This is a genomic window from Flagellimonas hymeniacidonis, assembly GCF_008040165.1.
Taxonomy (GTDB): Bacteria; Bacteroidota; Bacteroidia; order Flavobacteriales; family Flavobacteriaceae; genus Flagellimonas; species Flagellimonas hymeniacidonis.
Map to the genome: position 1 here is coordinate 1,268,772 of NZ_VRUR01000002.1, position 57,671 is coordinate 1,326,442.

At 37.7% G+C, this 57,671-nt stretch carries 53 protein-coding genes (2 of these 53 cut by a window edge); 36 read left to right on the forward strand and 17 right to left on the reverse strand.

Annotated features, from left to right (window positions below; translation table 11 throughout):
• From FVB32_RS14665 to ychF, 4 genes are all read right to left on the reverse strand, one after another.
• Nucleotides 1–534, reverse strand: the 5' portion of a protein-coding gene (locus tag FVB32_RS14665) for a sterol desaturase family protein (RefSeq protein WP_147744583.1). The gene continues 423 nt to the left of window position 1, outside the view; 534 of the gene's 957 nt are visible here — the first part of the coding sequence; its start codon is at nt 532–534; the stop codon falls past the left edge of the window.
• A gap of 65 nt (nt 535–599) precedes the next feature.
• Complete coding sequence (locus FVB32_RS14670) at nt 600–3,227, reverse strand: DNA gyrase/topoisomerase IV subunit A (RefSeq protein WP_147744584.1); 2,628 nt, start codon at nt 3,225–3,227, stop codon at nt 600–602.
• Nucleotides 3,228–3,264: 37 nt separating this feature from the next.
• The gene (locus tag FVB32_RS14675) at nt 3,265–5,109 is read right to left on the reverse strand and encodes a DNA topoisomerase IV subunit B (RefSeq protein ID WP_147744585.1); all 1,845 of its coding nucleotides are present in this window, start codon (nt 5,107–5,109) and stop codon (nt 3,265–3,267) included.
• Nucleotides 5,110–5,223: 114 nt separating this feature from the next.
• A complete protein-coding gene (ychF, locus tag FVB32_RS14680) occupies nt 5,224–6,318 on the reverse strand; it encodes a redox-regulated ATPase YchF (protein ID WP_147744586.1) in 1,095 nt (364 codons plus the stop codon).
• Between the two features lie 308 nt (nt 6,319–6,626).
• Here ychF and FVB32_RS14685 point away from each other — a divergent pair, with 308 nt between their 5' ends.
• Nucleotides 6,627–7,403, forward strand: a complete 777-nt coding sequence (locus FVB32_RS14685; RefSeq protein ID WP_147744587.1) for an agmatinase family protein — start codon at nt 6,627–6,629, stop codon at nt 7,401–7,403.
• 11 nt (nt 7,404–7,414) lie between these two features.
• Here FVB32_RS14685 and FVB32_RS14690 read toward each other — a convergent pair whose 3' ends face one another.
• A complete protein-coding gene (locus FVB32_RS14690; protein WP_147744588.1) occupies nt 7,415–7,768 on the reverse strand; it encodes a 4Fe-4S dicluster domain-containing protein in 354 nt (117 codons plus the stop codon).
• A gap of 86 nt (nt 7,769–7,854) precedes the next feature.
• Here FVB32_RS14690 and FVB32_RS14695 point away from each other — a divergent pair, with 86 nt between their 5' ends.
• From FVB32_RS14695 to FVB32_RS14755, 13 genes are all read left to right on the forward strand, one after another.
• Nucleotides 7,855–8,901, forward strand: coding sequence for an acyl-CoA reductase (locus tag FVB32_RS14695; RefSeq protein ID WP_147744589.1), 1,047 nt, complete (start codon nt 7,855–7,857; stop codon nt 8,899–8,901).
• Nucleotides 8,902–9,032: 131 nt separating this feature from the next.
• Nucleotides 9,033–10,097, forward strand: coding sequence for a 3-phosphoserine/phosphohydroxythreonine transaminase (gene serC / locus FVB32_RS14700; protein WP_147744590.1), 1,065 nt, complete (start codon nt 9,033–9,035; stop codon nt 10,095–10,097).
• A gap of 4 nt (nt 10,098–10,101) precedes the next feature.
• The gene (locus FVB32_RS14705; protein ID WP_147744591.1) at nt 10,102–11,055 is read left to right on the forward strand and encodes a D-2-hydroxyacid dehydrogenase; all 954 of its coding nucleotides are present in this window, start codon (nt 10,102–10,104) and stop codon (nt 11,053–11,055) included.
• A 71-nt stretch (nt 11,056–11,126) separates the two neighbouring features.
• Nucleotides 11,127–11,768 (forward strand): DUF937 domain-containing protein, encoded by a 642-nt coding sequence (locus FVB32_RS14710; protein ID WP_147744592.1) that lies wholly within the window; start codon nt 11,127–11,129, stop codon nt 11,766–11,768.
• A 68-nt stretch (nt 11,769–11,836) separates the two neighbouring features.
• Nucleotides 11,837–12,295, forward strand: coding sequence for a DUF6146 family protein (locus FVB32_RS14715; protein WP_147744593.1), 459 nt, complete (start codon nt 11,837–11,839; stop codon nt 12,293–12,295).
• 30 nt (nt 12,296–12,325) lie between these two features.
• Entirely contained in the window at nt 12,326–12,841 is a 516-nt protein-coding gene (locus tag FVB32_RS14720; RefSeq protein WP_147744594.1) for a DUF6787 family protein, read from the forward strand.
• Nucleotides 12,842–13,263: 422 nt separating this feature from the next.
• Entirely contained in the window at nt 13,264–15,663 is a 2,400-nt protein-coding gene (locus tag FVB32_RS14725) for a TonB-dependent receptor (protein ID WP_147744595.1), read from the forward strand.
• Nucleotides 15,664–15,684: 21 nt separating this feature from the next.
• The gene (locus FVB32_RS14730) at nt 15,685–16,278 is read left to right on the forward strand and encodes a type 1 periplasmic binding fold superfamily protein (RefSeq protein ID WP_147744596.1); all 594 of its coding nucleotides are present in this window, start codon (nt 15,685–15,687) and stop codon (nt 16,276–16,278) included.
• Between the two features lie 42 nt (nt 16,279–16,320).
• The gene (locus FVB32_RS14735) at nt 16,321–16,650 is read left to right on the forward strand and encodes a hypothetical protein (protein ID WP_147744597.1); all 330 of its coding nucleotides are present in this window, start codon (nt 16,321–16,323) and stop codon (nt 16,648–16,650) included.
• A gap of 109 nt (nt 16,651–16,759) precedes the next feature.
• Complete coding sequence (locus FVB32_RS14740; RefSeq protein WP_147744598.1) at nt 16,760–17,476, forward strand: ABC transporter ATP-binding protein; 717 nt, start codon at nt 16,760–16,762, stop codon at nt 17,474–17,476.
• On the forward strand, nt 17,473–18,876 hold the full coding sequence (locus FVB32_RS14745) for a DUF3526 domain-containing protein (RefSeq protein ID WP_147744599.1): 1,404 nt from the start codon (nt 17,473–17,475) through the stop codon (nt 18,874–18,876). Before FVB32_RS14740 ends, FVB32_RS14745 begins: the two co-directional genes overlap by 4 nt.
• 5 nt (nt 18,877–18,881) lie before the next feature.
• Complete coding sequence (locus tag FVB32_RS14750; protein WP_147744600.1) at nt 18,882–20,306, forward strand: DUF3526 domain-containing protein; 1,425 nt, start codon at nt 18,882–18,884, stop codon at nt 20,304–20,306.
• The gene (locus FVB32_RS14755; RefSeq protein ID WP_147744601.1) at nt 20,303–22,513 is read left to right on the forward strand and encodes a DUF5916 domain-containing protein; all 2,211 of its coding nucleotides are present in this window, start codon (nt 20,303–20,305) and stop codon (nt 22,511–22,513) included. The genes FVB32_RS14750 and FVB32_RS14755 overlap by 4 nt, the downstream gene beginning before the upstream one ends.
• A 43-nt stretch (nt 22,514–22,556) precedes the next feature.
• Here the strand turns inward: FVB32_RS14755 and FVB32_RS14760 are convergent, their stop codons facing one another.
• From FVB32_RS14760 to msrA, 3 genes are read right to left on the reverse strand one after another with little or no spacing between them, the layout of a single operon-like run.
• Complete coding sequence (locus FVB32_RS14760; protein WP_147744602.1) at nt 22,557–22,853, reverse strand: hypothetical protein; 297 nt, start codon at nt 22,851–22,853, stop codon at nt 22,557–22,559.
• Nucleotides 22,854–22,893: 40 nt separating this feature from the next.
• Nucleotides 22,894–23,493: a GTP cyclohydrolase I FolE gene (folE, locus tag FVB32_RS14765; RefSeq protein WP_147744603.1), complete on the reverse strand. Its 600-nt coding sequence runs from the start codon at nt 23,491–23,493 to the stop codon at nt 22,894–22,896.
• Between the two features lie 3 nt (nt 23,494–23,496).
• Nucleotides 23,497–24,057, reverse strand: a complete 561-nt coding sequence (gene msrA / locus FVB32_RS14770) for a peptide-methionine (S)-S-oxide reductase MsrA (protein WP_147744604.1) — start codon at nt 24,055–24,057, stop codon at nt 23,497–23,499.
• A 156-nt stretch (nt 24,058–24,213) separates the two neighbouring features.
• Between msrA and FVB32_RS14775 the strand changes: the two genes are divergently transcribed.
• Entirely contained in the window at nt 24,214–24,876 is a 663-nt protein-coding gene (locus FVB32_RS14775) for an ABC transporter ATP-binding protein (protein ID WP_147744605.1), read from the forward strand.
• 9 nt (nt 24,877–24,885) lie between these two features.
• The gene (locus tag FVB32_RS14780) at nt 24,886–25,650 is read left to right on the forward strand and encodes a TIGR02757 family protein (protein ID WP_147744606.1); all 765 of its coding nucleotides are present in this window, start codon (nt 24,886–24,888) and stop codon (nt 25,648–25,650) included.
• Here the strand turns inward: FVB32_RS14780 and FVB32_RS14785 are convergent.
• The 3 genes from FVB32_RS14785 to FVB32_RS14800 all read right to left on the reverse strand — a co-directional run bounded on the left by FVB32_RS14785 (nt 25,647) and on the right by FVB32_RS14800 (nt 30,476).
• Nucleotides 25,647–27,470, reverse strand: coding sequence for a cytochrome-c peroxidase (locus FVB32_RS14785; protein ID WP_147744607.1), 1,824 nt, complete (start codon nt 27,468–27,470; stop codon nt 25,647–25,649). The genes FVB32_RS14780 and FVB32_RS14785 overlap by 4 nt on opposite strands.
• A gap of 72 nt (nt 27,471–27,542) precedes the next feature.
• A complete protein-coding gene (locus tag FVB32_RS14790; protein ID WP_187269592.1) occupies nt 27,543–29,123 on the reverse strand; it encodes a PhoX family protein in 1,581 nt (526 codons plus the stop codon).
• A gap of 213 nt (nt 29,124–29,336) precedes the next feature.
• Complete coding sequence (locus tag FVB32_RS14800) at nt 29,337–30,476, reverse strand: Gfo/Idh/MocA family protein (RefSeq protein ID WP_147744608.1); 1,140 nt, start codon at nt 30,474–30,476, stop codon at nt 29,337–29,339.
• Nucleotides 30,477–30,616: 140 nt separating this feature from the next.
• Here FVB32_RS14800 and FVB32_RS14805 point away from each other — a divergent pair, with 140 nt between their 5' ends.
• From FVB32_RS14805 to FVB32_RS14870, 14 genes are all read left to right on the forward strand, one after another.
• Complete coding sequence (locus tag FVB32_RS14805) at nt 30,617–32,104, forward strand: S10 family peptidase (protein WP_147744609.1); 1,488 nt, start codon at nt 30,617–30,619, stop codon at nt 32,102–32,104.
• A gap of 21 nt (nt 32,105–32,125) precedes the next feature.
• Nucleotides 32,126–32,731, forward strand: a complete 606-nt coding sequence (locus FVB32_RS14810; RefSeq protein WP_147744610.1) for a carboxymuconolactone decarboxylase family protein — start codon at nt 32,126–32,128, stop codon at nt 32,729–32,731.
• Between the two features lie 21 nt (nt 32,732–32,752).
• Nucleotides 32,753–33,346, forward strand: coding sequence for a hypothetical protein (locus FVB32_RS14815; RefSeq protein WP_246139896.1), 594 nt, complete (start codon nt 32,753–32,755; stop codon nt 33,344–33,346).
• A 73-nt stretch (nt 33,347–33,419) separates the two neighbouring features.
• Nucleotides 33,420–34,115: an SGNH/GDSL hydrolase family protein gene (locus FVB32_RS14820; protein WP_147744611.1), complete on the forward strand. Its 696-nt coding sequence runs from the start codon at nt 33,420–33,422 to the stop codon at nt 34,113–34,115.
• Between the two features lie 87 nt (nt 34,116–34,202).
• Complete coding sequence (locus FVB32_RS14825; protein WP_147744612.1) at nt 34,203–35,981, forward strand: tetratricopeptide repeat protein; 1,779 nt, start codon at nt 34,203–34,205, stop codon at nt 35,979–35,981.
• Nucleotides 35,982–36,068: 87 nt separating this feature from the next.
• Nucleotides 36,069–36,836, forward strand: coding sequence for a sterol desaturase family protein (locus FVB32_RS14830; protein WP_222707967.1), 768 nt, complete (start codon nt 36,069–36,071; stop codon nt 36,834–36,836).
• A gap of 15 nt (nt 36,837–36,851) precedes the next feature.
• On the forward strand, nt 36,852–37,808 hold the full coding sequence (locus FVB32_RS14835) for a homocysteine S-methyltransferase family protein (RefSeq protein WP_147744613.1): 957 nt from the start codon (nt 36,852–36,854) through the stop codon (nt 37,806–37,808).
• Nucleotides 37,792–38,205 (forward strand): hypothetical protein, encoded by a 414-nt coding sequence (locus FVB32_RS14840; RefSeq protein ID WP_147744614.1) that lies wholly within the window; start codon nt 37,792–37,794, stop codon nt 38,203–38,205. The genes FVB32_RS14835 and FVB32_RS14840 overlap by 17 nt, the downstream gene beginning before the upstream one ends.
• A gap of 39 nt (nt 38,206–38,244) precedes the next feature.
• Nucleotides 38,245–39,252: a glycosyltransferase family 2 protein gene (locus FVB32_RS14845; protein ID WP_147744615.1), complete on the forward strand. Its 1,008-nt coding sequence runs from the start codon at nt 38,245–38,247 to the stop codon at nt 39,250–39,252.
• A gap of 91 nt (nt 39,253–39,343) precedes the next feature.
• Nucleotides 39,344–41,266, forward strand: coding sequence for a BatA domain-containing protein (locus tag FVB32_RS14850; RefSeq protein WP_147744616.1), 1,923 nt, complete (start codon nt 39,344–39,346; stop codon nt 41,264–41,266).
• A complete protein-coding gene (locus FVB32_RS14855) occupies nt 41,263–42,516 on the forward strand; it encodes a dihydroorotase (protein ID WP_147744617.1) in 1,254 nt (417 codons plus the stop codon). The genes FVB32_RS14850 and FVB32_RS14855 overlap by 4 nt, the downstream gene beginning before the upstream one ends.
• 3 nt (nt 42,517–42,519) lie before the next feature.
• Nucleotides 42,520–42,843 carry a hypothetical protein gene (locus FVB32_RS14860; RefSeq protein ID WP_147744618.1) on the forward strand — a complete coding sequence of 108 codons (324 nt, stop codon included), beginning with the start codon at nt 42,520–42,522 and terminating at the stop codon, nt 42,841–42,843.
• Between the two features lie 9 nt (nt 42,844–42,852).
• Nucleotides 42,853–43,512 carry an alpha/beta hydrolase gene (locus FVB32_RS14865; protein ID WP_147744619.1) on the forward strand — a complete coding sequence of 220 codons (660 nt, stop codon included), beginning with the start codon at nt 42,853–42,855 and terminating at the stop codon, nt 43,510–43,512.
• Nucleotides 43,513–43,742: 230 nt separating this feature from the next.
• Nucleotides 43,743–44,099 (forward strand): hypothetical protein, encoded by a 357-nt coding sequence (locus FVB32_RS14870; RefSeq protein ID WP_147744620.1) that lies wholly within the window; start codon nt 43,743–43,745, stop codon nt 44,097–44,099.
• Nucleotides 44,100–44,180: 81 nt separating this feature from the next.
• Here FVB32_RS14870 and FVB32_RS14875 read toward each other — a convergent pair whose 3' ends face one another.
• The 3 genes from FVB32_RS14875 to FVB32_RS14885 all read right to left on the reverse strand — a co-directional run bounded on the left by FVB32_RS14875 (nt 44,181) and on the right by FVB32_RS14885 (nt 45,775).
• Nucleotides 44,181–44,363, reverse strand: a complete 183-nt coding sequence (locus FVB32_RS14875; RefSeq protein WP_147744621.1) for a hypothetical protein — start codon at nt 44,361–44,363, stop codon at nt 44,181–44,183.
• 147 nt (nt 44,364–44,510) lie between these two features.
• On the reverse strand, nt 44,511–45,005 hold the full coding sequence (locus tag FVB32_RS14880; protein WP_147744622.1) for a hydrolase: 495 nt from the start codon (nt 45,003–45,005) through the stop codon (nt 44,511–44,513).
• 5 nt (nt 45,006–45,010) lie between these two features.
• On the reverse strand, nt 45,011–45,775 hold the full coding sequence (locus FVB32_RS14885; protein ID WP_147745078.1) for an MBL fold metallo-hydrolase: 765 nt from the start codon (nt 45,773–45,775) through the stop codon (nt 45,011–45,013).
• Nucleotides 45,776–45,862: 87 nt separating this feature from the next.
• On the opposite strand from FVB32_RS14885, the gene FVB32_RS14890 reads away from it, so the two are divergent.
• Nucleotides 45,863–47,320 carry a TonB-dependent receptor gene (locus FVB32_RS14890; RefSeq protein ID WP_147744623.1) on the forward strand — a complete coding sequence of 486 codons (1,458 nt, stop codon included), beginning with the start codon at nt 45,863–45,865 and terminating at the stop codon, nt 47,318–47,320.
• Between the two features lie 71 nt (nt 47,321–47,391).
• Here the strand turns inward: FVB32_RS14890 and bcp are convergent, their stop codons facing one another.
• Nucleotides 47,392–47,844: a thioredoxin-dependent thiol peroxidase gene (gene bcp / locus FVB32_RS14895; RefSeq protein ID WP_147744624.1), complete on the reverse strand. Its 453-nt coding sequence runs from the start codon at nt 47,842–47,844 to the stop codon at nt 47,392–47,394.
• A gap of 55 nt (nt 47,845–47,899) precedes the next feature.
• On the opposite strand from bcp, the gene FVB32_RS14900 reads away from it, so the two are divergent.
• On the forward strand, nt 47,900–48,562 hold the full coding sequence (locus FVB32_RS14900) for an endonuclease III domain-containing protein (protein ID WP_147744625.1): 663 nt from the start codon (nt 47,900–47,902) through the stop codon (nt 48,560–48,562).
• Between the two features lie 31 nt (nt 48,563–48,593).
• On the opposite strand, the gene FVB32_RS17790 is transcribed toward FVB32_RS14900, so the two are convergent.
• Nucleotides 48,594–48,737, reverse strand: coding sequence for a hypothetical protein (locus FVB32_RS17790; RefSeq protein ID WP_187269593.1), 144 nt, complete (start codon nt 48,735–48,737; stop codon nt 48,594–48,596).
• Nucleotides 48,738–48,809: 72 nt separating this feature from the next.
• Nucleotides 48,810–49,391, reverse strand: a complete 582-nt coding sequence (locus FVB32_RS14905; protein WP_147744626.1) for an RNA polymerase sigma factor — start codon at nt 49,389–49,391, stop codon at nt 48,810–48,812.
• A 248-nt stretch (nt 49,392–49,639) separates the two neighbouring features.
• On the opposite strand from FVB32_RS14905, the gene uvrA reads away from it, so the two are divergent.
• The 4 genes from uvrA to FVB32_RS14925 all read left to right on the forward strand — a co-directional run.
• Nucleotides 49,640–52,417: an excinuclease ABC subunit UvrA gene (gene uvrA, locus FVB32_RS14910; protein ID WP_147744627.1), complete on the forward strand. Its 2,778-nt coding sequence runs from the start codon at nt 49,640–49,642 to the stop codon at nt 52,415–52,417.
• A gap of 29 nt (nt 52,418–52,446) precedes the next feature.
• Complete coding sequence (locus tag FVB32_RS14915) at nt 52,447–53,037, forward strand: Crp/Fnr family transcriptional regulator (RefSeq protein ID WP_147744628.1); 591 nt, start codon at nt 52,447–52,449, stop codon at nt 53,035–53,037.
• A gap of 165 nt (nt 53,038–53,202) precedes the next feature.
• The gene (locus FVB32_RS14920) at nt 53,203–53,790 is read left to right on the forward strand and encodes a hypothetical protein (protein WP_222707968.1); all 588 of its coding nucleotides are present in this window, start codon (nt 53,203–53,205) and stop codon (nt 53,788–53,790) included.
• 198 nt (nt 53,791–53,988) lie between these two features.
• Nucleotides 53,989–57,671 carry the 5' portion of a gliding motility-associated C-terminal domain-containing protein gene (locus tag FVB32_RS14925; protein ID WP_147744630.1) on the forward strand. 2,743 nt of this gene lie beyond the right edge of the window, so 3,683 of the gene's 6,426 nt are visible here — the first part of the coding sequence; it begins with the start codon at nt 53,989–53,991; its stop codon lies beyond the right edge, outside the window.

Consider the following 57,671-nt stretch of genomic DNA (forward strand, 5'->3'; position numbering starts at 1 on the left):
AAATTGCCACAAAGCTTCAATACCTAGGCACACTACAACCATTTCTGGAGGGAATCCAATGGCAGTCATCCACATATAAAATAAGGGCTTGTACAAAATTGTAAACCATCCGTTGCGAACGGCAGTACCCAAATTATAGTTATCGGAAGAGTGATGCACTATATGTGCAGCCCAAAGAACTCTTATCTCATGGTTAGCCCTATGAAACCAATAATAAGTAAAATCATCAGCTAGTTGACATAAAATCCAAATGTACCAAGCGTAGCCAAAAGACTCATAACCCAGAAAATTTCGTCTCACACCATCTACAATCGGGTTGCAAAGCTCGTAAACCGATTCAAAAAGAACGATGGCAAAGATCACTTTGAACAAAGGCCCCAAAAGGGCTGAACCTACACCCATAAAACCACTTGCCGCCAAATCTTTCCAATGGTAAAGATGGTCGTCCCCGTGTGTTTTACTATAAGTAAGCTCAAATAAAATAAAGGCAATAAAAACAGGTACACCGTATACTAACGGGTTGGTAAAATCCATATATAAAATTTAAGCTATTGGGTTAGGGTGTATAACTTGAACGCCAAAATAGTTAGAATAATGCATTAAAACAAAGTAGTTTGCTCAGAACTGTCATCTTTTGAATCTATTTCATCATTGGAAACGTTTATGGACTCTTCATCAATGACCTCTATTTCTTCTGGAATCGGTTCTTTGGGCTCTTCAAAAGGCAATGGTTCCAAAGCATTAATATTTTTGACTTTCTCGGCTGTTAGTTGATTTCCTATCGCTTTTATACCTTTTACGGATATAAAATCCTCCACATCAACTTGTTGATTCGGTTTTGCGTCTTTACCTCTTGGTTTTGAAAACTCTATTTCAATGACCGGTCTCCAATCTGTTGAAACCAATTCCAAATGTGACTTTGGGTGTTCAGAAATCACAATTTCCTCTTTGCTTGGATTTTCGATTAAAAACCTTTTGATGTAATATCGTTCTTTCTCTCCTTCATAGTGCACCACAGAAATTGGTTTTTTTGGATTCCATTTTTGCAAAACAATCATGTCTTCATTAAAACGTGTCAATAAATCTGGCGGAATGGTTTTTACTTTTCCTTTTTGGTCAATAATCAGCAATAGATCATCTCCCTTAAAATCACCAAGGAGTTCTCCTCGTCCATCAACATTTAAGCGACTCACAATATCATCAAACCAAATTTTTCTTGGCTTAAGGGTGGACACTCCCTTTTCTTTAAGCTCTATCCTTTTTACGGGATACTTTGTAACCAAATTTCCTTTGGACGCTCTTCCTTTTATCAAAAGGTCAGCGAAATCCAAATCCCATTTTAGTTTTTTAATGCTCCCAGATTGCCGCAAAAGCACAGTGATGGTCTCTGCTTCCCCATTGGGATTGGCCGAAAAATAGAGCACCTCCGAAGTAGGCTTCCCTCCTGCCAATTGATACATTTTATCGCGAGTAATGCTGGTGACATTAAACCTTTTTATATAGCTGGGGCCTCCCCTTCCATCTTTGTAAATCATATTGTAGATGGTACGGCTATCTTTTTTCTTAAACACGGCTACATGTAGAATTCCTTTTCCAATAAAGGTCTTGGAGTCGACTTTAGTTACCATCATTTCACCTTTTTTAGTGAACACGATAATATCATCTATATCACTACAATCCGTAACATACTCATCCTTCCTTAAGGAAGTTCCAATAAAACCTTCCTCCCGGTTCACATAAAGCTTGGTATTTCTGATGACCACTTTGGTCGCTTCTATATCATCAAATATTTTTATCTCGGATTTTCGCTCTCTTCCTTTCCCGTATTTCTTTTTAAGTTCTTTGAAATAATCAATGGCGTAGTCCACCAAATGCTCCAAATGATGTTTGGTTTGGGCAATTTTCTCTTCCAAACTATCAATAAGCTGTTGCGCCTTTTCCAAGTCAAACTTGGAAATACGCTTGATACGGATTTCGGTCAAACGAACAATGTCATCTTCTGTAACGGCTCTTTTTAGGTTTTTGGTAAAAGGCTTCAGACCTTTATCAATTGCTGAGATGACGCCTTCCCAAGTTTCTTCCTCTTCAATATCACGATAGATCCTATTCTCGATAAAAATTCGCTCCAAAGAAGCAAAATGCCATTGCTCTTCCAATTCCCCAAGTTGAATTTCGAGCTCTGCTTTTAACAATTCGACAGTATAGTCAGTTGAACGCATAAGCATTTCCGTGACTCCAATAAATAAAGGCTTGTTGTCCTCAATAATGCATCCCAAAGGCGATATGGAAGACTCACAAGATGTAAATGCATATAGCGCATCTATAGTCTTATCCGGAGAAATTCCACTAGGTAAATGAACAAGAATTTCAACCTCAGCAGCTGTATTATCCTCAATCTTTTTAATCTTGATTTTACCCTTATCATTCGCTTTTAAGATAGAATCTATTAAAGAAGATGTGTTAGTTCCGAAGGGTATTTCATTAATTACTAAGGTGTTCTTATCGAACGTGGAGATTTTAGCGCGAACACGAATTTTCCCCCCACGAAGGCCATCATTATAATTGGTAACGTCTATAATTCCTGAAGTGGGGAAATCAGGAAACAGTTTGAAACGTTGGCCCCGAAGATGTTTAATTGAGGCATCTATTAGCTCGTTAAAGTTATGCGGAAGTACTTTTGTCGATAAGCCAACGGCGATTCCTTCAGCTCCCTGCGCCAACAATAACGGAAATTTAACCGGAAGGTTTACGGGCTCTTTCTTTCTGCCGTCGTATGATAATTGCCATTCGGTAATTTTTGGACTGAAAACAACCTCTAATCCAAATTTTGAAAGTCGCGCTTCTATATATCTGGAAGCTGCTGCCCCATCACCAGTAAGAATGTTTCCCCAGTTCCCCTGTGTATCAATAAGCAGGTCCTTCTGCCCTATTTGAACCATGGCATCTGCTATACTGGCATCTCCATGTGGATGGTATTGCATGGTATGCCCTACAACATTGGCAACTTTGTTGTATCGGCCATCATCCAACTCTTTAAGGGCATGCATAATCCTGCGCTGCACTGGTTTAAAACCATCTTCTATAGCAGGAACTGCACGTTCTAAAATAACATAAGAGGCATAGTCCAAAAACCAATCCTTGTACATTCCCGTAACCCTGGTAAGGCTATCTTGGGAACTATCTTGGCTTTCTAAACCTTCATCATTCAAATCTTCATTCTCTTCCATTTAGAAGGGGATACATTTATCTGGTTTATAGTTAGTTTTATTCTATTAAATCAAGTTCTACTTTAAGATTATTTATAATAAATTCTTGCCTGTCTGGAGTGTTTTTCCCCATATAAAACTTCAATAAATTATCTATGCTCATGGCCTTATCCAACATTACCGGTTCTAAACGGATATCATCACCAATGAAATGCTTGAACTCATCTGGGGAAATCTCCCCTAACCCCTTAAATCGAGTAATCTCCGGTTTGCCTGTTAACTTTTGAATAGCATTTCGCCTTTCTTCCTCACTGTAACAATAGATGGTTTCTTTTTTATTTCTGACTCTAAAAAGAGGGGTTTGCAAAATGTACAGATGGTTTTCTTTTATCAGTTCTGGAAAGAATTGCAAAAAGAAGGTAATTAGTAGAAGACGAATGTGCATTCCATCAACATCTGCATCTGTTGCGATTACAATATTATTGTACCGCAAGTCTTCCATGGATTCTTCAATATTTAATGCTGCCTGCAACAAATTGAATTCTTCATTCTCGTAAACGATTTTCTTCGACATTCCATAGGAATTCAAAGGCTTCCCCCGTAAACTAAAAACCGCCTGTGTATTTACATCCCTAGATTTTGTAATAGACCCCGATGCAGAATCTCCCTCGGTGATAAAGAGTGTAGATTCCAATCTTCTGTCCTTCTTCATATCCTGAAGGTGGACACGGCAGTCCCTAAGCTTTTTATTATGCAAACTCGCTTTTTTGGCCCGATCACGTGCTAACTTTCGAATTCCTGAAAGTTCTTTTCGCTCTTTCTCTGCTTGAACAATCTTACGCTGAATTGCTTCTGCGGTAGTTTGGTTTTTATGAAGGTAATTATCAAGGTACTTACCAATGAAATCGTTGATGTAGGTACGAACAGTAGGCAATTTTCCACCCATATCCGTGGAGCCCAGTTTGGTTTTGGTCTGACTTTCAAAAACAGGTTCCATCACTTTAATGGAAATAGCCGAAATAATTGATTTTCTGATATCCGAAGCGTCATAATTTTTTCCATAAAAGTCGCGGATGGTCTTTACTATGGCTTCTCTAAAAGCTGCTTGATGTGTTCCACCCTGCGTGGTATGTTGCCCATTTACAAAAGAATGATATTCTTCACTGTACTGAGTTCTACTATGCGTTAAGGCAACTTCTATATCATCTCCTTTTAGATGGATAATTGGATACAGAAAGTCTTCTTGATTGTTATTGTCCTCCAATAAATCCTTCAATCCATTTTCTGAAAAGAACTTTTCACCATTAAAGACAATGGTCAGCCCTGGATTAAGGTATACGTAGTTTTTGAGCATGCGTTCCACATACTCGTTTCGATATCTATATTTTTTAAAAATGGATTCGTCAGGAACAAAACTTACTTTGGTCCCTCTGCGCTTTGTGGAATCAACCAGCTCTTCCTCTACTAAATTCCCTGCTTTGAATTCAGCAGCTTTTAATTGTCCATCTCTAACAGATTCGACTTTAAAAAAATTGGACAGCGCATTTACCGCTTTGGTTCCTACTCCATTAAGTCCTACAGATTTTTTGAAAGCCCGGGTATCGTACTTTCCCCCAGTGTTCATTTTGGAAACAACATCTACCACTTTCCCTAAAGGAATGCCCCGTCCATAATCACGAACATGGACTGTATTCTCCTTGATAGCGATTTCAATGGTTTTACCGGCCCCCATGACAAACTCATCTATGCAATTGTCAATGACCTCTTTAAGTAGAATATAGATGCCATCATCGGCAGATGAGCCATCTCCCAACTTTCCAATATACATACCGGGACGCATACGAATATGCTCCTTCCAATCCAGAGAACGAATATTATCCTCGGTATACTTGGTTTCTGCCATCAGTTAAGGGTTAATCCTTGCTAATATAAAATTTAGGCTGAGAAATAAAAATGTGGACTATAGAAAGTAATCAACAAAAGCTGTTGATATACTTACAAATGCTGGAGATTGGATTTAAACATTAAACCTAAAATGCATGACATCACCATCCTTAACCACATATTCCTTTCCTTCCACTCGCATTTTACCCGCTTCCTTTACTTTGGATTCGCTTCCGTATTGCACATAATCGTCATATGCAATGACCTCTGCACGAATAAACCCTTTTTCAAAATCTGTATGGATAACACCTGCAGCTTGCGGAGCTGTTGCTCCAACTGGAATGGTCCAAGCTCTTACTTCCTTTACACCCGCAGTAAAATAGGTTTCTAAATCTAACAATTTGTATGCTCCTCGAATTAATTTGGCCGAGCCTGGTTCTGAAAGACCGAGGTCTTCTAAAAAGAGTTGACGCTCTTCATAAGTATCCAACTCGGTAATATCAGCTTCTGTACCTACAGCTAAAAAAATGACTTCAGCATTTTCATTGGCTACAGCTTCTTTTACGCTTTTAACATAGGCATTTCCATTTGTAGCAGCTTCTTCATCAACATTACAAACGTACATTACAGGTTTATCTGTGATTAACTGCAAAGGTTTTACATATTCCGCGCGATCATCATCAGAAAGTGTAATGGCCCGTACTGATGTTCCCGATTCAAGGCCTTCTTTTAAACTAGTTAAAACAGCAGCTTCTTTTTGAGCTTCTTTGTTCCCTGTTTTTGCTGCCCGTTTTACCTTGTCCAGTTTCTTTTCAACACTTTCCAAATCTTTTAGTTGAAGCTCCATATCAATGGTCTCCTTATCTCGAATTGGATCTACTGAACCATCAACATGCACAATATTGTCATTGTCAAAACATCTTAATACATGTAGAATGGCATCCGTTTCACGAATATTTCCCAAAAACTGGTTTCCCAGCCCCTCTCCTTTACTGGCGCCTTTGACCAGTCCAGCGATATCAACAATTTCAACTGTTGCAGGAATAACTTTTTCTGGACTCACCAATTCCTCCAATTTCTCCATTCGAGTGTCAGGCACATTAACCACTCCTATATTGGGTTCAATGGTACAAAAAGGAAAGTTTGCACTTTGTGCTTTTGCATTGGAAAGACAATTAAACAAGGTTGATTTTCCAACGTTTGGTAATCCTACAATACCGGCTTTCATCTATTCATTACGTTTTGAGGCTGCAAATATAAGTTGAAGTATTACAAAAGTTACACTTTAGCTATGCTAAAAACCTTTAAGAAGCATGTAAAGACCAATAACGATAACTGAGATAATTCCTAATATGGCAATTACAGAAAGAGTACAACCTATCTGTTTCCAAAATCCGTTATATGTTTCTTCTTTTTCTTGCATGGAACTTAAAGCGCTATTGTGCGTCAAAAATAGAAAGAATTGATGGATATATCTTTTGTCAAAAGGAGTAATTGATGGATTGAAAAATTACAAACAGTTTATACCTTTATCGCATGACAAAAATTACATTACAAGGAATTTTGTATGATGAAAAATCATCTTTTTTAAAAGGTCCAAGTTTGGCTCCTCCTTTGATTAGGGAGGCTTACCACAGTAATTCAGCCAATTATTTTTCAGAAGATGGTACTTTAATAAATCCGGAACTGCTGGATGACAAAGGCGATTACACTATCTCTGAATATTTTGATATTGAGAAAATAACCACTGAAAACCTTGAAGAAAGAAACCCTCTTTTAACTTTTGGAGGCGATCATTCCATTACTTTTCCTATACTAAAAGCATTTTGTGAAGTTCATGGACAAATTGACATCTTGCATATTGATGCACATAGTGATTTATATACAAGTCTAGATGGAGATTCATTCTCGCATGCTTGCCCGTTTTATAATATCATGAAAAACAAGCTTGCAAGCAGATTAGTACAGGTGGGTATTCGGACCCTAAATTCAGAACAACGCGAAAACGCAAAGAAATATGACGTAGAAATCATTGAAATGAAAGATTTTGTAACCACAAAACTCCCGACATTTCAAAATCCCATATATCTATCCTTGGATATGGACGCTTTGGACCCAGCCTTTGCTCCTGGAGTATCCCATCACGAACCCGGAGGACTCAGTACCAGACAGGTTATTAAAATGATACAAGAAATTAATGTGCCTATTTTGGGAGCTGACATTGTAGAATACAACCCTAAAAGGGATATTAACAACATGACCGCAATGGTATGTGCAAAATTGTTTAAAGAAATCGTTTCAAAAATGCTGTAAAAGCCTATTGGCTATCCATCTGGGTGCATAAATTTCTGCTTCCCAAGAAGCACTTCTTCGGTTTCCACACGATCTTCATCAGGAACGCAGCAGTCCACAGGGCATACAGCAGCACACTGCGGCTCTTCATGAAAGCCCATACATTCTGTACATTTATCTGGAGATATATAGTAAATCTCATCACTAATGGGCACTTGTACTTCATCTGCATTAACGGCCTTTCCATCAGGTAACACAACATCGCCTGTTAAAGAGGTTCCATCACTATAACGCCATTCATCAGCTCCTTCATAAATTGCAGTATTGGGGCACTCTGGCTCACATGCTCCACAATTTATACATTCATCAGTTATGATAATTGCCATAATTTTCTTTTTCCTTTATGCTGAATTATTTCAGCATGCTTACTTTTGGACAAAAATAAACCCTACTAATTTAGTGTACAAATATAATGGTCAGGTATAACCCAATATTGGAAGCTTTTGTTAAACTTGGAAGTTTTATACAAGATTTTTGTGAAAATGGCAATACCGATATTGCGTTACATCAAGCATTTAACGATACACTTGTTAATGCTGAGCAGCAGAATAGTTGGTTCAATAAGGAAAATATAGTGTTTGCTCTAAAACAATGGAGCAATTTATTGACAGAGGATAAGCTTAACCAATGGGTTTCAAATTATACCTTTAAAGAAAAGCATCAGCCAAAGACCATCGGCATCGTTATGGCGGGGAACATTCCGTTAGTGGGATTCCATGATTTTTTATGTGTATTGATGACCGGGAATAAGGCATCATGCAAATTATCTTCAAATGACACCGTACTCCTGCCCTTTCTTGCTAATTATTTAATTGAGCAAGAACCAAGTTTGGCCAATCAAATAACATTTGTGGAAGGTAAATTTGAGCATTTCGATGCAGTGATTGCAACAGGTAGTAATAATACAAGTAGGTATTTTGAATATTATTTTGGGAAAAAGCCCAATATTATCCGAAAGAATCGAAATGCCATAGCTGTCTTAACAGGAAAAGAATCTAAAGAACAACTTATTGCCTTAGGTGAGGATATTTTTAGGTACTATGGCTTAGGGTGTAGAAATGTCTCCAAAGTGTATGTCCCCAAAGAGTACAATTTTGACACCTTATTTAATGCTCTTTTTGAATACAGCGACATTATCCATCAAAATAAATACACCAACAACTACGACTACAACAAAGCGGTGTATTTAATGAGTGCGTTTAAGATATTGGACAATGGTTTTTTAATACTGAAAGAAGATGAAAGCCTAGCTTCGCCCATTGCATCTTTGTTCTATGAACATTATGATTCCCAGAGTGATTTAAAACATCATATACAGGAGCGAAGTGATGATGTTCAATGCATTGTGTCCCAAGGTCTATTTGAAAATGAGATTGGTTTTGGAGAAACACAAAAACCAAAATTGCATGATTATGCAGATGGTGTGGACACTATGGAATTCTTATTACATCTCGATTAGAATCCATCAAAATCTTTGGCATTTTTAGATCCAAGATTTTTTAAGACCTTTGCCCCTTGATTCAACAACGCATAAACCAAATTTAATATCCTAGTAGTTTAGATGGGATATTCATATCAATTAATTAGCACATGAAGAAGCATAATTTTAGCGCAGGACCCTGTATTTTACCACAAGAAGTAATGCAGAAAGCAGCCGAAGCTGTTGTAGAACTTGATGGCATTGGCCTTTCCCTTATAGAAATCTCTCACCGAAGTAAAGAATTTGTTGGCATAATGGAAAAAGCCCGTTCCTTGGCTCTAGAGCTTTTAGGATTGGAAGGAAAAGGATATCAAGCCCTGTTTCTTCAAGGTGGCGCCAGCATGCAATTTTTAATGTCGGCTTACAACCTTCTAGAAAAAAAAGCTGGATACATCAATACCGGTACTTGGAGTTTAAAAGCAATTAAGGAGGCCAGATTGGTTGGAGAAATTATAGAAGTAGCTTCTTCTCAAGATCAAAATTTCAATTACATTCCAAAAGGATATTCCATACCAAATGATTTGGATTATTTACACCTAACCTCCAACAACACCATTTTTGGTACCCAACTAAAGGAATTTCCTAAAACCAATGTTCCTCTGGTATGCGACATGAGTTCAGATATTTTCTCTAGGCAATTGGATTTTTCAAAGTTTGATTTAATATACGCCGGAGCGCAAAAAAATATGGGACCAGCAGGAACAACGCTTGTAGTGGTCAAAGAAGATATTTTAGGGAAAGTTTCCCGTAAAGTTCCCTCTATGTTGGATTACGCGGTACATGCTGGTAAGGACAGTATGTTCAATACTCCGCCTGTTTTTGCTGTGTATGTTTCAATGCTTACCATGCAATGGCTTAAGGACTTGGGAGGTATCGCGGCTATCGAAGAAATCAACGAAAGAAAAGCAAACCTTATTTACTCAGAAATAGAGTTAAATCCTATTTTTTCTGGTTTTGCCGCTAAGGAAGACCGTTCTATTATGAATGCTACCTTCAATATTACAGATGACTCGCTTAAAGAAATTTTTGATGAAAAATGTAAAGAAGCAGGAATCAACGGATTAAACGGTCACCGTTCTGTTGGAGGGTATCGTGCCTCCATGTACAACGCGCTTCCATTAGAAAGCGTAGGTGTATTGGTAGATATTATGAGTGATCTAGAAAAGAAAGGGTAAAAGCATGGGTAAAATTTTAGCAAACGACGGCATTGCCCAATCTGGAATTGATGCACTTGAAAAAGAAGGATTTGAGGTGGTTACCACTAAAGTGGCACAAGAACAGTTGATACATTTTATCAATGAAAACAATATTAAAGCCTTATTGGTCAGAAGTGCAACCGAAGCCAGAAAACCATTGATTGATGCCTGTCCCGATTTAGAATTAATCGGGCGTGGCGGTGTTGGCATGGACAATATTGATGTTGAATATGCTAAATCAAAAGGAGTCCATATTATAAACACCCCCGCAGCATCCTCTGCATCGGTAGCAGAATTGGTTTTTGCCCATTTGTTTAGTGGAGTTCGTTTTTTGCATGATTCCAACCGGAATATGCCATTGGATGGAGACAGTAAATTCAAACAACTTAAAAAGAGCTACGCTGGCGGCATTGAACTTCGAGGGAAAACCTTGGGTCTAATCGGATTTGGACGCATAGGTCAAGCAACAGCAAAAATCGCTTTAGGTTTAGGAATGAAAGTTCTATTTAATGATAAGTTTGTTCCAAATGCTACTTTGGATGTTCCTTTTTTTGATGGCCAATCGTTACAATTTGCATTACAAAACAGTAGTATGGACCAAGTGCTTCAGAACTCCGATTTCATAAGTGTTCATGTCCCTGCCCAGAAAACCTATGTTCTTGGCAAAAAGGAATTTGAATCAATGAAAACAGGCGCTGGAATAATCAATGCATCTAGAGGTGGTGTAATAGATGAAGTTGCCCTAATAGATGCTTTGGAAAGTGAAAAGATTGCCTTTGCCGGATTAGATGTTTTTGAATCCGAGCCAAATCCAGAAATCCGAATCTTAATGCATCCAAAGATATCATTAACGCCTCACATTGGTGCCGCTACAAAAGAAGCTCAGGAGCGTATTGGAACTGAACTTGCCACCCAGATTATTCAGTTGTTAAAATAGCATGTTCATCGTCACTCTTTTTTAACCCTTTCTTTTTTGTACATTGTTATTCTTAACTAAACACTATATAAATGTCAGGATTATTAGATTTATTAAATAGCCCAATGGGCAAACAATTGATTAGCGGCGTTGCAGGTCAAACAGGGCAACCTGAAAATAAAACTGCTGATGTGCTAAGTATGGCTATGCCTCTTTTAATGGGTGCTATGAAAAAAAACGCATCCACTCCTGGAGGTGCCCATGGATTAATGACCGCTTTGTCATCAAAGCACGATGGAAGTATTTTGGATAACCTTGGAGGGTTATTTGGTGGTGGTGTTGATCAAGATGTTATGGATGATGGTGCTGGAATATTGGGTCATGTGTTTGGGTCCAAACAACCACAAGTGGAGAATGCACTAAGCAGTAAATCAGGAATTGATGCAGGTTCCATTTCCCAAATCCTTAAAATTGCCGCTCCTATTCTTTTAGGATATTTAGGTAAACAATCTAGACAGCAAAAAGTGAGTAACCCAGATGCTCTAAGTGGATTACTAGGTGGACTTATGGGAGGTGGTAATACCGCCAACAAGCAGCAATCATTAATCGAGAGCTTTTTAGATTCAGATGGAGATGGTAGCGTAATCGACGATTTAGCAGGTATGGTTCTCAGTGGCGGTAGCCAGAAAAAAAGCGGCCTTGGAGGACTTCTAGGTGGGCTTTTTGGAAAATAAACAATCCTCTTAACTATATTTAACAAAGCCATTTAATTAATTAAATGGCTTTTTTGTATTTTAAGGTTATGAAAAAGAACGTTTTAAATAATTTAATTGCAGTCATTCTAGTTTTAGGATTATTCACATCCTGTACCGCTAAAAAAGAAGCACTCGACATTTCAAGCCAAGAAAAAGAAGTTTTTGACTCCCAAGCTGAAGAAAAGGTTGAGATAAAGAATGAGGAGACAGAGTATGAGATTACTATTATTGAGCCAGGGTTTTATACTTGGTTACAAAGCATCGCAAGGCCAGAAGGGTACTATTCCCAGAGTTTTTTGGAAAATAGAAATCAGTTGATGGTCATTAACTGGAATCAACGCGTATTACAACCGCAAAGATTTAACCCTAATCTGTATGAGCTCCAAATCAATTATGATCCAAACATTGATTATGGTTATGAGGTAAACTATAAATTGTATAATTACTTCATTTATTTTCAAAGAAAATACAATCAACGCTTGAGCCCCTTTATTCCAAGGATTTAATATGTTATTTTTGCCATCGAATTTTATTTGATGGAAAAAATAAGAAACCGTTGGGACATCACTGAAAATTGGCAATTCTTCTTCCCATTTTTTGGCGTTATCTTAGTATTGCTTACCGCGTATACCATAGCTAGAAGACTTTTACATCTTTTAAACCTTAACAACACCGTTTTAGAATGGGTGTTCACCTTGGTTGTTGGGTTTGTCATATATTTTCTGCTAGTCCGATTTTTCCTTTGGTGCTTTAAAAAGTTAGCGAACAAATGGCCAGTTGCCCAAAGATGGGAAATGATTGCCATCTTTATCGTTTTTGCTATTACGGGGAGTATTTCAGGAAAGCTTGCCGGTCCTTTCACGGAATTCATTGGACTTCAGCAAGGAACAGTAAGCGGGTGGATTTTTTGGACCATACGTATCTTATTAATTTTCCCAATATATCAAGTATTATTGGTTTTCTTTGGATGGTTGTTTGGTCAATTTCAGTTCTTCTGGAACTTCGAGAAGAAAATGTTGAAACGTATGGGATTGGGTTTTTTGTTCAATTAATTATGTTTTTCTTAACACAACGGAAACCAACAAATTATATAGATTTGTTGCACAATGAAGGATTTTAGAAAAATTCTTGGGCTTTTTATATTTGTTTCCTTGATGTTCGTCAAGGTGTCAGCACTTCACGTGTATTCACATCAAGACGGTGATCAAGAAAAAATTGAAAATTGCAAAATCTGTGATTTGGTAGTTGAAAACCAAGGCATGGAACTTAATCAAGTTGCAAATTCTGAAGCCTTCCATCCTACATTTCTTAGTGTACTGGACAGTAACTTTTACTACATAAGTCTTAACACTAAAAAAGACTTTTCTTATCACCTATTTTCTAGGCCTCCTCCTCAATTCATTAGTTAATCGGCCAAAGCATTCCGTCTTTCTACAGCGGACTATCTATTTTTTACTAATTTATTTTGTTCAGAATGAAAATAACCATTTTCATTACTCTTTTACTATTAATTCCTTTATACGGGGTTTCTCAAGACTGTACTGATACCCTTACTGGTCAAGTTATGGATTATCATAACAAAACACCTCTAGAAAATGCAAGTATTCAAATATTAGGAAATCAAAAAATTGTAAAAACCGACAGCAAGGGAAAGTTTCAAATCCCAAGTCTTTGCCCAGGTCTTTACGAATTGGAAATTTCGCATCCTGAGTGCACAACCACTTTTATTAAAGTGGAAGTAGATGACATAACATGGATTGATATAAAGTTAGAGCATCACTTAGAGGAACTTGATGAAGTAAAGGTGGTCGGTGATGCTGTTGCTGAAAAAACCAATTCCGCTCTAGAAGAATCGTTAAAGCTTAAAACGTTGGAGCAATACAGTTCTGGTAGTTTAGGAGATGCTTTAAAAGAGCTGGCGGGAGTTTCATCTTTAAATACTGGAGCCAATATTGTAAAACCTGCTATTCATGGTCTCAACGGCAGTAGGGTTTTAATACTGAACGATGGCGTGCGAATGCAAGATATGGAATGGGGAGATGAACATGCTCCCAACATAGATATCAATGCAGCAGGAACAATATCAGTAATTAAAGGTGCTTCTGCACTGTTATACGGAGGCGATGCTATTGGTGGTGTTATAGTTATGGAACAGGCAAGGATTCCTGCTAAGGATACTTTGTATGGCAAAAGCATTGTAAACGGGGTTTCAAACGGTAGAGGCGGAAATATAACCACAGAGCTTATCAAAGCATTTGAGAGCGGATGGTATCTAAGAGGACAAGGTTCATATAAACGATTGGGAGATCATGAAGCTCCAGATTATATACTATCTAATACTGGAGTTCAAGAAATAGGAGCTTCTTTACAGTTTGGAAAACAGCTTTTTACTTGGGGGTGGGATGCAAAATACTCTTATTATAATTCTGAAATTGCTGTACTTAGGGCCTCTCATATTGGCAACATTGATGATTTGATACGAGGTATCAATAATGGTCAACCCGAGATAATCAGACCCTTTACCTATGACATTCAAAATCCCAGACAGGAGGTTACCCACCATTTGGGTAAGCTAAAATTCTACAAACGATTTGAAGGTCTGGGCAAATGGAATGTTCAGTATGACTATCAAAACAACAGGCGGTTCGAATTTGATGTGCGAAGAGGAGAACGTGATAACCAAGCATCTATAGATTTAGAGTTGACGACGCACACTTTAACTACGGACTTTAAACTGGATTCAAAGGAGTTGTACGAACTTCAGTTTGGCCTCTTGGGAAGGTTCCAAGAAAACTTTGCCAACCCATTAACAGGAGTTAGACGGCTGATTCCTGATTACGAAAAGTATGATTTTGGAGCTTTTGTTACGGGAGAATATCGGTTAACCGATGAAATTCTTGTTGACGCGGGTTTTCGCTATGATTTTAACCGTATTGATGCAAAAAAGTTTTACCAAACGTCTAGATGGGAAGAACGTGGTTATAATCAAGAGTTTCAAGATCTGATAATTAATGATTTGGGAACACAATTGCTTACCAATCCGGTATTTGATTATCATAACTTCTCTACAACATTTGGTGCTCAGTATACTGAAAATAACGGTTCTGTAATTAGGGTCAATTATGCACTTTCGCAAAGGGCTCCCAATCCTTCAGAACTGTTCAGTGATGGTTTGCATCATTCCGCAGCACGTATAGAGTTGGGTGATCTTCGTATTAAAAGTGAAACTTCCCATAAAATCTCAGCATCATATCAGCAAGATTTTAATAATTGGGGATTTACGCTAGAGCCCTATGCTAATTTCATTCAAGATTTTATTCTTTTAGAGCCAACAAGTGTGGAGTTTACGATTAGAGGTGCTTTTCCTGTTTGGGAGTATCGGCAGACAGATGCAAGATTATTGGGAGTTGATGCTGCAGCTTATGTTGATTGGACCAATAGTTGGAGAACGGATCATCAATTTTCTTTGGTCAAAGGAACCGATACTGAAAACAACAGCGCATTGATTAATATACCTGCTGCAAATTTTAGAAACAAACTGACTTTTGTAAAACCAGAGTGGAACAATTTTGAGTTTAGCTTGGAAAGTCAGTATGTATTTGAACAAAATGAACATCCAGAAAATATTACCGCATTCTCCCCAGAGCAGCAACAGGAAGTGTTGCTGGAAATAAATACCCCTCCAGAAGCATACCATCTGTTGGGTGTTAACTCAAAAATGGAATTTCCTTTTAAAAATAATTTAAAACTGACAACCAGTCTTACGGTCAGTAATCTTTTGGACACAAATTATAGAGATTACCTAAATCGGCAACGTTTTTTTGCAGATGATTTGGGCAGAAATATCATTTTACAATTAAAACTCAATTATTAAATCAAATTTAAATTAAAGACTATGAAAACAACTAAATTCTTATCACTTGCGCTCTTAACCGGAACTTTTTTAGTAGGCTGTTCCAGTGATGACAATGAGCCAGATCCTGTAAACGAAGAAGAGACCATAACAACTATGAACGTAACCTTGACCCCACAAGGAGGAGGAACGACCATAACATTACAATCACAGGATTTGGACGGAGATGGGCCTAATGCTCCTAACATATCCATATCCGGAGATTTGGCTGAGAATACTGTTTATGATGGAATAGTTGTGTTGCTCAATGAAGCAGAAACCCCTGCCGAAAATGTTAATGAAGAAATTGAGGGAGAAGCAGATGAACACCAATTTTTCTTTGTTCCAAACAGTAGTTTAAATGCAACTATCGCCTATACTGATGACGAATCTGATTATGTTTCTGATGAAACAGGTGAAAACTTTACTTCCACTAATCCAGTTGGGATATCGTTTACTTTGACTACAACAGATGCCAGCACTGGAACCTTGGCAATCACCTTAAGGCACGAGCCTAAAAAACCTAATGATGGAACTTTGGCAGATGCAGGAGGAGAAACAGATATTACACAAGCTTTTAACCTTGTTATAGAATAAATAACGTATTCAAAATTATCCTCTCAGGAAACAAGTGATGCTTTGAAAACAAAAAACAGACATATTTGGTGTAGCTCAATATTGACAGGCTTGTTGCTTCTTCAATTGGGTTATACCATTGTTCATGTTTTAACTTCCCATGTTTTTCATACCGTAAATGAGATTGATTATGGCAATGAGACAATTTCTGAAACCGAATACAACTGTAGTCTATGTGCTAAGTTGAATACAAAACCAGGTGTCTTGCCTTTGGTTTTCAAAGCACTCTTCACTACCACTATTTTTTCCTCTGTATTTACATTTAAGGATACTAACATCTCTACTGTTAGTTTTAATTTTAAGTATTTAAGGGGGCCTCCTTTCAAATACTAACTTCATTTTTCTTTAAGGTATTTTTTTTGAAAAATGCCTAATTATCATACTTCTAAATCAACTTCGATTTTTGAAGCGTCCTTACTATATCCACATTAAATAAACTTTTATGATTACAACTGATAATCTCACTAAACAGTATGGTGAAACCATTGTATTGAATCAATTGAATTTGAGCATAGGTGCCAACGAAATTTATTGCCTACTCGGAGCTAATGGAGCAGGTAAAACAACTACCATTAATTTACTGCTTGGCTTTATAAAACCTACTTCTGGAAGTGCATTTATCAATGGCTTGTGCGTATCTGAAGATTATATAAAAACAAAACAATACCTAGCGTACATTCCAGAAAATCTAATGCTATACCCTACTTTAACTGCAGTCGAAAACCTTAAGTATTTTTCGGGTATAGGTGGAAAAAACCTTAACAAAAGCCAATCCGAAGATTTTTTAAATGAGGCTGGTCTTCAGAAGAATGCTTTTAATCAACGTATTTCAACATTTTCTAAGGGAATGCGACAAAAAGTGGGCATTTCAATTGCATTGGCAAAAGATGCTAAATCATTGTTACTGGATGAACCAACTTCTGGATTAGACCCTAAAAGCAGTAATGAATTTGGACAACTTTTACACAAATTAAAGGATAACGGGGTTTCCATATTAATGGCCACACACGACCTATTTAGAGCTAAAGATACCGGCACGCATATTGGCATTATGAAAAACGGCGAGTTAAGACAAGAGTATGCAACAAAAGACATATCCCTACCCGAATTAGAGCAGGCTTACCTAGAAGCTATGAACTATAAAGAATTAGTGTCATGATTCGAAATGTTTTTATTAAAGAAATTACTGAGTTTGCCAGAGATGGAAGGGTTAAAATAGCATTTTCAATCGTAATAGTATTGCTGGGTATTGCTACTTGGATTAGCAGCAGGCAGTATAATTCTACAAACCAACAATATGCCGTGGCCAAAAGTGCAGAAAGGTCCATTTGGAATAATCAGGGTGAAAAAAACCCACACTCGGCAGCGCATTACGGCACTTATGCGTTTAAACCCAAATATCCGTTATCCTTAATTGATCAAGGGGTGGATAAATATGCAGGAACTTCGATTTTCTTGGAAGCACATAATAGAAATGAAGCACAATTTAGCTTGGCCGCCGATCAAACTGGCTTGGCACGTTTTGGTGATTTAACCCCTGATTTTATTCTTTTATTCATTATTCCATTGCTCATCGTTCTGTTGGGTTATAACGCTTTTACCAAAGAACGAGAAATGAGAACTTTGGTGTTGATTCGAAGCCTAGGAATTGCACCTTGGAAATTGATTTTGGGAAAATGGACAGCTCTTTTCTTGCCTATCCTAGTTATTACAATCGTCTTAATAGTCAGTGCAGGAATAATTCTATCTAACCTAGAAGACTTTGGGGTTTTCAAATGGAGTAACCTTGGAATACTTTTTTTAGTGTACATATGCTATTACATCGTTTTTGTCAATCTTGTGTTGATTATCTCCTCAAAATCAAAAAAATCCTCTATTTCATTGGTTTTGTCATTGGCAATTTGGATCATAGCTTGTTTAGTGGTCCCCAAGGCAGCCAGTAATTTTGCAGAAGCCAAATACCCTTACCCTACTCGGCAAGAATTTTCTGCAAATATCTTAAAGGACAAGCAAGAAGGTTTAGACGGTCATGACCCATGGAACAAGCAGGCTAAACTACTTGAGCAAAAAGTTCTAAAGGAGTACAATGTCGACAGCTTACATCAATTGCCATTTAATTTTGATGCTTACCGAATGCAAAAGGGAGAAGAACATGATGCTGAAGTTTATTTTAAACAGTATAAGTATTTAAAATCCCAATTTGAGGGCCAAACCAATGTATATATTGGTCTTGCGGCTTTTTCACCATTTCTTCCAGCACGGTTTTTGAGTATGGGCGTGGCAAATACAGATTACTCTACCCATTGGGACTTTTCAGATGCAGCAGAAGATTATCGTATTAAGATGCAGGCATTTTTGAATAATGATTTTGCAAAAAATTCATCACATGGAAATTGGAGTTATAAGGCAGAAGAAACTACATGGGAAAAACTCCCTGCTTTTGAATATGCTCCTCCCCAACTTGCTGAGATTCTATCTAAAAATTCTTCTAACATAATTGTTCTGGTAACATGGCTATTAGGATCATTTGCGTTTTTATTCATCACCATTAAAATCTGATTGTTATGTACAAGTATAATTTTCTATATGAATTAAAATTACTCCTACGTAGTGGGTGGATGCAAATTCTAAGCCTATTGTTGTTGGGACTTTTCTGTTTTGCCACCATCAACGGAGACCAAAAAGTAAAAAAAAGAAAACAAGATATTCATTTGGCAAAAGCAGAAGTTAAAGAGTCTGATGCCAATATGCTTTCGCTCTTGGATTCGATTGAAAATGGAATGGAAGTCAGTGCTTCCAGGTGGACTATCCCTTCTAGTCCAACAGCGGTTGGCAACTATCATCCCAGAGTAGCTGCAATGGATTCGCAACCACTGTCATTTGTTTCAACAGGACAGAGTGATTTGTTTACCCACTATGTAAAACCAACCATGACCGGAGATGACTTTACACTTAATTTTACGGAAATTATTAGTCCTGTTCAACAGCTCTTTGGAAGTTTTGACCTTGCATTTGTTATAGTTTATCTACTTCCTTTAATTATTATCGCATTTTCGTATAATATTTTATCAGCAGAACGAGAAAGCGGGTCGTTAAAACTATTGGCTTCTCAGCCCATTTTAATCCATACTTGGGTATTTCAAAAAATAAGCCTGCGTTTTTTTTGGACTCTTATCCTCACTGCTATTATCCTCACTATAGTTTTTCTATTTCTTGCATCAGGCAGCAACTTTAATGGCTTGTTTAATGTCATCATAATAACTACCGCATATATACTTTTTTGGTTTGCACTTGCCTTTGTAGTGAATTTAAGGGTGGGGAATTCTTCAAAAAATGCTATTGTGCTTTTAGGGCTTTGGGTAGTTTTCGTCCTATTGGTTCCATCTGTGATAAATCAGTTGGGAAATACGCTATACCCAATGCCATCGCGTACACTGATGATTAATAAAATGAGAAGTTTAAAAGAAGAAGCTATCGAAAAACAAGATGAGATTTTAGACAACTTCTTAAGAGACCATCCCGAATATGCCATCAACGACCCCAACCAGAATAGGAAATTCTATCATCGCTATCTGGCATCGCAAAAGCTGGTCAAAGAAGAGCTTGAACCGGTAGCTTTGGAATTTGAACAGCAGTTAGAAAGACAACAGGCACTGATATCCAAATTTCGCTGGCTCTCTCCTTCAATTATAGCTCAAGAATCCCTTAATATGCTTTCGGGAACTTCTACTGCCGACTATGAAGATTATCGCAAGCAAGTAATACGCTTTGCCGAAATATGGCGAGATCATTTAACCCCACTCCTATATAATAATGAGCCCTTTACTAGCAACGACTATCCAGAGCTACCCTCATTCAACTATCAACCTATAAAATTACAAAACAACATAGTTTCTTCCCTGATAATCATGATGGTTTCTATTGGAATTGGTTGTATCGGATACATTGTTGCCCTCCGGGGAAACGCATCAAAACTAATAGTATCATGAGAATAACGTATTGGATGATTCTGTTTTTCCCATTATGCATGGTTTATGCTCAGGAAAACAACACCCAAAATTTTGCTCCACCAGAAATTCCTCAAGAAATAAAAGTTTCAAAAGCTACAAGTGGAATTCAATTGGATGGTTTTCTGAATGAAAAAGATTGGCAAACAGCAGAAATAACGGAGGATTTTTTCAGAATAGAGCCAAGGCAAGGTGGTAAGATTAAATATAAAACCCAGGTTCAGTTTTTGTATGATAACAAATATCTATATGTTGCCGCATTCTGTAGCGATTCTTTAGGTTTACAGGGAATTAGGATTCAAGATTTAAGAAGAGATTTTGACTGGGGAGAGAATGATATTTTTGGTGTAGCCCTAGACCCACAAAACCTAAAACAATATGCACAAGGGTTTCAAACTACTCCTTATGGCAACCAACGTGATTTTCAAAATTTCAATGGAAATAGTTTTGACACAGGTTGGAATACCTTATGGAGGGTCCGCACGCAAAGAACAGATAAGGGGTATTCCGTGGAGATGGCCATTCCCTTTAAATCTTTGCGTTATAACCTTCCTGAAAATGGTAATACAATTGAATGGGGAATGACACTAGTGCGCTATGCTCGTAGAGATATTGAGGTTTCTACTTTCCCTGCTATTCCACAATCCTTTACGCCATACCGTATGACCTATGCGGCCAAACTAACTGGTATTGAAGTGCCTCCTCCATCAGCCAATATTAGGGTGGAGCCATATGCGTTGTATCAATATGATGAGAATAAAGAAGGTGAATCGTTAACCAATAAATCCAGTGACCCTAAGGTGGGCATTGATGCCAAATGGGCCATAAACCCGAAAACTGTCCTCGATTTAACCATCAATACCGATTTTGCCCAGGCAGATGTTGATAGGGCGGTAAATAACCTAGAACGTTTCAATATTTTCTTTCCTGAGCGTCGTCAGTTCTTTTTAGAAAATTCAGGTATTTGGGCTGGTGGATTACAACAATCCATTCGCCCTTTTTTTAGTAGAAGAATTGGCTTGCAAGGTGAATTCAATGCGACACCGGCGCCCATTGACTTTGGTGCTCGTTTCACACAAAGAACAGAAAAGAATGCATTGGCAGGTCTTTTTGTTCGCCAGCGCGAAACGGAAAATTCTGCAGGAGCTAATTTTGGTGTGCTTCGCTATCTGAAAAACTATGGAAGGGAAAATAATATTGGCATAATGGTCACCCATAGAGCAGATGATAGCTACTCGGAACTCAATCTGGAAAATAACAGCAATACCACTATAACTGTGGATGGGCAAATTAGGCCAACCAGCCAATGGGATGTGCAATATTTATTGTCAAGTTCAATTGATGAGTCTACCGGAAAAACGGGATATGCTGGTAGAATTTTTGTAGGGAACGATAGCAATAAGTTTTACTATGGATGGGTAACTGAATATACAGATGCGAATTATAATCCAAGAATGGGGTTTGTTAGACAAAGCAATGTAATTCGGCACAATCCAGGTGGTTATTACATATGGCGACCAAAGAACATTGATTGGATTAGGCGATGGGACCCAGGCATGTTTGTCAACTACAACCATGATGCCACTGACCCAAGCCAATTTCAGCAGGCAAGCCTCTATATTTTTCCAGTTTTTACATGGTTCAAAGATAATAGCTTTGTGGAAACCTCCTTTACTCCTACTTGGCAAAACATTAATTTTGAATTCGCTCCCTTAGGATTGGAAATTGAGCAGGACAATTATTTTTATACCAGATATTTGGTAAAGTATAACACAGACCAATCCAAGAAATGGTCTGGAGATATCGGTTATAATTTTGGAGATTTTTATAATGGAACCAGAGGTACTGTTAGTGCTGCTGCTCGTTTTTCCCCTGTTCCGCATGCCGCGCTGACCTTAGATTATGAGCACAACACAATCAAGGATGTTGGAATCAACAACGCGAATTTGTCCACGAATCTATATTCAGCAAATTTACGGCTAGCATTAAATCCAAGACTGCAATTATCAACGTTCTATCAATATAATAGTTTTAATGAACAAGGACGATGGAATGCACGCTTTAGCTGGGAATATATGCCGCTGTCTTTTATTTATCTCGTTTTTAATGATACCCAAACCGATGTTTTTGACCCTTCGAGGAATGCTAAACAGTTTATAAGTAAGATTACGCTTTTAAAGCAATTTTAGATTTTAGTTAGTTTGTTAGTTTAAAATCGAGGGATGGCATCGTTCAGCTCTCGATTTTTTTACTTTTTTTTGAGGAAAAAATATAGGTGTAGACCCACATAATAGTAAAACTGGGTATAATATCCAGCCCAGGCACCAATTCTTCTACAAAAGTGACCACTCCAGCGGCTTGACCAATTTTTCCCTTATACATTCTGGTCATAAACCAAGCGGCCATGGGTGCCCATATTACATCGGAAAACTCCCCTATTCCAGGTATTGCAAATGACAACATCCCTATACCATCAAACAGTAATCCAAGGAGAAGATTGCGATATTTTAAGTCTTTCTCTTCTGACATTTGTGAAAAATAGGAAATCGGTATGACTTGTAAAAATTAACTAAGATAAATCGGAACTAATCAATTTCAGGAATTCATTTCGTGTTTCAATTTTTTCAAATTGCCCTCTAAAGCCAGATGTTGTGGTTACGGAATTCTGTTTTTGAACCCCACGCATCATCATACACATATGCGATGCTTCAATAACTACAGCTACACCCTTCGGTTTTAAGGTATTATTTAAACATTCTAGAATGTCGTGTGTCAATCGTTCTTGCACTTGTAATCTTCTTGCAAAAACATCAACAATTCTAGGTATTTTGCTTAGCCCAACAATATGTCCATTAGGAATGTAGGCGACATGCGCCTTACCAAAAAAGGGTAACATATGGTGTTCACAAAGTGAATACACCTCGATATCCTTTATAATGACCATGTCATCATAGTCTTCCTTAAACATAGCGCCTTTCAGAATTTCGGCAGCATCTTGTTTATATCCCTGTGTAAGAAACAACATAGCTTTTGCCGCACGTTCTGGGGTCTTTAGCAAGCCATCCCGTTTTACATCTTCCCCTATTTCATCTATAATTTTTGAAAAGCGATCTTTTACCTCATTAGTGACACTAATGTTGTACTCTTCCATGCTTTGATATGGTGCCATATGCTATTTGACGGTATTTAGTTTATCTGAAAAATACTTGTTCAGTTTTTTAATTTTTGGGTCTATGATTACTTGGCAATAGGGTTGAAACTTATTGTCGTTGTAATAATTCTGATGCCCTTGTTCTGCTTCATAAAAGGGTTTTGCCTCAGAAATTGCAGTAACTATGGGTGAATCAAATATATGCTCCTTTTCCAGTAGTGCAATAAATTCTTCAGCAAGTTTTTTTTGATCAAGGTTTGTATAGAAAATTTCACTTCGGTATTGGGTGCCAACATCATTTCCTTGACGGTTTAATGTAGTTGGATCGTGTGTAGCAAAAAAGACTTCCAATAATTCGGTATAGGAAACTTTGGAAGAATCATAACTTATCTGTATACCTTCTGCATGTCCTGTTCTTCCCGTACAAATTTCACGATAAGCAGGATTTTTAATATCTCCTCCCGTATATCCCGAAATGACCTTTTCAACACCATTTAGCCTTTGAAATACAGCCTCTGTACACCAAAAACAACCGCCAGCAAAAATGGCGGTCTCCTCTAGATTATTATTTTGTTTATTCATTCTCTTGTAAAGTTAAACAAAGTATATGATTTTATCATTTGAAAACTATGATAAAATTTTATCAATAGTCGTGAAAAGATGGCAAAACTTTATCTAAAACTTACGATTTTTGTCCCTCAAGAGTATTCATTACTTTCACCCAGATAACCAGATTTTATGATCAAGGCCACTAACATTCAAAAGTACTATGGAGACCTCCATGTTTTAAAAGGTGTTGACCTTGAAATAAAAAAAGGGGAAGTAGTATCAATTGTCGGAGCTTCTGGCGCTGGAAAAACAACGCTGCTCCAAATTTTGGGAACATTGGACGCTCCATCCAACAAGAAAGACAGTTCCTTGTCTATCAATGACACAGATATTAATCTACTGAATGATAAAAATCTCGCACGTTTTCGTAATGAACACATAGGTTTTATTTTCCAGTTTCATCAGCTGCTACCAGAATTCACTGCATTGGAAAATGTTTGTATTCCAGCTTTTATTAAAAAAACACCTAAAGGAGAGGCTGAAAAGAGGGCCAAGGAGCTTCTGGATTTCTTAGGGCTTTCTGATCGTTATGACCATAAACCCAATGCGCTATCCGGTGGAGAACAACAGCGTGTGGCTGTAGCTCGATCTTTAATCAATAATCCTTCTGTTATTTTAGCTGATGAACCGAGTGGGAACTTGGATTCAGAAAGTGCAGACAATCTACACCAATTGTTCTTTAAACTTCGTGATGAGTTTGGGCAAACTTTTGTCCTAGTCACCCATAATTTAGAATTGGCCAATATGGCTGACCGCAAATTGACTATGGTAGATGGATTAATTGTTTCTTAATCCAAAACAATGACCAAAACAGAGTTAAAAGACTTTTTAGATCAAAAAGTAGTGCAATACAATCATCCAAAATTTCTTGAAGATGATCCTTTGCAAATTCCCCATCGTTTTTCTAAAAAGGAAGATATCGAAATCAGTGGTTTTTTAACCGCTACTATAGCTTGGGGAAATCGAAAGAGCATCATAAAAAATGCTTCCCGAATGATAGAGCTTTTGGATAACGCTCCACATGATTTTGTGTTAAATCATAACGAAACCGATTTGGAAAAGCTCTTGCCTTTTGTCCATAGAACCTTGAATGGTAATGACTTGCAATATTTTATCCAAAGCCTTCAAAATATGTATACAAACCATGATGGGTTGGAAGCTGTTTTTGTGAAGCATCAGGAAAAAGATTCATTGCAATCCGCTATATCAAAATTTAAAGAAGTGTTTTTTGGATTGCCACATCAAACCAGAACTATGAAACATATTTCCGACCCCAACAAAGGGTCAGCCGCAAAACGCATCAATATGTTTTTACGGTGGATGGTGAGAAACAATGATACTGGAGTGGACTTTGGCATCTGGAAAGGTTTAAGTCCTAGCCAACTTTCATGCCCCCTAGATGTACATTCTGGAAATGTTGCGCGAAAATTAAAATTAGTTAAGCGAAAACAGAATGACGCTAAAGCATTGGCAGAGCTTGACAAAAATCTGAGAAAACTAGATTCCAAGGATCCAGTTAAATATGATTTTGCCCTTTTTGGACTTGGTGTTTTTGAAAAATTCTAATACACCTCTCCTACTTTAGTATCCGTTAAGGTTTTCATGAAGGCCACTAGTGCTTTTTCTTCTAAACTCGATAGCTGTAGGTTATCAAAAGGAAGCGTTTGGTAGGGTAAATCAAAGCCTAGCCCACCTCCGCCACCGAGGTTGTAAAAATTGATTACTTCCTCCAAACTCTTATAAATTCCATTGTGCATGTACGGCGCTGTTAGTTCTGTATTTCTGATTGTTGGGGTTTTAAACATCCCACGATGCACCTCCAACTCCTCATTATGCCTCCAATAAAACCCCAGATCATCATCCAATGTTTTGTTGTTAGCAGTTTCTGGCACACCGATTACTTCTTTTTCATGTTCAGTAAAAAATGGAGGTACAGTTCCATTGGTCAACGGAATAAAATGGCAGGTAGCACAAAGTGCTTTGCCCATATATAAATTAAACCCTAATTTTTCTTCTTCTGTAAAAGTATCCTCCTCACTGCGAATGTTTTTATCAAACTTGGAATTGAATGCGTTCAACGTTGAAATATATGAGGATATGGCACGGATGATTTCGGTATTCCTGGCGGAGATTCCGCCATACGCATCCTTAAACAGCGAAATATATGTAGTGTCCGTTAAAATTTCTGTTGAAAACTCATGTACGGAGCTATCAAACTCCTTATCGTTCGTAAATACAGAGGTTATTTGATCTAATAAATTAGGTGACCTACCATCCCAAAAGAAACTTTGTTGAAAAGCTGAATTGATTAGCGTTGGCGTGTTTCGTTGTAATGGTTTTCCGTTCTTGTCCAAATTTAAAGCTATACCATCTGCCCAAGCTTTATTTGGATCATGGCATGTAACGCAGGCCATTTTTCCATTTTGGGACAGTTTGGGGTCAAAAAAAAGCTTTTTGCCCAATGCTATCTTTTTTTCTGTGGGGTTTCGGTTGATGGCTGGTGTAAAAAACTCAACATTAAACGAATCTTCTTCAAAAAATGTAGGTGCATCAAAATTGAAGGGTTTGTTGTTTACGCCATTCCATAACTCACTTTCTTTACGTATGGCAACCCAATTTCTTGTAATTGGATTCATATAATCCCTGATAAACGTATAGCGGTCAAAGGTTTCAAAATTGGTGTTTGATTTCACAAAACCCACCGCCTTTTCTATGTTGCTTTGAAACTGTACATCCAATTCATGATTTTTATCCAGAATTATCCTTTGGATACTTTTAGTATAAACTTCTTTTAGACTTTCTAGGGAAACTATGGTTTCATTTAATCCAAGCTGGCTTATTGGTGTATCAAACCCAGAAATTGACAGACTAATAATCCGCATTAATTGTTGGTGGGTGGCAATGAAGAAACGTTGTGGGGTAACTTCTCTATCACGTATGTTGTTTTGAAGGTTTCTGAGCATTCCAATGGTAATTGAAATCTCTTCTTTATACCGTGCTTCACTTTCCTCTCCTTCATAAATACTTTCTTCAATTTTTTGTAAACCTATTGGAAGCAGCACTTTTTGACTATCATCGGTAACAATTGGTAAAGCTGGGCCATTAGCACGATGCCCTACTCCAGGGTTTAAATAAGAAGCATATGGTTCTGCTTTTTTAAAGGAAATTCTCGCCTTTTCGAATATTGCTTTTGCATCATCCCCTGTCATTGGGAGTTTTGTAAGCTTATCTAGAGTGGTAATAGCATCTGTAATATGTTTTAGATAATAATCTTTAGCGGGTTTCCAATCAACGTTGCTTTCTTCGTTTGCAACAATGGCGCTTTCTCTTGGCTTTTGCTTACAGCTGAGACTAAAAACTAATAAAAAAATTAATAGACGATTCATTTCTGGCAATTCTTTAAATATAGAAAGACCTCCACTAAAAAATGGAGGCCTTTGCAATGATATTACTTAAACTTATCTGGGAAGTCCTCTTAATATTACTATTTGGCCTCCTTGATCATCTTCTCTTGCACCATCAGCAATAGCGGTTGCATTGGTTTCCATATCATGACCATCAACATTTTTAAAATCATCACTTTCCCAGTAATGAGGCTGTAGATTCAATAAGAAAGTATTTGGAACGCCTATTTTGTCTGATATATCTTCCAATGCTCCAAACTCTCCGCTAAAACCAGTGCTTCCGCTAGGGTCGAGGTCTTGTCTAACTACCAATTCCAATACCGTTTTGATGTTGTCACCGTCCAAATCAGATTGATAAATATATGCGGCATGTCCTCTATCGAAAGAGTTAGGGTCTTCCTGCACATAAACAAAGTTTTCGGTAACAGTAATGTTATCTGGACTTTGTAAGCTTGCCAAGTTTCCATCCATATTATTGGTATCTGTATTTCCAGAAATGATCTGTGTCAATTTTCCAGTAAGTGGATTCGCTTCATCCAACTCCAGTTTATAAACTGTTCCCCAGTCATTGTATGTACCTCTCCCTGGACCTCTACCGGTTACCGCAACAAATACATTTCTTCCGTTTGCATCAGAACCTTTTTGATAGTCTACATCTTCTACCCTCATAAATGCTGAGGCAAAAACAGCTACGCAGGCATCCTCCATTTCAGATTTGGTTAAAGAAGCGCCATTTGGTATTTCCACGAACTCAAAATCGTATGCCACGCCATAATCCAGATTACTTTCATTGTAAATTGTAGAGGGAGCTACATCTGTAACACCAGCTGCACCATCAGAAATTTGCTTTAGTCTTAAAACGTAAATTTTTCCATTGTTCAAGTCCGCATCCCCTTCTTCTGAATAATATAGTGTTATCTGACCTTCGGATCCGCTGGAATCATCATCTCCACCTATTATTACAGTTTTACCGGTGTAAGCATCTTTTGGTAATGGAACAGCGTTTTCCCAGGAGAATTCACCTAAAGCATCCAAACCAAAATCTGCGGTTGGGGTTGGGGTGTCAATATAGGGGTCTATCCCTTTAACATCATAATTAAAGCTTTCAGAAGCGGAAAGAAAAAGGTCTGTTGCCCCACCATGTATATCAGCTTCCCACATGGTACCTGAGCATTGTCGAGCAAAATCAGCTACTCCTGAATTCAATAACCAATCCCCACCTGTTGGGTTCAGGTTTTCATCCAATTTAATTCGTGCAACTGCATAATCGTCTTCCGCATTTACAATATAAAGGTAACCATCACTATTAGGGTCCTTTAAAAATCCAGCACCATCTGCTGCGCCTACAAACTGAAATCCATCATCAAGTATATCGGTTGAGCTAACTAGGGAATACGCTTTTACAAAATTGAACTGAGGTTGAATAGCCACTAAAGGTTCCAATTCTGATTTGTTTTCAAACATGGTAGCAGCTGGAATAAAGTCTTCCCCATCCTGGCCATCAGCTCCATCCACTCCATTTACGCCATCTACACCATTGGTTCCATCCAGTCCGTCTTCACCATCACAACTAGTAAAGCCAAACCCAATGGCAATTGTAAATATTAATCCAAATAACAATTTCTTCAAATTCATAATTTTAGTTTTAGGTTTTGTTGAATTCTCCAAAACTATTTATGAACCCTTAGCATTTGGTTACCTCAATATATTGATTTGATTATCTCACTTTTAAAAAACTGTTAGTTTGTAAAGTTTAAGTGTCATTAACGTTCCTACAGTTTGAGCTTAAGGTTAACTTCATTTTTTAGAAACTCTGGAAGCACTGCCATACTTGAAACTCCAAGGAAATTACTTTCCTCCAAAACCATAATTTGGGGTAAAATTCAGTTTTATCTTTTGACCACCTTTAGAAATGGATTCGTATATCGCTTCTACAATGACCATATCCCTTTTTCCCATTTCCCCTGGCGCCATATTCGGACTATTAAATAGAATATGCTTGGCAAAGTCATCCATCTGCAATTTTTGTTGACTTTCTTGGGGAAAATCTAGTATTCCTTTAGATGTTCGCCCGGCTAATGGAATATAAGTGCTTGCCGGGTCTAATTCGAACCAACCATTTTGGCAAGATGCAAAGAGCCTGTTGGCCCTTATATTGTGCGATGTCATAATAGTACCTATGGCACCACTTTCAAATTCGAATTGAGCCGTAATGGTTTCATCCGTATCCTTAAAATATTCCGGGCGAGTACTATATTGTTGTGCCGAAACAGAAGTTGGGTTCTCTCCAGTACCATAAATCACACTTTGAATAGCATATACGCCCATATTCATCAATGCACCGCCTCCCGAAAGTTTTTTATCCAAGCGCCATTGCTCCGGATTTGACATGGAACGGTAGGCAGCATCAGCAGAAATATAGTTTACAGCTCCAAATCTTTTGTTTTTCACCAAACGTTTTATTTCCTTGGTATAGGGTTCGGAATGTAATCTATATCCAATCCCCAATTTTACTCCATACTTTTCGCATGCCGCTATAATGGCATCGCACTCCTCAACATTCATTGCCATCGGTTTTTCACAAATAACATGTTTTCCCGCTTTGGCAGCTCTAATGGAAAAGTCAGCGTGCATACTATTGGGAAGAACAACATAGACTATATCAATAGCATCATTTTTGGCGATGTCATCAAAATTTTGATAGTTATAAATGTTCTTCTTGGGGATATTGTATTTATTGGCCCATACCTGTTCTTTTTCTGGGGTACCCGTCACAATTCCAGCCAAATAGCAATGTGCTGTTTCTAACAGCGCTGGAGCTAATTGATATGTGCTGTAACTCCCAAGACCTACTAAGGCAATTCCCAGCTTTTTTGCATTTTGATTATTCTCCTTAGCATAAGCAAGTGGAGTCGAAGCTATTAATGCAGTTCCGGCTGCTCCTTTCGCCAAGGTGGCGTTAAAATCTCTTCGTGAAAGCTTTTTCATAACGATTGGTTTAAGTGACAAGACATTAAAGTTAAAAATAAATGATTCCCTATTGATTTTAACACTATTACAATTTGATGAACAAATAAATAATGTCATGCAAAATATGTACTTTTAAAATCAGACTAATTCAACACAAAATGAAAAAAAATCAGCTTGCCTTTTGCATGTTTGTATGCGCTACAATTGCGCTTTCCCAAAACAGAAAATTACCAATAGATACCACGGTGACCACCCAGCACAGTGTTGCTATTAATGGCACAAATATTGGCTATACCGCTACTACTGGCACACAACCTGTATGGGATGAAATGGGAGAAGCTGTTGCTTCCCTGCACTATACATATTATACTAGAAATAATGTAAAAAATCGCGCGGAACGTCCATTGCTTATTTCATTTAATGGAGGACCTGGTTCCGGGTCTGTTTGGATGCATCTTGCTTATACAGGGCCTAGAGTTCTAAAGATAGATGATGAAGGCTACCCGATACAGCCCTATGGAGTAAAACACAATCCATATTCTGTACTGGACGTTACGGATATTGTTTATGTGAATCCTGCAAACACTGGCTATTCCCGAACCATTCCCGAAAAAGGGGAGAATGTGGATAGGGAAAAATTCTTTGGAATTAATGCCGATGTTAAATATCTGGCGGAATGGTTAAACACTTTTGTCACGAGGAACAATCGCTGGCAATCTCCCAAATATATCATAGGTGAAAGTTATGGTGGAACTCGGGTTATGGGGCTTTCCTTGGCTTTACAAAACCAACAATGGATGTACCTTAATGGTGTGATCATGGTATCTCCCGCGGATTATAAGGTTATTCGGGTTGGAGGCCCAGTGTCCAGCGCGCTCAACCTCCCCTACTATACTGCAGCGGCCTGGCATCATAAAAAGCTTCCCGCTGAATTGCAAAATAAAGACCTTTTGGAGGTTTTGCCAGAATCTGAAAATTATACGGTGAATACTTTAATTCCTGCTATTGCTAAAGGCGGGTTTATTTCTGATGCAGAACGCTCTTCGGTGGCTAAAAAGATGGCCTATTATTCTGGTTTAAAGGAAAAGGACATTATTGACCACAATTTGGATGTTCCCACTCAATTCTTTTGGAAAAACTTATTAAAGGAAAATGGAGGATATAATGTAGGGCGACTAGATAGTAGATATCTAGGAATTGACAAACAACTTTTTGGTGATAGCCCCGATTATTCTGCTGAGTTGACCTCCTGGTTACATAGTTTCACACCGGCCATCAACTATTACCTTCAAGAGGAGTTAAAATTTAAAACAGATATTAAGTATAACATGTTTGGCCCTGTGCATCCATGGAATAATGATGATGATAACACCCGTGATAATCTTCGCCAGGCGATGGCACAAAACCCATATTTAAATGTTCTGGTACAATCTGGATATTATGATGGTGCTACCACGTATTTTAATGCAAAATACACCATGTGGCAGGTTGACCCAAGCGGACGAATGAAGGATCGTTTTGAATTTAAAGGTTATAGAAGCGGGCATATGATGTACCTACGTCGCGAAGATTTGAAAAAAGCCAATGATGATTTACGGAGTTTTATTTTACGCACTGCGGTGGGTAATAAAAGTGCTAAATATTAATTCCATTTTTGAATTCACAATATGAGTTGGATTAAGGTAATACCTTATACAGATGCGGATACACAATTAAAAAAGATCTACGATAGAGTCAAAGGTCCTAATAATAATGTGGACAATGTGCTTTCTATACATAGTTTAAGGCCACATTCCCTAATTGGGCATATGGCTTTGTACAAAAACGTACTCCATAATTCTAACAACGAGCTTCCAAAGTGGTGTTTGGAAGCTATCGGGGTTTATGTGAGTTATCTAAATCAGTGCGATTATTGCGTAAAGCATCATTTTGAAGGATTCAAAAGATTAATGCAAGATGATGCAAAGGCCAACCAGTTTTTACAAGCTGTGGAAAACAATGTCCTGGATACTTTTTTTGATCCAAAGCATATAGCAGGAATGAACTACGCAAAAAAACTGACCTTGGCACACGATACCATAACAGAAAAGGATATTGAAGCTTTAAGATCAGTAGGTTTTTCTGATGGACAAATACTGGAAATAAATCAAGTCGCAAGCTATTTTAACTATGTTAACCGAACAGTAATCGGATTAGGGGTCAATACAACGGGAGATATCTTAGGACTTTCTCCCAATAATAGTGATGACCCTAATAACTGGAACCATAATTAGTTTAATAAAACAATCTACAACATGAAATTTATAAAGAAGATGTCCTTTTTGTTTTTAGCATTCACATTACTTATCCAAAACGGATATTCACAAGAGATTCCATCAAAAGAATGGCAAATTAAAACCGCTATAATGGCTGTCCCTTCAGATTATAAAGATGGCGCAAAAGTATATGGATATGATAGCGATGGGAAGTTTATAACCTTAAGAGAAGGCTCCAATGACTACATTGCATTGGCACATGACCCAAGCAAGGAAAAATTCTCTACTGCAGCTTACCATAAAGAATTGGAACCTTTTATGGCAAGAGGTAGAGCATTGAAAGCGGAAGGGAAAGAATTTCAAGAAATTTTCGATATCCGTGAGAATGAGGTGAAATCTGGAAAACTCAAAATGCCGGACAAAACAACACTTTGTGTTTTAACAGGCACCATAAACAAGGAAACAAAAGAAATTGAAAATCCATACGTACGCTATGTTTTTTACATTCCCTTCGCAACCGGTGAATCAACAGGGCTTCCAACAACTCCAACTCCACCTGGGCATGCTTGGTTGATGAATCCTGGAACACATAGAGCTCATATTATGATAACCCCGCCCAAAAAGAAGGGGTAGCGTTTCTCTTTCCGTAAATTAGTATTTTAAGGTGAATTTTACATTTCATACTTTTAATCAATACATTATTAAAATGGTAAAATTTAAAATAGGGATTTTAACAATGTTTTCTCTTTTAAGCTTCTTTAAAAATTCCCAAGCTCAAACTGGAGATTGGCCAAACTTACAAAAGTATCAAGAAGCCAATTTAGCGCTCGAGGAGCCAAAAGAAGACGCAAATCGTGTAGTCTTTATGGGAAATTCGATTACTGAAGGGTGGGCCATTGCTAATCCATCATTTTTTGAGGACAACCCCTATGTAAATCGTGGAATTAGTGGACAAACTACGCCACAAATGGTATTACGATTTCGTCAAGATGTAATTGATTTGAAACCAAAAATTGTTGTAATCCTCGCTGGAACAAATGATATTGCTGGCAATACAGGCCCCATGACCTTGGAACAGATAAAAGATAACATTCTTTCCATGGTGGAATTAGCGGAAGTAAACGGTATTTGCCCAATTGTAAGCTCTGTTCTTCCTGCATATGATTATTCATGGAGACCAGGTCTGGAACCTAACATTAAAATACCCGCCTTAAATAAAATGCTAAAAGACTTATCTGAAAATAAAGGGATCATTTATCTTGATTATTTCTCTGCCATGGCCGATGATAGAAATGGGCTTCCCAAAGCTTTGGCAGAAGATGGCGTGCATCCTACTTTAAAAGGGTATCAAATAATGGAGGTTTTGGCAAAAAAGGCCATCGAAGAAGCTATACAGAAATAGACTGTTTTGCTTCATTCGCCTATAAAATAGGAGCATTTATGTATATTTGATCAGCAGATTTAAAGGCCCCCCACAAAGTAATTCAATGTGGAGTTAGTAAGCAACAGAGAAACTACAATCGCTGTATTGCCCTTTAAGATTATTGGAGATGCAGTGTATATGAGTCCCATTATTCTGGGATTCACAGAAGATCTTATTATCAATTTTTCAAAATTTATAGGGCTTTCCGTAATCTCCCAATATTCTACTCAAAATATATCTGATGTTTCTGAAAAAGAATCTGTAGCCCAGCTTGGTGCCGATTATATCATTACAGGCAGCTTTCGTTCCTTTCGAGATAATTTTAGAATTGGTGTACAACTCATTAGAACAAGGGACAACAAAGTTATTTTTGCAGGCAATCATGATGAAACATTAGAATCCATCTTATCTACACAGGATACTATCACCCAACAGATGGTCAATGTGCTACAGCAACAAATTGATCATGACCTCCTATCCTACTCATACCGAAAAGAGTCTGTTGAACTAGCGGCATATGAGAATTGGCTTTTGGGAATGAGCCTATTAAAAAAAGGCACTGTTGAAAGTGACCTTGCTGCTCGAGGACATTTTGAATCTGCATTGGCAATAGACCCCCAATTTGCAAGGGCCTATACTGGAATCTCCCTTTCTTATTTTAATGAATGGAGTTGTCAGCTCTGGGACCGATGGGATATTAGCCAAAAGGGAGCCCATGAATATGCATTAAAGGCCATTGAACTTGATGAAAATGACTATATCTCTTTGGCAGTGTTAGGTAGAACGTTCCTGTACTTAGGAGACCATGATAAATCTGAGCATTATTTGAGGAAATCGCTCAGAATGAACCCTAATGATGCAGATAACCTTACCCTAATCGCATTTTGCATGGTTTATCTTGGCTATGCCAAAGAAGCAGAAAAGTTGTTTTTAAAAGCCAAAAACCTAAACCCACTTCATCCAGAAGTATACTTTCCATATGCTTCTTTTATTTATTTTGAATTGGGGGATTTTCACAAATCTGTTGAATTTGCAGAAAAGGTGACAAATACTTCGGTTTGGACAGATTTTGCCGCTTATGTATCAGCTGCTTATTATCATCTCTCAGAATTTGATAAAATGCAACAGTTTTGGAAAAAATACCTCAGCCTGTTTAAAAAGAACATCAATAAAGGAATAGAGCCGACAACATTTGAGGCATTGGACTGGCAAAAAACGGTAAATCCATACAAGGTAAAATCAAACCTAGAACCATTTTGGAAACATATGGCTGGACATGACATCAAAGCTTCTGTTACTTTTCCTAAACCTGAATCTACTTTTAGAGGTAATTTCAAGATTGATGGAGAAATCTGGCAATTGGAGTACATGAAAGAATCTACAGTGCTAAAAGATGCCAAAGGCTTGCACGATATTGCAAAACTATTGCAACAACCAGAGAAACAAATTCATTGCACAGAGCTAATGGGTAGTGTTCTGGATAGTGATGGCACTGAACTTATTGACAAACAAGCTCTAAAAGATTACAAAAGTAGAATTCTCTCTCTACAAGCAGATATTGCCGATGCTGAAGAAATGGGACTGGCTATAAAAGTTGATACGCTTAGAGAAGAATATGAAAAATTGCTAAAACATTTGTCAGAGGCAACGGGCATTGCCAATAAACCCAGGAATACTGGCTCTACCTTGGAAAAAGCAAGATCAGCTGTGACTTGGCGTATACGAAGTGCAATCAAAAAAATTGAGAAGGCACACCCTCAGCTGGCAAAACACCTTTCAAATTCTATAAAAACAGGGACCTTCTGCAGCTATGCGCCAGAGTCCCCGCATCAGTGGAGTATTTAGTTCCTTACAGTACCCCCCTTACATTGTGAGGCAAAAACTTTTGCTTTTATAATTGAATAACAACATTAAACTTATAAAAAGACAAAAATGGAAACAATTTTGCAAAACTTACCAAATCCTTGGGAGGTCTTGGTAGATCCAATTTCACTGATTGTATTGATCATGTATGGAGTGTTAATGCTTTGGGAAGGCCTCTTCCCCGCAAGGAAACTCCCAAAAATGAAACATTGGAAGTTGCGGGGGCTTACCTCCTTTGCAGTGTTCTTTTATTTATCAACCTATTTCCCGCTTATATGGGATACATATTTGGTAGATTATCAAATTTTTGATTTAACAGCTCTGGGAACAGGTTGGGGCGCTTTTGTAGGGGTTATGATTTATGAATTTGCTCTTTATATATGGCATAGAAGCATGCACAAAAATGATAAGCTATGGAAAGTTTTTCATCAAATGCATCATAGTGCAGAGCGAATGGATAGCTATGGCGCCTTTTATTTCAGTCCAATGGATATGATAGGGTTCACATTTCTAGGTAGTCTATGCCTGGTCGTAATAGCCGGTTTCACTGCAGAAGCATCAACCTTATTTATTCTAATCACCACATTCTTAGGAATCTTTCAACATAGTAACATCAAAACACCAGCTTGGATAGGATACATTATTCAAAGACCCGAAGCGCATACTGTGCATCATGCTAAAGGAATACATGGCTATAATTATTCAGATATTCCACTTTTTGATATCATTTTCGGCACTTTTAAAAATCCTGCCAAATACGAACACGAAACGGGATTTTATCATGGAGCATCAGCCAAAGTTTGGGATATGATAACATTTAAAGATGTTAACAAGTAACAAAACAAAGGTGTTATGGATTTTGATAAAAATGTACCATTCATGGGTCCAATGTTGACCGATGGAGGACTTGAAACAGAACTGATTTTTCATCATAATATTGATTTACCCCATTTTGCGGCCTTTGTCACATTGAATAATATCCAACATACCAATGTTGTTTTAAATTACTATAGACGATATCTGGAATTAGCAAGACAATATGGTACGGGGTTCATTTTAGAAAGTCCGACATGGAGGGCTAACTACGATTGGGCTTATAAATTGGGGTATTCCACAAAGGAACTTGAGGCAATTAACATAAAATCGATTGCCGTATTGAATACACTTAAGGATGCGTATAAAAACAAGGTAAATGAAATATTGATTAGCGGTTGTGTGGGTCCCCGTTTTGATGGATACAGCATAATTGAGGTGATGAGCGCCAAGGAGGCAAAACAATACCACATACAGCAGATTGAAGCCTTTAAAAAAGCTGGAGTTGACCATGTTACCGGGATTACCGTAAATTACCTTGCAGAAGGCATGGGTATCGTCAAGGCTGCAAAAGAAAAAGGGCTCCCTGTGGTTATTTCATGGACTACAGAAATGGATGGAAGGCTTCCAAGTGGTGAAAGCCTCCAAGAAGTAATCGATACCATAGATAAGGAAACTGATTACTACCCTAGCTACTATATGGTGAATTGCGCACACCCCTCTCACTTTGTGGATCAATTAAAGCCAAAATCCAATTGGAGGGAGAGGATTATGGGAATAAGAGCAAACGCCTCATGTAAAAGTCACGAAGAACTTGACAATTCAAATGTGTTAGAATCTGGTGATAAGATAGAATTATCCAATTGGTATGCCACCCTAAAAGAAATTTTGCCAAATCTCAACGTTTTTGGTGGATGTTGCGGGACGGATAGTTCCCATATTGAAGCCATTTGCAGTAAACTTTTTAAAGAGATCAGGCATGAAAAGTCATTTTGAGCTTAACGATACAGAATTTGTGCAGAAGTTTGAAGATTGTAGTCTAGAGCCATCACTTTTTAATCATGGAGCTCATCTAAGACTGGCATGGTACTATATTAAAGAATTTGGGGTTGAAAAAGCAATTAAAAAAACATGTGCAGCCATAAAACAGTTCGACCTTGTACATGGAAAGGGCGACAAGTTTCATACTACCATTACCGTAGCCTCAGTCAAAATGGTATATCATTTTATGCAGAAGTCACAAAATTCAGACTTTCAGACTTTTATGCACAAGTTTCCAAGGCTGAAAATTGCCTTCAAAGAATTGTTAGATCAGCATTATGGGATTGATATCTTTTCAAACGAGGAAGCAAGAGTTCGTTATATAAACCCAGATATTTTACCCTTTGATTAGAACAGTATATCGCCCTTTGGAATTTAGTTAATTTGCACAATGCAATATCCCAAGGTCAGTATTTTAATTCCCTTTAAAAACACAGCACATTTTCTTTCTGAATGTTTGGATTCCATTCAACATCAGAACTATAGCAACTGGGAGGTTTTAGCGATTGATGATCATTCCAGTGATACAAGCTTGGATTTGCTAAAGTCCTATGCAAAAAAGGACTCCAGAATCAGGGTGTTTGCCAATAATGGAGCCGGCATTATACCCGCACTTCGATTGGCATATTCAAAAAGTACAGGGCATTTTGTTACCAGAATGGATTCTGATGATATCATGAAACCAGAGCGTTTACAACTAATGGCAATGTCTTTGCTTGAAAAAGGAAAAGGTCATGTCGCAGTCGGGCAAGTAAAATATTTTTCCGATCAGGGCATTAGTGATGGGTATGCCAAATATGAAAAATGGTTGAATCAATTGACAAAGGAAGGAGCCAATTACACTGAAATTTATAAAGAATGCGTAATCCCCTCCCCTTGTTGGATGGTATCACGAGAAGATTTTGAAGCTTGCGGTGCGTTTGAACCCAATAGATATCCCGAGGATTACGACCTTACGTTTCGGTTTTATGAAAAAGGGCTAAAAGTGATCCCATGCAATCACATACTGCACCTTTGGCGTGACTACGATAGCAGAACTTCCAGAACACATGAACATTATGCCCAAAATTATTTTTTGGACATCAAACTCCATTACTTTTTACGTCTGGATTACGATATTGATAGGCCGCTTGTGATTTGGGGAGCCGGATTCAAAGGAAAAGCGATTGCCAAAAACTTATTGGAGCAAGGTATTGCCTTTGTTTGGCTATGCGATAATCCGAAAAAAATTGGAAAGAAAATTTATGGCAAAGAACTGGTCCACTTTAAAGCATTGGAAGGCTTGCAAAACCCTCAAAGCATTGTTACCGTAGCAAATGAAGCTGCCCAAAAGGAAATAAGAAGCTTTTTTCTCAGTTTAGACCAACAGCCGATGCTAGATTATTTCTTCTTTTGCTAAAAACGCCCAATTAAAATTACCAAACTCTTAACAGGGAAAACTTCAAATCAAAACTGTATTAATCCCTATATTTGCTTAATCAAAGTTGGGAATGCAGTTTAAACATCCAGAAATCCTTTGGGCCTTAGTACTTCTTGCCATTCCTATTTTAATCCATCTTTTTCAATTACGTCGATTTAAGAAAACACCTTTTACCAATGTAGCTATGCTACAAAAAGTTGTTTCCGAATCCCGAAAGAGCAATTCACTTAAAAAATGGCTTTTATTGTTGACTAGGCTCTTGCTACTTGCTTCAATTGTAATAGCATTTTCACAACCCTTTTCAGCGACAAATACTGCTTTACAAGAAAAGGAAACCGTAATATACTTAGATGATTCCTTCAGTATGCAGGCAAAAAGCAATGGACTTTCATTATTGCGAAAGTCTGTTCAGGATTTAATAAAGAATATTGATGCTGAGCAAGAATTCAGTCTTTTTACCAATGAAAAAAGTTATAAAAATGTAACGATTAAGGACATTCAAAATGGTTTGCTGGAACTCCCCTATACCCATAAACAATTAAACCTTGGTGATATTCAGCTTAAGGCAAATACATTTTTCACTACGTCCGACGCTTCCGTAAAGAACTTAATCCTGATTTCTGATTTTCAACAAAGAATAATCAACACCAAAGACGAGCTGGCAAAGAATATGAATTCCCATTTTGTTCCTATACAGCCGCAGAATACTCAAAATGTTGCCATTGACTCCGTATACCTGCAAGATAATTTATCAAGTCAGGCTTCACTTACGGTATTACTTTCAGGAGGTTTACAAGATGAAAGTTTACCCATTTCACTTTATGATAAGGAGACATTAATAGCTAAAACTTCTGCAAAATTTAATCCTAGAGGTAATGCTGAAGTCGCTTTTTCAGTTCCTAACAATCAAGAAATTCTTGGTAGAATACAAATTGCAGACAATAGCCTTTCATATGATAATCAGTTTTTCTTCAATATTCAAAAAAGACCAACAATAAAGGTTTTGGCAATAAACGAATCAGACGATTCTTTTCTAAAGCGACTTTATCCTTCGGATGAGTTTTCCTTTAAAAGTTTTCCTTTGAATCAACTGGATTACAGCATATTGGCAGAGCAACATCTTGTAGTTTTAAATCATTTGAAATCCATTCCCAATAGTTTGCAAAAGGCACTGCGGTCTTTTAAAGCTAATGGTGGTACACTAATCGTAATACCAGCTGTAGAAAGCGATTTGGATTCTTACAACCAATTCTTAACGGGTTTCTTTTCTTCTAAACTCTTAGAAAACTTAGCCATAACCAAAAAGATAACCTCCATTTCTTTTGAACATCCTTTATATAAAAATGTTTTTGAAAAAGAAGTGTCCAATTTTCAATACCCATCGGTCAAGGAGTATTTTAAAGTACAGACCCGAGCCCCAAAAATACTTTCGTTTGAAGGAAATGAACCCTTTTTATCTGGCAGGGATGGTTTCTATCTTTTCTCTTCCTCTTTGGAAAATGAGCATTCCAACTTTAAAAACTCTCCGTTGATTGTTCCCACATTTTACAATATGGCGGTTCTAGGGTTACAAGCATCGAACATCTATCATAATCTAAGGGAACCCAACACCATCGATATCCCTATTGAAGTAGGTAGTGATAATATACTGAATGTATCCAAAGAAGGGTATGAATTTATTCCCTTACAGCAAGCGTATCCAAAAAAAGTAAGGCTACTATTTAATGACAACCCTACCGTTGATGGTATTTTTTCCATAAACAATCAAAGTGATTCCATACAGCAAATTAGCTTTAATTACCCAAGAGAAGAGAGCCAACTCAACTATTTTAATGTTGAAAGCCTGGGGAATATTAGTACCCAGGATTCGATTACCGCTCTTTTTGAATCGCTGGAAGAGGAAAACAGCATTGCTGCTTATTGGAAATGGTTTGTTATTTTAGCGCTGCTTCTTGCGCTTATTGAAGTGATTATTCAAAAATTCATTACATGAACATTCTGCTAAAATCTGCAAAAATAGTGTACCCCAAAAACAAGGCTATACATTTAAAAAAGCGGGACATTCTTATTAAAAATGGGGTTATTGAAAAAATTGCGGCAACTATTGAGCAACCATCCAACATAAAATCATTGGAGCACACAAACCTTCATGTTTCCTTAGGTTGGCTGGATAGTAGTGTAAGTTTTGGAGAGCCCGGTTTTGAGGAACGTGAAACGATAGATAACGGAATACATGTTGCCGGACAAAGTGGTTTTACCGATATCATTCTTAATCCAAATACTAATCCCTTGCCCGATTCAAGTTCGGACATTGTCTTTTTAAGAGAACGGGCAAAGGGCAAGAGCACAAATTTACATCCGCTTGGGTGCCTTACCACCAAATCTGACGGAAGGGATCTTGCGGAACTTTTTGATATGAAGAATGCCGGTGCAGTAGCTTTCTACGATTTTAAAAGGGAAATTTCCAATCCTAACCTTTTAAAAATTGCTTTACTATATGCGCAAAACTTTGAAGGGTTGATTTACTCTTTTGCCCAGGACGGGCAAATTATTGGAAAGGGTATCGTACATGAGGGGGAAGTTTCCACAAAGCTAGGCCTTAAAGGAATCCCTGCCTTGGCAGAGGAGCTTCGAATTTCTAGAGATCTCTTTATTTTGGAATACACGGGAGGAAAATTGCATATCCCAACCATTTCATCGGCAAATTCAGTGAAGTTGATTGCAAATGCCAAAAAGAAAGGATTAGATGTGAGTTGTAGCGTGTCCATTCACAATCTTATGTTTACTGATGAGACCCTTACAACATTCAACTCCAACTATAAAGTATCCCCACCACTGCGTAGCAAATCGGATAATAAAGCATTGATTAAAGGCTTAAAAGATGGCAGTATTGATTATGTCACATCTGATCATATGCCCATTGATATTGAAGAGAAAAGAGTTGAATTTGACAATGCTGTAGATGGCACCATTGGTTTGGAATCTGCTTTTGGAAGCTTAAATCAACTCTTTCATTTGGAGGAAACTATTTCATTTTTAACCAAAGGGCATGAGCGTTTTGGTCTACAAGCTCCAGTATTGGAAGAAGGCCAACAAGCATGCCTAACGCTATTTGATCCTAACCAGGAAACGACATTTAGCTTGGAAAATATTCTTTCCACTTCAAAAAACAGTATGTTTTTGGGAACTCCGCAAAAGGGCAAGGTTTACGGAATAATTAATAATAATCAAATCTTAATATAACCATTGGCCAAATCAAATTCTGGGAAAACCACAGCGATCATTAGTTACATCACCATTGTAGGATGTCTGATTGCCATTACTATGAACGTGGAGCCAAAGAACTCTTTTGCCCGTTTTCATATTCGGCAAGCATTTGGAATTCACCTGCTTTATCATGCTTTTTCCATTTTCTTAAACTATTCAGGGGTCAACTCTGGATGGACAGTTCTTTGGGTAATATACCTCGCTAGCTGGATTTTTGGACTGGTGGGCGCTGGTACTCAAAAGCAACAATTGCTCCCAGTACTTGGTAAGTATTTTCAAAAATGGTTTACCTTTATTTCATAATTTAATCTGATGTCCCCCACCCCATTATCTTTAGAGTATCTCATTCGCCCTGCTACCATTCAAAAGGAAAAAAATCCTGCATTATTTATGTTTCACGGGTATGGTAGCAATGAAGAAGATTTATTCTCATTTGCCTCGGAGCTCCCACAAGAACTGATCGTTATTTCTGTAAGAGCACCTTATGACCTAGATCCTTTCGGTCATGCTTGGTATGCTATTAATTTTGATGCGGAACAAGGCAAATGGAGCGATAATGAGCAAGCTAAAGCTTCTAGAGATAAAATAATGGTCTTTATTGAGGAAGCCATAAAGTTATATAACCTAGATGAAGAGAATATTACACTTTTAGGCTTTAGCCAGGGAACCATTCTTAGTTATGCAACCGCACTTTCCTTTCCTGAAAGATTTAAAAACGTGATTGCTCTTAGTGGATATATTAATAAAGACATTTTATTGGAGGGGTATGAAAGCAAAAGTCACAGTAAACTGAACATTTATGCTTCCCATGGGCAGGTCGATCAGGTAATTCCTTTGGAATGGGCCCAAAAAACTCCAGATTTTCTTGAAAAATTAAATATCAATCACAAATACGAAGAGTTTCCCATAGGTCATGGCGTCTCTCAGCAAAACTTTTATTCTTTTAGGGATTGGTTAAGTAAACACATTTAGTTATAGTTAACTCTTATTAAGGATTTCCAAAAAACCTGTATCAATCCACAAGCAACATTCATTAATTGGTCCTTGAATCTTAAGTTAAATTTCCCGAACTTCACTTATCAGTCGATATAGTCCATTGAAACGGACCATATCTTAATTGTTGTGCATAATATTCAGAAGATCAAAAGAAAATGATAAAATTAATTTTCGTTAGAACTTACTAAATCATTACAATAATTTTTATGAGAATCGTAAAGAAAATTCTGGTTGTAATCTTTTTGTTGGTACTTAATGGATGCAAAAATCCTTATGATAAGTATGAAAAAGTGACAATCTCAACTGAATTAGATTTAGATGTCAGAACTCACGTGAACAGTCGAGGCGGAAGCATAATTAATGATAAATATCTCTTCTTATCATTTTGTCCATTAATTTCAGAAGCACATAATGAAAAGTACGCAGAAAGGGATGACTTATATTATGCGTATGCTTGGACTCCTTACCGTCTATATAAACGGAAAGGAGAAAGGAGTTTTTATATTATTCAACAAAAGGACACGCTACAATACAAACTTATATTAATTGAAGAGATGCAATAAATACTATGCACAACAACGTATATAATTTATAGCTTAGCTAGTTGGTTAAAAGGACGATCTGTTTTCAGAAGAATCATCGAGCTACTCGGAATAAAACGTGCTAGCGGCCTCTGCGCTCGATATAAGAAACAGTCCGGCATCAGAATAGTAACGACTAGCGAGCATCGTTAGGAGTGCGAGCGTAATCCCCGCCAAGCCTTCACTCCTATTTCTCAGTTGAATGTTTTGTGTTTCAGAAAAATCGTAAATTACTCCATCGGACATAACCGAAACGTAGCAAAACCGGAGCGCTGGCTTTTGTCGCTGGCCGCCACACCGCTACAAATCATATACAATCCCGATAAGTGCAATTCTTATTTTTTCGCAAAAATACCTAGTCTTTCCTTTGACAAGCTCAGGATGATAACTTCTTTAGTTACTTCGGGTGTACAACAAGTGATCCAGTAATGTGAAATCAATACCAAGGTCATCTTTAAGTTCGTATTTGATGACCAAATCGCCCCAATACTTTCCATCTGAAAAATCAGCCAGAATCCATTTATGGTTTAAAACATTGATTTTATTTATTTTAAAATCACTTTCCATTCCATCATAGGGTACTAATGGGTTATTTCCCTTACTTTCATTGGTTTCCAAAAGCTTATCCTCAATATAACGGGCAGGGGCTTTTAAATTTAGGTGATCATAATATGCTAAAGCATCGTCATTATTCTCCAAAGAAAAGTATTGAATATCCAATATTTTAAGTTGGGACTGTTGAAGCGAATCTTTCAAAACAGCGATTTCTTTTTTTAAGTCTCCAACATCTGCGTTTACAGCTTTTTCAAATTTGCCTGCACTTATAAATTGGTATAACACTATAAGGGCTGCAAATACAAAAAGGTAAAGGAATATTTTATTTTTCATGTTTCTTAAATCTTCAATTGTAAATTATCGTAGGCCAAAAATACATTTTTAGGTAATTTTTTTTCCACCTCTTCATGAAAACCCAGCATATGGCTAATATGGGTGAAATAGGTTTTTTCTGCACCAACAGTTTCAGCAAAAGCCAAGGCTTCTTCAAGGTTAAAGTGCGAATGATGGGCTTCTTCCCTTAAAGCATTTACCACCAATACTTTAGTACCAATAATTTTTTGAATCTCATTATCATCCATTCGCTTTATATCCGTGAGGTAGACAAAATCTTGAAATCGAAAACCAAAAACCTGAAGTCTGTTGTGATACGCTTCAATTGGCAATACATCCAAATCTCCCAATGTAATAGGTTGATTGTTTACAATCTGGTTTATAGTGACCGCGGGGGCACCTGGATATCTATTTTCATCAGCAAAAATATAATCGAATCTTCTTTTTAAAGAATCTACCACTCTTTCATGAGCGTAAATTGGGATATCCCCTTGTCTGAAAAAAAATGGTCGAATGTCATCTATTCCAGCTGTATGGTCTGCATGTTCATGGGTAAAAAGGATGCCATCTAACTTAGGTATTGGATTCGATAGTATTTGCTGTCTAAAATCAGGTCCGCAATCAATAATATAATTATATTCTTTCCATGAGATTAAAACGGAAACCCTGAGTCTTTTGTCTCTTGGATCCTTACTCAAACATACTGGATGTTTACTGCCAATTACAGGGATTCCCTGCGATGTTCCGGTCCCTAAAAAAGTAATGGTCATCATATCATCCATTAAAATCAAAATTATAACTTATTTATTTAATAGATTTGATGAAGAGTGTAACTTTGTTTATATAAAAACCAGGCTATGTCCACTGCATCCAGCAATAAAAATCCTTTTGAAAATATTCCTTCAATCAAGGCAAAAACATTAAGAATTAATTTGAATCCAAACATCTATGGAACCTTTGCAGAAATAGGTGCTGGACAAGAGACTGCCAGACAGTTTTTTAGGGCTGGAGGTGCCTCAGGAACCATTGCAAAGGCCATGAGTGCCTACGACAAGTCTTTTAGTGATGCTATTTATGGTGTGGAAGATGACGGTAGGTATGTAACACAAGCAAGACTGAAGCGCATGCTTGCCCATGAAATGCAGTTGGTCGAAGAACGTATTGGTCGCGAAAATAATCCAGATTATTTATTCTTTTCTTTTGCCAATACTGTTGCCACCATTGATTTTTCAAAACGATACAAAGGACACGGATGGATCGGTATTCGGTTTCAATTGGATCCAAAACAAAAGGAATATGATGAAATTGTGCTTCATATTCGTTTTAAGCAAACCGAAGCAAGGTTACAGCAAGAGACTTTGGGCACATTGGGAGTTAATCTTATTTATGGAGCTTTTTTCAAAAACCACAAGCCGAAGAAGCTTTTAAAATACCTATACGATCATATTGATAAGGACACCATAGAGATTGACATGGTCAATTTTACAGGGCCTCATTTTAAAGATGTGGATAACAGGTTAATGAGTCTTCAGCTTATTAGAAATGATATGACAGACGCTGTGATGTTTGGCCCAGATGGGAATAATTTATTGCCAGCTTCCGTACTGTACAAAAAGAACATCCTGGCTTTACGAGGAAGTTTTAGGCCTGTTACAAAGGTAAATATGGATATGTTCCAAAAGTCCTACGACATATTTATCAGGGAACAGACCGTAGAATATGAAAACACTATTGTGGTTTTCGAGATCACACTTTCTAATCTTAAAGCATCTGGAGAAATTGATGAACGTGACTTTATGGATCGGGCAGAGCTTCTAAGTTCGTTGGGCCATACGGTATTGATTTCTAAATTTCAGGAATACTATAAGCTGGTGGAATACTTTAACAACTATACCAAAGCAAAAATTGGCCTTACCATGGGGGTCAATAATTTGGTTGATGTTTTTGATGAGAAATACTATAGACATTTAAGTGGTGGAATTCTTGAGGCTTTTGGGAAACTGTTCTTTAAAGACTTAAAAGTGTACCTATACCCAATGAAGGATGCAGCTACTGGGCAAATTATGACCAGTAATAATGTAAAGGTCCATCCAAGAATGAAGGAACTATATAAATTCTTTAAGTATAATGGAAAGGTTATGGATATTATTGATTATGATCCAGACATTATGCATATTTTCTCCAGAGACGTCTTAAAACGAATTACCAATGGCGAAGATGGTTGGGAAGAAATGCTGCCAGAAGGGATTTCTGAAATGATTAAAGAAAAGCAACTATTTGCCAAAAAACAGCTTGCTCCAAAAGAAAAGGCATAAACCAATTTCCATAAATGAAAAAGGCACTCTTCCATTAGGAAGGTGCCTTTTCTGCATAGTTGAGTTAGTGTTTAGCTCAATAGCTGTGCAGCATGATCTTTAGTCTTTACTTTTTCTATCACTTTTTCTATGATTCCGTCCCCGTTAATAACAAATGTGGTTCTGTGCAGTCCATCATACTCCCTTCCCATAAATTTTTTAGGCCCCCAAACTCCAAAAGTTTCAATTACAGTATGGTCTTCATCTGCCAATAAGGGATATTGAAAGTTAAATTTGTTTCTGAAATTGGTTTGTTTTTTCTGTGAATCTTCACTTACTCCTAAAATTTCATAGCCTTGTTCTTGTAAGAGTTCATAGTTATCCCTCAAATTACAGGCCTCTGCAGTGCATCCTGGAGTATTGGCACGGGGATAGAAAAAAACAGCTAATCTTTTACCTTTGTAATCGCTAAGATTAATCGTATTTCCATCTTGGTCTTTTGAAGAAAATTCAGGTACTTTATCCCCTACTTTTAGCATATTCATATGAATTCAATCTTTGTTATATTGTTTAATTATTTTTTTATAAAGTTAAACAAAAATGACTAAACAGGACAAAATTAATTTTACAATTAAAACTTTGGATGAACTTTATCCAAAAATACCCATACCATTAGATCATAAGGATCCCTATACATTATTAATTGCAGTGCTCATGTCTGCACAGAGTACAGATGTGCGCGTAAATAAGATTACCCCCTTACTTTTTGAAAGGGCGGACAATCCATATTCTATGGTAAGGCTTAGCGTAGAGGAGATACGAGAAATTATTAGACCTGTAGGGCTGTCCCCAATGAAATCCAAAGGAATTCATGGACTTTCCCAAATCTTGATTGACAAGTACAAGGGCGAAGTGCCAAAAGAAATTGAACTATTGGAAGAATTGCCAGCGGTTGGACATAAAACAGCCAGTGTTGTAGTTTCACAAGCTTTTGGAATTCCTGCTTTTCCCGTTGATACCCATATCCATAGGCTTATGTATAGATGGGGCTTTAGCAATGGTAAAAACGTAGTGCAGACAGAAAAGGATGCAAAACGATTATTTCCAAAAGAAATTTGGAATAATCTACATTTACAGATGATTTGGTACGGGAGGGAATACTCTCCTGCTAGAGGTTGGGATTTGGAAAAAGATATCATTACAAGTACAATCGGAAGAAAAACTGTTCTTAATGAATACCATAAAACTAAAAAGAGCCGCTAATTGCGGCTCTTTTTAGTTCTTTTTGAAGTTGTTAATTCAACGTTACTTCAAATTTGTGTCTTTTGTAATCAACTACACGAATCGATTTAGAGTAGCTAAGCAAGAAATCAACTGTTTCTCGTCTAGCTTTTACCGTTTTAACGGTTTCTTGTTCTTCAGAGTAAATGTTTTCCATATTCTAGCATTAATGTTACAATTAGATAACGCCGCTAATATGGAAATATTGCTATGTTCGACCTAATGCAGATTAATTCGTTAAAACGATATTATTGCGGTCTACTATCTTTCTAAGGTTAATGAGGGCGTATCGCATTCTACCTAATGCAGTATTAATACTTACCCCTGTATTTTCGGATATCTCTTTAAAACTCATATCCTTATAGATTCGCATCACCAAAACTTCCTTCTGATCTTCAGGCAATTCATCAATCAAAAGCGATAAATCACTATCTATTTGATCTTTGATGATTTGTTTTTCAGCATTTAATTTCTCATCCTTGATGACTGAAAAGATGTTGAAATCATCGCTGCCTTCAAATTTTGGCATTCGCTTGTTTTTGCGAAAGTAATCTATAATTAGGTTGTGCGCTATTCGCATTACCCAAGGCAAAAACTTACCTTCCTCACTATAAGAACCCCTTTTAAGCGTTTTAATTACTTTTATAAAGGTATCTTGAAAGATGTCTTCTGCAACATCTCTGTCCAATACTTTAGAATAAATAAAACTGGAAATTCTTTGGTTATGCCTGTTTATTAAAACTTCAAGAGACTTTTCGTTTCCGGCAATGTAGTTCTTTACTAATATTGAGTCATCAATCTGTAGTTCCATACAAATTACTTTTTTGGTTAAAATTAGGGGTCCCCCTTTGCGAAGAAGGACTCAGAGTTATCAGCTTAATTTTAAAAAAGTAATTATTTCTGTATAGGCCTATCAGTTTTTTAATTACACATCAAATATAGAAAAACAGCATGCCCGTAAAAAAACTATGTTGTGATTTGGGCATTTTTAGATGTTAACTGATACAATATACGTATTAAGTGTGGTGTAGCGTATCTTTGGGATGCAAATTTTAACATATGCATACCATCAAGAACGTAGATCCAAAGCAAAATATTATCATTAAAGGTGCTAAGCTGCACAATTTGAAGAATATAGATGTTGTAATCCCAAGAAATAAACTGGTGGTCATTACCGGATTGTCCGGTTCAGGTAAATCCAGCCTTGCTTTTGACACCTTATATGCAGAGGGGCAACGCCGTTATGTAGAGAGTCTTTCGTCTTATGCAAGGCAATTTTTGGGGAAACTGGACAAACCCAAAGTTGACTATATAAAGGGTATAGCTCCTGCAATAGCCATTGAACAAAAAGTAAATTCTACCAATCCCAGATCAACAGTTGGAACTACCACCGAGGTTTATGACTACCTAAAATTACTATATGCCCGAATTGGAAAGACCATCTCCCCTATTTCTGGAAATGAAGTAAAGAAAGACACTGTAACAGATGTTATCAACTATATAAAACCCTTGGCAGAGGGGACTAAGTTGTTATTGCTTGCTCCTGTTACAATTAAAAAAGAAAGGGAACCCCTAAAATCACTTGAGCTTTTTTCCAAACAAGGGTATGCCCGTATAAAATATAAAGGAGAGGTTTTACGCATTGATAACGTACCCCAGGATATTGGCCGTGATTTTGATTTAGTGGTAGATCGTGTAATTGTAAAGGACGATGAAGATTTTTACAATCGTTTGGCCAATGCGGTGGACAATGCCTTTTTTGAAGGAAAGGGAAGATGCTCCATTGAAAATCTGGAGAGTGGTAAAACGAGAACCTTCAGCAATCAATTTGAATTGGATGGAATGAAGTTTCTGGAACCCAATGTGCACCTTTTCAGTTTTAATAACCCTTATGGTGCATGTCCCAAATGTGAAGGCTATGGAGATGTCATTGGGATTGACGAAGATCTAGTGGTTCCAAACACAGCTTTATCCGTTTTTGAAAATGCAGTATTTCCATGGCGGGGCGAAAGCATGGGATGGTATAGAGATCAATTGGTCAATGCCGCCTATAAATTTGATTTCCCAATTCATAAACCTTGGTTTGAATTATCTGAAGAACAAAAACAATTGGTTTGGGATGGCAATGAACACTTTACAGGGATACATGCCTTTTTTCAGCAATTGGAAGAAAAAAGCTATAAAATTCAGAATAGGGTGATGCTTTCCCGTTATCGTGGAAAAACAAAATGTACTGTTTGTAAAGGGAAGCGATTGCGACAGGAAGCTAATTATGTAAAAGTTGGTGGCCACTCCATTTCAGACGTTATTGAATTACCCATAAAAAAATTAGCCCCATTTTTTGAAGAAATTCATCTTTCCGACCATGATAATACCATTGCAAAGCGATTAATGAAAGAGATTACTACTCGCTTAGATTTTTTAAGTAAGGTAGGATTGAGTTATTTAACCCTAAATAGAAAATCCAATACGCTGTCTGGTGGGGAAAGCCAACGAATCAATCTGGCAACCTCATTAGGAAGTAGTTTGGTGGGCTCTATGTACATTTTAGATGAACCCAGTATCGGCCTACACCCCAAAGACACCGAAAATCTTATTGAAGTACTGCTGTCCCTTCGGGATTTGGGGAATACTGTTATTGTAGTGGAACATGATGAAGATATCATGAAAGCTGCTGATGAAGTTATTGATATAGGTCCTGAGGCAGGTACTCTGGGCGGAGAAGTAGTCGCGACAGGCAATTTAGATGAAATTTTAAAGGCCAATTCGTTGACCGCAGATTATTTAAATGGCACCAAAGAAATTGAAGTCCCTGCCGAACGTAGAAACTCTAAACATTACATTCAGATAAAAGGAGCCCGTGAGAATAATCTCAAAAACATCGATGTCACTTTTCCATTAAATGTACTTACGGTGGTTACAGGCGTATCTGGAAGCGGTAAAAGTACCTTGGTCAAGAAAATACTGTATCCATCCATTCTAAAAGAGGTTGGTGGTTACGGTGAAAAAGCAGGGCAGTTTACCAAAATGGAGGGAAAATACAGCCATATAAAACATGTGGAATTTGTAGATCAGAATCCTATTGGGCGTTCTTCAAGGTCAAATCCCGTAACCTATATTAAGGCATATGACGATATCCGAACGCTGTTTTCTTCACAAAGATTAAGCAAACTACGGGCATATCAACCCAAGCATTTCTCCTTTAATGTAGATGGAGGACGCTGCGAAAAATGTAAAGGAGAAGGAGAAATTACTGTAGAAATGCAGTTTATGGCCGATGTACATTTAGAATGTGATGTCTGCAGTGGAAAGCGTTTTAAAAAAGAAATACTTGAAGTCCAATTTGAAGGAAAAAGTATAGACGACATTTTAAACCTTACCATTGATGAAGCCATTGATCACTTTAAAAACCATTCGCAAACGAAAATTGTAAACAAGCTGCAGCCTTTACAAGATGTTGGTTTAGGCTATGTTACTTTAGGTCAATCTTCTTCTACCCTTTCAGGTGGTGAGGCCCAACGTATTAAATTGGCTTCATTCCTGGTCAAAGGGAATACTAAGGAAAAGGCATTGTTCATCTTTGATGAACCAACAACTGGACTCCATTTTCACGATATTAAAAAATTATTGAAATCTTTTGATGAACTCATTGCCAAAGGGCATTCCGTAATTGTAATTGAGCACAACATCGAATTGATCAAATGCGCAGATTATATTATTGATCTTGGGCCAGAAGGTGGTGAAAATGGTGGGCATTTATTGGTTGAAGGTACTCCAGAGGAGGTAATTCAAAATAAAGAATCACATACGGCAAAGTATCTAAGAGAAAAGTTGTAATAATTTGATATGCCCTTATTTAAGTTTCCGTGAGTAGCATTAGAAAGGAAAAAAACAAGTTGTTCAATTTTATTTTGGGCATAGTTCCTATTTCCAATAAGGATGCGAAAGACATTGTGGACACTTTTCAATTCAAAGAATTGAAAAAGGGGGATTTTTTGCTACAAAAAAATCATTTTAGTGATGATTATTTTTATCTCGAAAATGGCCTGATGCGGACTTTTTTGTTTGACTTAAAAGGTAATGAGATAACAACTGACTTTTTTATTGAAGATAATATTGTTTTTGATGTCACCTGCTTTTTCAACCGTGTCCGTTCCGAAGTTAATATACAGGCCGTAACAGATTGCACTGGATATCGAATCTCTTATGAACAGCTGAATACGCTATTTCATAATAAACCAGCTTTCCGGGATTTTGGCCGCGCTATACTGGTCAAGGAGTTTATCGCCTCAAAAAAAAGAGGAACCTCTATCATCAATAAAACTGCTGAAGAACGCTACGGGGATTTATTGGAAACCCGTCCAGAAATTTTAAAATATGCTCAATTAAAGCATATCGCCTCATATCTCGGAATTACTGACAGTACATTGAGCAGACTCAGAAAAAAGATGCAATAAATCTATTTCTTGCCTTTTGTCAAGTGATATTTATGATGATATCAAGAAATTTATCACATAAATCCCATCCAAATGGCGGAATCATCTATATATACCTTTATTGTCTTTGTATTAACTACGCTAATTACACTTTGGTTTTTTTTGAAGGCAACTAAAAACTCCAAGGTGATATTAGCTATCATGATTTGGATGGTCTTGGTAGGTATACTAGGATTTTTAGGGTTTTATAGAAATACCGAAGCAATTCCTCCACGATTTCTTTTTTTACTTGGACCCGGCTTCCTTTTTGTTCTTCTTCCATTTCTATTCCCTAGCGGGAGAAGGTTTATGGATACGCTAGATCTAAAATGGTTGACCCTCTTACATACCGTTCGAATTCCTGTAGAGTTCTTATTATATTTCATTTTTTTGGAGGGACTGATTCCCAAACCCATGACTTTTGAAGGCCTTAATTACGACATACTCTCAGGCATTACGGCCCCACTTGTTTATTTTGCCATATTTGTCAAAAGCTGGATGGGCAAAAAAGGGCTTCTACTCTGGAATATTTTATGTCTTCTACTTTTGTTCAATATTCTTACCATTGCGCTACTGAGCGCAGAAACTCCATTCCAAAAATTGGCATTTGACCAGCCGAACATAGGTGTAGCTTACTTTCCTTACGTATGGCTACCAACTGTAATAGTGCCTATTGTATTGTTTTCACATTTGGCCACCATAAGGCAACTGTTATCCTATCAAGAAAAATTGTGAAATTCAAAAAAGTGAATTGAGGTCTAAGTATAAAACTGCATCAATTCAAATGCTCCTTCCATCAAACCCGATGGCCTGTTTATAAATTATAGCTCATTAAAAGCTTTATGTCTGCTTAATTTTATTTGTTAACCCATACTATGCTCTCATGTAAAAGCGAATATCAATATCAAATCAATGTGTTAATGATATAAAACTATGCTCCCCATCTTATCTAAAATAGCGCAAAGAAGAAACAACTTCATTGGGCTTTTTTTTGTCTTGTTTTTTACCATCACCATAGGAACACATCAAATACAAACCTTGCTTTTGACTGGCAATTCAACATCCAATAATATTGCCTTAGAAAATTTTGCTGCAATACAACCAATAGGTGCAAGCAGCACCGCATCGGATACTACAGCGGATTTCTATGTCCCAGCAATAGCAGTAATCAAAAAAGATGAGTTAAATCCTGGAGATGAGTTCATCGGACCCTGTTCAATTATAGACTATACCTATGAGGTCACCAATCAAAGCACTGCCAATGAAATTTTGGAAGATGTATCAATTATTGATCCGGGAATTGTAAATCTAATGGGGCCAATATCAGGGGATAATGGCAATGGCTTTTTGGAAGTGGGTGAAACTTGGACCTTTACCGCTCAATATGTAATCACCATTGCGGACCAAATTGCAGGTCAAGTAGGTGAAGGAATCAACGCTAGGGTAACCGCCAATGTACAAGGAGCTGGGGTTCTGGTAATCGATGATTCGGATGACGATAGCGAATTTGAAGATGACCCAACAGTGACAGACCTTAGCAGCTGCGATATTAAAATTAGTCTGGTTAAAGAAGGTGTTCTAAATCCAGGGGATGAATTTATCGACCCGTGTACCACTATTGACTATACCTATTATATCACTAATGAAAGTACAAGCGGAGAAATTTTAGAAGATGTAACGCTTAGCGACCCAAGCATAGGTTTTATTATAGGTCCAGATTCAGGAGATAACGGCAACGGTCTTTTGGAAGTAGGTGAAACTTGGACTTATACTGCACAATATGTTATCACTCCAACCGATAAAGTTGCAGCTCAAGTAGGTCAAGGTGTCAATGCTACAGTTATCGCCAATGTACGAGGAGCCGGAATCTCGGTCAACGATGAATCCGATGACGATAGCGAATTTGAAGATGATCCAACAGTGACAGACCTTAGCAGCTGCGATATAAAAATTGGTCTGGTAAAAGAAGGTGTGCTGGACCCAGGAAATGAATTTACCGCCCCATGTACTGCCATTCATTACACCTATTACATTACCAATGAAAGCAATAGCGGTATTCTGTTAGAATTTGTGGAACTGACCGATACAGCATTCGGTATAAATGCACTTGATCTAAGTCCAAATCCAGGTGACACTAACTTCCCCCCTAATAATGGTCTTTTAGATATGGGCGAGACTTGGACATATACGGTTAGCTATCCCATAACCCCTGCTGATAGAATTGCTGGCCAAGTTATCTCAAGCCAAGCCAGGGTCCGAGCTAGTCCTTCAGGAGGAGGACCTGCAGTAATTGATCTTTCCCATGAAAGTGACCCGTTGGATGACGGCCTAACCATAACAGATATCAGCGAATGCCAACCTCGGATTGGCCTTGTAAAAACCGGGCTCTTAGACCCCGCTGGCTTTGCTCCCTGTACAACAATCGGTTATACTTTTGAGGTAACCAATCAAAGTCCGGGCGGTGAAACCCTTGAAAACATTGAACTGATCGACCCCTTACTATTTGGGGGAGGAGTATTTCCGATTTCCCCTACAGGGGATGATTTTGGGGATGGGAAATTGGAAGTGGGAGGAGAAACATGGGTGTATACCGTAGAATATACCTTTGATCAAGATGATCTTAATCAGGGGCAAATTCAGAATCAGGCCAATGTTACCGCTAACATAAGTGTTGGTCTGCCAAGTGATACCGTAAATGATTTTTCGCATGAAACTGATCCCTTGTTGGATGGAGATACTTCGGTGGATATCTCTTCTTGCCAAATCATAGACTTAGGACTCACTTTGGCTACAACAGATTTTCCGGATACAGATGCCGATGGTTGTCCCGATACCATTACCTATACTTATGAAGCCTTAAACAATGGCAATGTGGATTTAGAATTCGATTCCATTACCGATATTTTGAACAATACTATCAATATCCCGGACCCAAACCCGGGCGATATAAACGATGATGATAAGATCAATCCCGGTGAAACCTGGATCTACACATCTTCGTACGATATCATCCAAGACAATATTGACAATTCGCCCCTCAATAATCAAGCAACAATTAATACCACAATTGTTAGTGCTGGAACTCCGGTTTCTGATGATTCCCACCCCACCGATTTTGACAATGATGGAAATACGGTCACTGATTTAGCTGGAACATGCGCTGGATTTGCCAGCATTGGGCTTACCAAAGAAGCAGATATAAATAGCTTAATAGATGATGATGGTGATGGGTGTCTTGATGCCATACAGTACACCTTTCGGGTATCTAATGAGGGAAGTATCAATCTAGTTAATATCGTGTTGAACGACGATCTACAACAATTGGGCAATAACGTTCCAGGACCAAGTTCTGGCGATAATGGAGATGGTATTTTAGGCGTAAACGAAGTTTGGGTATACACAGGCATCTATGACCTCACCGAGACGGATGTTACCAATGGCACCGTAACCGGACAAGCCGAGGTATTTGCTGATGCCGCTGTCGGGGTAACGATCTCCGATCTTTCCCACCCTTCAGATTTTGATGCCGATGCTGATACCACCGTCGATGTCACCGGAACCTGTTTTGATACTGTATCCATAGGGTTGACCAAAACAGATACAAATTTCATTGATAGCGATTCGAATGGCTGTGATGATCAAATAGAATATACCATTACAGTAGAAAATCTTGGAGGTATGGACCTTCAGGTTACATACCTTTACGATGAGCAGTTGGACGACATCCTTTCTGGACCATTTATCGAAAGTGGCAATCCTGATGGTGTTTTGGAGATAAACGAGAATTGGATTTACACTGGAATCTATAACATCACAGAACCCGATGTAACCAATGGAAGTGTTGCTGGGCAGGCTGATGTCATCGCACAACCTGTGGGAACAACTGTAGATATTATTGCCAATGACGCCATTAATGTCCCCATTCCTGGGGCATGTGCTGACAATCCCACCATCACATTATCTAGAGTATCTAACCTTTCCGATACCGATGGGGACAACTGTTTCGATACCATCGATTTCACTATTACCGTGACCAACACCGGTAACGTAGATTTGGACACGGTGAACTTGGACGATGATCTGCTGGGCAATTCACTGTCGCCCGATACCAATGGCAATGGGGACAACATCCTCGATATAGGAGAATCATGGACATACTCTGGTTCCTACGACATCACCCAGGACAACATCGACAACGCTCCACTTATCAGCGGAGCAAACGTCACTGCCGAGCCTCTCGGAAGCAACATCCAGGTATCAGACAGCGACCAGAACAATATTGACCTCTCTGGAGCATGTGCCGATACCGTGAGCATCTCAGTGCTGCGGGAAGCCCCTACCGTCGACACCGATTTTGACAGTTGTGATAACGCCATCGACTTTACCATCAGTATTACCAATAATGGACAAGCTAATTTAGAAAATATATCATTTGTTGATACCCAATTAAACAACGGAATCATTATTACAGGCCCATATAGCGGCGATGGAAATCTTATAGGGATCCTGGAAGTAAATGAAACTTGGACCTACACCGAAACATACGATGTTTCCCAACCTCAGATTGACAATTCTCCACTTATTGGTCAAGCAGATGTAACCGCTAATCCTATTAA

Coding starts and splice junctions, on each gene's coding strand:
- uvrA (WP_147744627.1), top strand. CDS start 49,640: ATGCATACCATCAAGAACGTAGATCCAAAGCAAAATATTATCATTAAA.
- FVB32_RS14900 (WP_147744625.1), top strand. CDS start 47,900: ATGACTAAACAGGACAAAATTAATTTTACAATTAAAACTTTGGATGAA.
- FVB32_RS14840 (WP_147744614.1), top strand. CDS start 37,792: ATGAAAAGTCATTTTGAGCTTAACGATACAGAATTTGTGCAGAAGTTT.
- FVB32_RS14830 (WP_222707967.1), top strand. CDS start 36,069: ATGGAAACAATTTTGCAAAACTTACCAAATCCTTGGGAGGTCTTGGTA.
- FVB32_RS14730 (WP_147744596.1), top strand. CDS start 15,685: ATGAAAACAACTAAATTCTTATCACTTGCGCTCTTAACCGGAACTTTT.
- FVB32_RS14750 (WP_147744600.1), top strand. CDS start 18,882: ATGTACAAGTATAATTTTCTATATGAATTAAAATTACTCCTACGTAGT.
- FVB32_RS14820 (WP_147744611.1), top strand. CDS start 33,420: ATGGTAAAATTTAAAATAGGGATTTTAACAATGTTTTCTCTTTTAAGC.
- FVB32_RS14690 (WP_147744588.1), bottom strand. CDS start 7,768: ATGGCAATTATCATAACTGATGAATGTATAAATTGTGGAGCATGTGAG.
- FVB32_RS14865 (WP_147744619.1), top strand. CDS start 42,853: ATGTCCCCCACCCCATTATCTTTAGAGTATCTCATTCGCCCTGCTACC.
- FVB32_RS14755 (WP_147744601.1), top strand. CDS start 20,303: ATGAGAATAACGTATTGGATGATTCTGTTTTTCCCATTATGCATGGTT.
- FVB32_RS14800 (WP_147744608.1), bottom strand. CDS start 30,476: ATGAAAAAGCTTTCACGAAGAGATTTTAACGCCACCTTGGCGAAAGGA.
- FVB32_RS14720 (WP_147744594.1), top strand. CDS start 12,326: ATGGAAAAAATAAGAAACCGTTGGGACATCACTGAAAATTGGCAATTC.
- FVB32_RS14740 (WP_147744598.1), top strand. CDS start 16,760: ATGATTACAACTGATAATCTCACTAAACAGTATGGTGAAACCATTGTA.
- FVB32_RS14775 (WP_147744605.1), top strand. CDS start 24,214: ATGATCAAGGCCACTAACATTCAAAAGTACTATGGAGACCTCCATGTT.
- FVB32_RS14760 (WP_147744602.1), bottom strand. CDS start 22,853: ATGTCAGAAGAGAAAGACTTAAAATATCGCAATCTTCTCCTTGGATTA.
- FVB32_RS14745 (WP_147744599.1), top strand. CDS start 17,473: ATGATTCGAAATGTTTTTATTAAAGAAATTACTGAGTTTGCCAGAGAT.
- FVB32_RS14885 (WP_147745078.1), bottom strand. CDS start 45,775: ATGACCATTACTTTTTTAGGGACCGGAACATCGCAGGGAATCCCTGTA.
- FVB32_RS14780 (WP_147744606.1), top strand. CDS start 24,886: ATGACCAAAACAGAGTTAAAAGACTTTTTAGATCAAAAAGTAGTGCAA.
- FVB32_RS14685 (WP_147744587.1), top strand. CDS start 6,627: ATGACAAAAATTACATTACAAGGAATTTTGTATGATGAAAAATCATCT.
- FVB32_RS14670 (WP_147744584.1), bottom strand. CDS start 3,227: ATGGAAGAGAATGAAGATTTGAATGATGAAGGTTTAGAAAGCCAAGAT.
- bcp (WP_147744624.1), bottom strand. CDS start 47,844: ATGAATATGCTAAAAGTAGGGGATAAAGTACCTGAATTTTCTTCAAAA.
- FVB32_RS14835 (WP_147744613.1), top strand. CDS start 36,852: ATGGATTTTGATAAAAATGTACCATTCATGGGTCCAATGTTGACCGAT.
- FVB32_RS17790 (WP_187269593.1), bottom strand. CDS start 48,737: ATGGAAAACATTTACTCTGAAGAACAAGAAACCGTTAAAACGGTAAAA.
- FVB32_RS14810 (WP_147744610.1), top strand. CDS start 32,126: ATGAGTTGGATTAAGGTAATACCTTATACAGATGCGGATACACAATTA.
- ychF (WP_147744586.1), bottom strand. CDS start 6,318: ATGAAAGCCGGTATTGTAGGATTACCAAACGTTGGAAAATCAACCTTG.
- FVB32_RS14850 (WP_147744616.1), top strand. CDS start 39,344: ATGCAGTTTAAACATCCAGAAATCCTTTGGGCCTTAGTACTTCTTGCC.
- FVB32_RS14815 (WP_246139896.1), top strand. CDS start 32,753: ATGAAATTTATAAAGAAGATGTCCTTTTTGTTTTTAGCATTCACATTA.
- FVB32_RS14705 (WP_147744591.1), top strand. CDS start 10,102: ATGGGTAAAATTTTAGCAAACGACGGCATTGCCCAATCTGGAATTGAT.
- FVB32_RS14870 (WP_147744620.1), top strand. CDS start 43,743: ATGAGAATCGTAAAGAAAATTCTGGTTGTAATCTTTTTGTTGGTACTT.
- msrA (WP_147744604.1), bottom strand. CDS start 24,057: ATGAATAAACAAAATAATAATCTAGAGGAGACCGCCATTTTTGCTGGC.
- FVB32_RS14805 (WP_147744609.1), top strand. CDS start 30,617: ATGAAAAAAAATCAGCTTGCCTTTTGCATGTTTGTATGCGCTACAATT.
- FVB32_RS14890 (WP_147744623.1), top strand. CDS start 45,863: ATGTCCACTGCATCCAGCAATAAAAATCCTTTTGAAAATATTCCTTCA.
- FVB32_RS14855 (WP_147744617.1), top strand. CDS start 41,263: ATGAACATTCTGCTAAAATCTGCAAAAATAGTGTACCCCAAAAACAAG.
- FVB32_RS14880 (WP_147744622.1), bottom strand. CDS start 45,005: ATGAAAAATAAAATATTCCTTTACCTTTTTGTATTTGCAGCCCTTATA.
- FVB32_RS14875 (WP_147744621.1), bottom strand. CDS start 44,363: ATGTCCGATGGAGTAATTTACGATTTTTCTGAAACACAAAACATTCAA.
- FVB32_RS14675 (WP_147744585.1), bottom strand. CDS start 5,109: ATGGCAGAAACCAAGTATACCGAGGATAATATTCGTTCTCTGGATTGG.
- FVB32_RS14785 (WP_147744607.1), bottom strand. CDS start 27,470: ATGAATCGTCTATTAATTTTTTTATTAGTTTTTAGTCTCAGCTGTAAG.
- FVB32_RS14695 (WP_147744589.1), top strand. CDS start 7,855: ATGGTCAGGTATAACCCAATATTGGAAGCTTTTGTTAAACTTGGAAGT.
- FVB32_RS14905 (WP_147744626.1), bottom strand. CDS start 49,391: ATGGAACTACAGATTGATGACTCAATATTAGTAAAGAACTACATTGCC.
- FVB32_RS14790 (WP_187269592.1), bottom strand. CDS start 29,123: ATGAATTTGAAGAAATTGTTATTTGGATTAATATTTACAATTGCCATT.
- folE (WP_147744603.1), bottom strand. CDS start 23,493: ATGGCACCATATCAAAGCATGGAAGAGTACAACATTAGTGTCACTAAT.
- serC (WP_147744590.1), top strand. CDS start 9,033: ATGAAGAAGCATAATTTTAGCGCAGGACCCTGTATTTTACCACAAGAA.
- FVB32_RS14710 (WP_147744592.1), top strand. CDS start 11,127: ATGTCAGGATTATTAGATTTATTAAATAGCCCAATGGGCAAACAATTG.
- FVB32_RS14725 (WP_147744595.1), top strand. CDS start 13,264: ATGAAAATAACCATTTTCATTACTCTTTTACTATTAATTCCTTTATAC.
- FVB32_RS14845 (WP_147744615.1), top strand. CDS start 38,245: ATGCAATATCCCAAGGTCAGTATTTTAATTCCCTTTAAAAACACAGCA.
- FVB32_RS14715 (WP_147744593.1), top strand. CDS start 11,837: ATGAAAAAGAACGTTTTAAATAATTTAATTGCAGTCATTCTAGTTTTA.